Origin of the sequence: Paenibacillus sp. DMB20 (genome assembly GCF_000987955.1) — a bacterium.
GTDB lineage: Bacteria > Bacillota > Bacilli > Paenibacillales > Paenibacillaceae > Paenibacillus_AQ.
This window is the reverse complement of record NZ_LAZU01000021.1, coordinates 1-57,671: the sequence shown is the minus strand read 5'-3', so window position 1 is coordinate 57,671 and position 57,671 is coordinate 1. Positions and strand designations below refer to the sequence as shown.

Here is a 57,671-nt window from a genome sequence, read left to right as displayed (position 1 = left end):
CTCATGAACGGAATTAAATTGCTCCCGGTACTGGCCTGGCGTCATCCCCTCCAATTTCTTGAACATCCGGTTAAAATACGGTGGCTGATAGCTGACCGCCTTAGCAATTTCGCTGATCTTCATATCGGTAGTTACGAGCAGCTTTTTGCAGTGGTTCATTTTGATCTCAGTCAAGTAATCGATATAATTTGAGCCCGTCATCTGCCTGAAAGCCTTGCTCAGCTGCGACACGCTCATGCCCGCTTCCATGGCGAAGGTCTCGAGCGACAGATCGCTCATATAATTCTCGTTAATCATCTGAATGATTCTATCCACGATATGCTTCATGGACTGATGATAGCTTTTGTTCAGCACTTCGATATACGGCTTGATAATGCTGACGCGGAACCACTCTATGCAAGCATGCGAATCCCGCAGCGCCTTAAGCTCCTTTTGCAATTTCACGCCGTCATACAGCGCGTACGGATTATGATTGGACTGCAGCATGGAACGGTACAAGCTGTTCTTCAGGCGCATCAGACCTTGATGCACGACCCACTCCGGCGCCCCGTCATTTTGAAGTGCCTCCACAAACCGGATCAGGATGTCCTCAGCCTCTTTTTCAAGACCCAGGTTCAGCGTATACGTAAACTCCTGTTCCAGCTCGAAAGGAAACTTAACCTCCAGATGCGACTGCTTTAGCACCACGGCCGCCTCCAGCAGCTGGCTTTCCGACGTAAAGCTGCGATAGCTCAACGCTCTTCTTGCCTGTTCCAGTAGGTAAGGAACATCCGTCCAGACCCCCGCCGGGCCGTTTACGACGATGGTTGCCGGCATATGCAGTACATCCCGAAGCGTATCGATCATGTCTTTGCTCAATTCCATAAGCGGCGGCTTCAGATCTTCAACGGGCGAAGCTGCCGGTACAAACCCGATGACGGCGAAGGATCCGTCCATAAAATCGATGGTATGTACGTAGGAAGCCAGACGCTCAGACATTTCATGCAGCAGATTGACTGCGGCATAAGTGAGCAGCTCGCTGTCCTTGGACGTTAGCTGGCCGCGATCTTCGCTGAGGGAATGGAGCTGGCACACAATGATGAAAAAATGCTGCTGCGTAATATCCAGCTTGAGGCCCTGCAGCTTCTCGGCAATCTCGGATTCCGTCAGATGGGCCGCCTGGCCTGATAGAAATTGGTTGATCAGCGCCTCACGGACCTTTGGAATGGACTGGTTCAGATTGCTTTGCAGCGTTTCGTTCACGGAACGGTACTGTCGCCATTTTTCCTCGATATATTTTAGTTCGTTGTTTTCCGTCGTCGTCTCGGATTTGCCCTCTTTGAATAAATCCACCATCCGGCGGATCGGTCTGTACATGCTTTTGGAAGCGAACCAGCTCAGGGCAAGAGCCAGCAGCAGGGAAACGCCCCAATAAATAAGCACGACACGTTTGTATGTCTCTGTTGGGGCCGTAATTGCGGAGGAAGGAGTACCTGAGACAAAGGTCCAAATCCCCCCCAATTTCTGAAAAGATACCGAACTCACTAGCAATGTGTCATTCTTCACCGGCAGCTGAAAATGCATCTGGGTATTGTAAGAACGCTTGGTGGTGCTCAGCGCCTCCTGAATATCGGAAATGACCTCCGGATACTGCTTGCTCGCATCGGATTGGGCGACCAGGGTGTCTTCCCCATCCAGAACAAAGGCTACCTGCTCGGAATTGGCATTCAGATTCACCATAGAGGGGTTGATGTACAGAACAAGCGCCCCGTACGGCTTCTGGCTGTTAAAAGGCAATTTCACCACGATTGCATGCGACGAGCCTCCCTGATGAAAGGGCCGGTCCAGATGATTCGTCCAGAAAATCCCATTCTCGTCATGCATGATGTTTTTCCAGGAAGTCGAATCCACCGGGTCATCAAGCGGGCGGAGACCAAGCAGAGGCTGCATAATCATATTCTGCTTCTCTACATACAGGTAAGCCTGGTCGATCAGCGGATCCCCGTTCTCGATAAAATACAGCGTATCGTTTAATTCCTGCGTCTTTTCAAACTGATCCACAAAGTTCGTATCGGCAAGGGAAGGCTTTAGTATAGGATTGGAAATCATATGCAGGGCATATTGAACCAGCTGGGAAAACTGCTCGTCAATTTGCCGCACAGTATCCTTCACCAGTTCTTCATTGTTCTGCTGATGCTGCCTGATGAGGTATTGATTACCGACATGCCAGCTGATGAAGCTCACAAAAGAAATCGGAACGCATGTAAGCAATATGGCAAGCGCAATGGTTTTCCAGTACATGATTCCTTTTGACGCGAGTTTCCTCGTCCACTCTTTACCCAAACCTCTCACTCCTGACCGTATCCCATTCGGATGAACGCTGAAAATTCGTAATCATGTTTTAATCCATCATATCGAAATGAAGTTGATATGAAAAGGCTTTCAATAAGAAAAAAAACGTGATTTTTCGGCAATATCCCCCAAAAAAAGGCCCTCGTCAAAAAAAGTGCAATCGCCTGAAACGAAATCCGAAAAAAGCTTGTAACAACAACATATCAAAGCCTTTTGGCACGCCTGAAATAAAGTCAAATTGCCGAAAATGTTGTAAACCCTTACATTTTGGTTATGTGTTTACTTTTGATCCAAGGAAAGAGAGGTAGCCAGATGCGAGCACCAAAGGCGAAAGTACAGTTGCAACAACCACAGTTGCTACAACCCAAACGACCGTTATGGCCGGACTTGAAACGAGATAAGTACCTGTACCTTCTGGCTTTGCCAGGCATTTTGTTTTTCATTATCTTTAAGTACATCCCTATCACCAATTTAATCATCGCTTTCCAGGATTACTCCCCGTACCTTGGGATTGCGGGAAGCGAGTGGGCCGGATTTGAGCATTTCACCCGGTTTTTCTCGAATCCCGATTTCTGGATGCTGCTGCGCAATACGCTGGCCATCAGTTTCTTGAACCTGATTTTCTTTTTCCCGGCGCCGATTATCCTTGCGCTTATGTTGAACGAAGTCCGTAACCAGTTCTTTAAACGAACAGTACAGTCACTGGTCTATATCCCTCATTTTCTGTCCTGGGTGTTAATTTACGGTCTCACCTACCTAATGTTTTCCCAGTCCGAGGGCTTGGTCAATAAGCTGTTAGTCGCAATGGATAAGAACACGATCGATATTTTATCCAATCCCGATTACTTCTGGGGCTTGCTGACCGCACAGTCGATCTGGAAAGAGGTAGGCTGGGGCACGATCATCTTCCTTGCCGCCATCGCCGGCGTCGATCCCAGACTGTATGAAGCAGCCGTTCTCGATGGAGCCGGACGCTTCCGCAGAATGTGGCATGTCACGCTGCCAGCGATGCGAAACGTCATTATGATTATGCTCATTCTCCGTCTCGGCAGCATCTTGGATACGGGCTTCGAGCAGATCTATCTAATGATGAACGCACCGGTAGCCCATGTGGCTGAAGTATTCGATACTTACGTATATCGTGTTGGCATCCGTCAAGGTGAATTCAGTTACAGTACCGCAGTCGGTCTGTTCAAATCGGTTGTAGGCCTAATCATGGTCATCAGCGCGAACAAGATTGCCAAACGCTTCGGCCAAGAGAGCTTGTATTAATGGGTAGCTTGGAAAGGAGAGTCAACTAATGATTTATAATTCGTCATGGAAGGATCGCTTGCTTAACATAGTCAACACCGGGCTACTGCTCCTGATTAGCTTGGCGATGCTCTTCCCGTTATACTATACCGTCATACTTTCATTCACCGATCCAACGGAATATTACACCCGCGATTTGATTCTGTGGCCACATGACTGGTCACTGGATGCTTATAAATACTTGCTGGGAAACGGCATGTTCATGGATTCCTTTCTGGTTAGCACTTTTCTAGCTACGGTTGGAACAGCACTCAGCCTCATTGTCACAGGGGGACTGGCATACGCCCTTTCCTGCCGGCGGCTCCGTTTCCGCAGAACAATAATGTTCATGATCATGGTAACCTTCTTGTTTTCGCCGGGGCTTGTCCCTGCATATATGGTCGTGAGAAACCTGGGGTTGATTGACAGCGTCTGGTCCCTCATTCTCCCGACACTTACGAGCGCATGGTACGTGCTTTTGATGAAAGGCTTTTTTTGACAGCATACCGGACAGTCTCGATGAAGCCGCCCGCATTGACGGGTGTACTGAACTCAGCGCTTTCTGGCGAATCATTATTCCGCTCTCGCTTCCTGCTATCGTCGCCTTCGGACTCTTTTTTGCCGTCGGCTACTGGAACACTTATTTTAATGGCGTCATGTACATTAATGATCAGTCGAAGTGGCCGCTGCAGGTGCTGTTGCAAAACATGCTTGTCGACCCGACCACCATGGGCGGCGGAGGCAGCAGTCAGGCTGTATCCATGCAAATGAACAGGCAGCTGCCGACGGAAACCTTGAAAATGGCTGCAATCGTCATTGCAACCACCCCTATCATGTTGGTGTATCCATTCCTCCAGAAGCATTTCGCGAAAGGCGCTATGGTCGGTTCTGTGAAGGAATGATTGATATACAGGCATTGCTAAATTAAAAGGAGGTTATAGAAAATGAATCCACCAAGAAAACAAAAGAAATCTTTGATGATGAAATCCATGCTGGTCATGCTGAGCGCTAGCGTTCTGCTGACGGCATGCGGCGGTTCCAAGGATGCATCGACCGATTCATCCGAACCGACGCCAATCGAGATTCAAACGCTGAACTACGCCACTGAATTTGTTGACAATACCAATGTCATCTGGAAAGAATTCGAGAAACGCACCAACACCAAGCTTGATATCACCTGGTTGCCGCCATCATCGGCCACAGATAAAGTTAATGTCTTGCTTGCTTCCGGCGATCTGCCTGAAGTGACGTTCGTTGAATCGCTAACCAATCCGCAACTGCAGAAGATGATCCAGCAGGGCGCATTCTGGGACTTGACGCCGTATATCAAGGATTATCCGAATCTTAGCGCACCGAATCTGGAAGAAATGTGGACCGTATCCAAAGTGGAGGGCAAAAACTATGTCATCCCGCGGTATTATCCAAGCTATGGCGGTGGAGCATTCCCGATCTTGCGCAAGGACTGGATGGATACTCTAGGATTGCAAACACCTACGAATATGGATGAACTTTTTGATGTGCTGGTAGCATTCAAGGAGAAGGATCCGAACGGAAACGGACAGGCTGATGAAATTCCATATGCAGCCAATCATGGTACTGTGAACTTCGTTTACGGCGTGTTCAACGGAACTCAGGGAGATTGGAAGCTGAAGGATGATAAGCTCGTCCCGGTCATTACCGAGGATGCATCCCGCGATGCCGTGCTCTGGCTCAAAAAAGCATTTGATGCGGGTTTGTTCCCGAAAGACTTTGCCATTATGCAATACTCGCAAACGGTTGATTTGATCAGCGGGGGTAAAGCAGGCGGTACTTCCCAATCTATGAACCATGCTTGGGTAACCGGATCGAGAATCCGCGACGTTGTTCCTACAGCCGACTACATGCCGCTTACTTATCTGGAAAACGCTGCTGGGGAGAAATATACGCCATCCGGAGTGCCGTATTATGGCGTTTACCTGATTCCTAAAGAGGTTCCTGAGGCAAAAATGAAGAAAATTATGGAATTTTTTGACTATGGATACAGTAAAGAAGGCAATGAACTGGCTACCTATGGTATCGAAGGCGAGCACTACACCATCAAGAATGGACGTAAAATCCCGACGCCTCAAAGCGAAATAGACCATTTGGGCGATGGCAATTTCAACAACCTGTTCCATCTCATCAGCGATGATATGTCGATTGGCGCCGTCGGCATGCCGGATGATGTCTATAACCGCAACGTTGAAATCGTGAATGAGCGCAAAACAATCAAAACGTCAAACCCTGGCAACGAGTTGTATTCTGAAGCCTATAACAAGTACTATCCTGATATTAAGAAAAAAAGTGGACGATATGCGCATCAAAGTCATCATTGGCAAAGATACGATCGAAAACTATGATAAGTTTATCGAACAGCTGCGCAATGATCCAACACTTAAGCAGATATCGGATGAAATGACCGAAGCTTATCACGCAAAAATGAGCAGCCAGTAAGTACTTTACCTCTGACGACTATATTAAAGGGAGAAACACCATGAAACCTATAACAGCGATTGTTATTGGTGCAGGCGACCGGGGCATGCGGGCTTATGCCCCTATGCGCTTGCCCATCCGGAGGAGCTTCAGATCGTCGGCGTAGCGGATCCCAACCGTCTGCGCCGCGAGGCTAACGCCAATCGTAGCTTGAAGATTACCATTCTCCATTAAGAAACTTTCAAAATAGTTGAGCTGATTGTAGCAGTTTCCATTTTCTTTATTTAGTATTGAAATGGTTCCGTTTGGATTCACTTCAACCTTGATATACTTATTTTGCATGCATGTAGAAGATGTAGCGATTTCTTTCCCATCCGTTGTTCTGGTCTTCGCCCAAAATTCTGTTTTTCTACTAAACTCTACTTTATTGCACAACTTTTATACCTTATAGCCGCCGGCTGGTATTTCTCCCGTATTAAATACTACTCTGTTTTCCCAAATAGGGTAACGCCATTCTCGATCCCAGTGTGTGGGGGGGATGATATATCCTGTCTTTGTTTTGTTCATGGTTTTTCTCCCTCTCCTCTACAAACTTATCTTGTTAGAAAAGTGAAACCTATACACATATCCATGGTATAGATTTCACTTTTTTAAACTTCTAATGCTTTGAACCAGATGTATACTTAGGGATCTCCATATTTAATACATCACTTATAACATTACCTTTTTTAACAACAATATAAATATCTTTGGCAGCTGCGTTTTTTAAACCATTAAGATCAATTTGCACTGGTCCGGTTTTACATTTCACACCAGCCACATTCGTATCCATTTCTGGCATTTCAGCTCCACGTTCAACGATTTGATAGTAGTACCATCCGTTATCACTTGTGTTAAATGAAACGAAAGCTGTAGTCTCCGTTAAACGATCTGCAGCACCTGCCGTTAATATAGGCCTAGGATCTTTTTTACCCTTTACCTCTACGACTTGCAAAATATCTCCTGCATATCCTTCGGCTTTGCCAACGGCTATAACCGTTCCTCTATATGCATATAAGGAAGGATCCAATTCGGCAAAAGTAAGTGGCAGCTCTCTCGTATCGTTTAAGTACTGTGCCTTAACGGTTGTAGCCAATTTTGGCGCTGTACCAGATAAAGTAGTCACGCTACCCAGCTTATCGATTGATACTATGCCATCTACTGTTACATTGACGCTAAATGTGCTTAATGCACCTTTTAGATCGGCAAGCTGACCCTTTACGGTAAATGTGCCAGGTTTTTTATAGAATGATGGATTTACGGTATCCCAGTTCACTTTTGCAGCCTGAGAACCACCATCCTTAAAAGTAACAGTAACTTCTTGCGGTAAATTTGGAGCATGATCGACCATTGTAAAGATATGATCTTCTATACCTTCTATGGAAATGATCTCATAATCTTTATTCATATAAATGGTATAGTCTCTGCTTCCTGCTAGAGTGATTTCCGATAATACTACAGTGTTCTTTCCATTAACCAATTGCTCTGGTGCAATCGTTGCGCTGTCATCTTCAAATTGAATTTTTTTTGCCATTCATCTGCAGTTTAATCTCTACACCATCAAGTACGATATTCGGTTTCTTGATTGTAATAGGCTTCTCGGTATCAGTTATAGCAGCATAATAAGTATAATAATCCGGATTAAATTTACCGTTTAATACCGCATTGCCTAGTCCGAGGTCAACCTCATAATCTACGTATTTCGGATTGGATATGATCTCGATATCATCCAGGTAAACAGTGGCGTTAATTCCTCCAAAGCCTACCCCGCCTGATTTATACTGACCGTCATCAACAGATATCAATTTTTGACCATCCAATACGAAACCGATCTTCCCATCAAAAGTTTGAATCTGCAAATCATGCCACTCATTCGCATTAAATCCATCAGGTACGCCTACTTTACCTAATGATGCATCTGAGCTGGCCGTATGTTTCGATATTTCAAAATACGGTGTGCCTGCAGGGTAACCACCAGTTCCATTTTTATTTCTTCGATAAACCACTTGATAGGATAACGGTGCTTTACCAGGGGCTATACCTTCATTAGATGCCATTACATAAATGGTAAAGTTATCGTAGGCACCCCCAAGTACATCCGTTTCACCCCATCCTTCAAATTTCCATTTCATATTGACCAGGTAATTATTCCAAGGGGCATTCAATTCATAGAAATCATTGCCGTCTCTAATCTCATCCTTTAAAACTTGATTTCCGGCATCATATACAACACTTGTTACGGATGGCATACCCCCTATTTTGTCAAAAGCAGGAACTTCTCCATCTTCAAAATCCAGTTTAAGCTGCTGCTTATTGTCATCCGATCCATCATATGCTGGAGGTGCTGGTATATTTGATGGAGGGATTGGCATTGTCGCCGGATCCCCGCCAAACACATAAAGCTGATCATAGAAAGCTTGCCCTCTGCCATGATCAGAACCAAGCGAGATATAATCAAATCCGGTAGCAGGTAAGGTTTTAACGAATTGATTATCGATATACAGCTTTACATCGGTGCCTGATGTATAGTCAAACTTCAGCTCATGCCAACCAAAAGTTCTAACGATGTCCGTAGCTTCCTTTTGATCTCCAATCTGGATGATATATTTATCTGCCGTATCATAATCCAAACCCATGCCGATCATGTTTTCACCATCATCAACTCGTGCAATGGATGTAACCTTAGCCGAATTCTGATGCCCTGAATCGTACGAAGCCAGATTATTATTTTGTCTGTCAAACATCTTAACCGTCACGACTTTGTTCAGCATTTCAGGGAAATTCTTGAAAGCTTGGGTTTTATCCAGCAGCTCCAGACTTTGTTTGCCGTTTATAACTCCTTCAGACATAAATTCTGTTGAGATTTTTGCCTGACCATTTTGAGTAGACCAAACCGTGTCATCTAATCCATTTTCAAAGTTTTCTTTAAAATAAATATCTTCCGGTTCAGTAAGAACGTCTCTGTCTGTTAAATATTGTTTAGGATAGTCGGAAGTTACTCCAATTTTGTCGTACTCCATCTTGGAGTCGTCAAATTCCTTGATATGATTTGCAATTCTTCCATAATTAACATTCGTATTATCAAACTTGATTACATCACCATATTGCAAAATCGTATTCACTTCGATGTTAAAGTTCATTGGGTTCGTTGCTTTTACATTGCTTAACTCCATGCCTGAGGCTCCCATATCCAGGTTCATGTCGTTCGGGCCAAAATCGGCCATGGTAGGGTTCGGGCCTGTGTTATCAATAAGAACTTGGTTTAAGTAGTTAGGTTTGTAATTTTGTGAACCCTTGTATAAATAACATGCAAAGAAAGCTCCATCATCTCCACCATCTTGTTGGGCATGATGCAAATGTACATATTCAATTTTATTATGGTGAGTGTACATATCCGTCATAATATTGAAGTCTTTATCGCCATTCGGGAAAGCTACATTCGGGTTCCGACTATGTCCGGCAGTCAGAAAGATTCCTCTTCTTGGTGAATTATACACCTCTACATGAGATACCGTATTATAGCTTGACTGCTGAATCGTGATCCCTGAAGCTTGACCAATGAGCTCACCAATATCATGAACAATCGTATTCGTTATCGTATTATCTCTGCTATAGCCATCTCCGTTTTGGTCTCCAGCCACACCAGGGTAGCCGCCTTCTACGTTTATGCCTCCATGGCCTGTATATTCAATAAGGTTATCCTTGATCACTGTGTTTTGGTTAGCCAAATAAAGATTAATTCCAAACATGCCTGAATTTTTGATATGCGCTTTGGAAATCGTGATGTTTTTCGTATTCGTAAGTGTAATCACGCCGTATTGGAACTCTATTCTTTCGGATTGCTCGGCATAGGATGGTTGCGTACTTCCTTTAGCTTCCGGAGGATAAAAACCTAATCCATCTCCTGCATCTCCCCAGTTCCAACCATAGGCATACCAATCCGTCGTATTGGTGTCCTTGAATTGCAAGCCGCTGAATTCAATATTCGAGACCATTTGATCCCGATCAGGACCCTCGACACGGATCACTTCTTTGACAGTAGGAACGATAAATTCATTTCCATTAATATCGTTTTCCGGATAATAATACAAATCGCCTGTCGTTTTATTGAAATAGTATTCACCTGGAACATCCAAGAAGCCTAAATTTCCTTGCACAAAATATCTTGCATTCGTACCTGTTTTATATTTAGGTCTGTACATTTCCGGTTTTCCTGGAACAGTCTTGTATACAAGCTTACGGCTTGCGGTATCAATCGCGGAAACTGGAATCGTATCCGTCATCCAATCCCAGTATCCACCGTCCCACATATATACAGAGGCATCCAAGTCTCCACGCGCTTGGGCGTTTACCATACCGTTTATTGACTCTTGATCAAGATCGCCGTCTCTATAAATCAAGTCGCCAATTCCGCCGCCTGCACTTTTCATGTATGGAGTTAAAGCAGATGGAAAGTCTTTATACTTATTTAAATTTTGCGTACGTGCTAATGTTGCACGTCTATCATTGACATAAAGAGTATCAAAACTCACGTCAGTGCCAACGTGAGTTTTGTATACTTTACCTTCTGCAGCAGCCGGCAAGTCAGCGTCAGCACCGGTTCTTTCCACTAATCGCCATGGTGTGTCCACAACCTTGCCGCCGATAATTTCGGCACTGGCCAATTCATCCAAATTTCTATAGATGATATTATAGCCATTCGTACCTGAGTCTCTTTCATCGAAAGTAATCGTTTCATCAAGATAATATTTGCCTTGTGAAATAAATACGTAAATATCGCCTGTCATATTCCGATTGATCTCTCGAACCGCGTCTCTTGCGGCTTGCAGAGTTGCAAACGGCTTATCGTACGAGCCATCGTTTTTATCATTTCCATCTGATGAAACAAAGAACTCGGCTTGTATGCTATTTTGAGAATTTTCTTCTCCTACTGCTGCTTGAACATTTTTCATAGAACCCAATAATGAAGTGCATACCATACACAACACAAGCATGAAACTAAAGAATTTCTTCTTAGCCATCATCATACCCCTTCTCCTTATTTTTGCAATTTATGCGATGTTAAAAGGGACTACTTGTTATAAATTCTATACAATATTACGGCTGCCTCCACTCTTGTTGTCTTGCCATTCGGATTGATTTCGCTTTCATTTCCTGTGATCATTCCATCTTTAATTAATGATGCTACGCTATTTCGTGCATAATTGGCGATCTTGTCATCGTCACTAAATTTCTAAAGATCCTCTTTACTTCCTTCTAAATAGGGTTTACCCCGATTTGAAGCGCTTTATCTACCATGACCATCATATCTTGTCTGCTAATTTGCGCACTTGGATCAATGTATTGTTTCCTACCCCAGATGTTCCTCTTATGATTTCTTTGGAAGCAAGTAAAGATATCTGTTTTTCTGCCCATTTATGCTTGAGGTGTCCTCAAAGGTTTTCTTAGCGAAACCTATTGCATATGTTCCATTTGCCTCTCCCTCTACAGTAACTTTTCCCGTTTCTTTGTTATATCTGCCATTTGTATTACGGAGATTCGTTTACACATACTCTATCCCGTCCGATGAGTTGTTTAACGAACTATTCATTCAGTTACTTGTTGCATACGCACTTACAGCGAGTGTAGCGCTTATAATTTTCCTTGCTGACATCTTTCCATCTTCATAATGACTCCTTCGTTTCTACAAGCTAATAAGAACCTCCTCTTGCTTTGCTGCAATCATCTTATTCATAAATCCCCCCCCCCAGATAGTTAATAAGCTGCATTCTTTTGATTCAATAAATCAGCTATTTAACGAAATATGCAGCTACGTCACTTGCATTGTAGCCGAGCTGTTCTCAAACCAACAATCTCAAAATCCGTAGTTTTTTGATGTTTTCTACTACTCCTATACTTTACTTGGTGTACTGCAACTCATAATTTTAATATAATCTCTAATTTCTTTTGATCTGTTCAATATTCATACTAAAAAAAGAGGTTTCGCAGATTCTATCTTTAACGTCACCCGACAACATTTCTGCAAAATATCGAAATTAGAAAAATAAAAGAGAACCGATGCCTCCTGAAGTGCGCCCCTTAGAATGGACATTGGAATAACCCCCTGGTTTATCCGATGAAATCCTAAGGGGTGCATTTTTGTATGGCCATTAAAGGAGAAAAGTATAAAACGTATTCGGAAGAGATCAAGAAAGAGGCGGTTCATCTGCATGTTGTCGAAGGATGGACTTACCGAAAGATTAATGAACACTTGGGGATTAATAACCCCCAACGGATGAAGAAATGGATGCGGAAATATCGGGAACAGGGCGAGTTTGGACTGGTGGATCAGCGAGGTCGACGGGAAGCATACATCGACCAAGACCGGTATGTTCAAAAGCTCAAGCGGGAAAACGAAATGCTAAAAAAGTGTTTGGAAATCTGGATGCAGGAGGTGAAGAACAAAAGTAAAAGGCCATTGAAATAGCTGCCTCAAGCTATCCCGTCAACAGCTTATGCAAACTCTTTAAGGTCTCTCGTAGCGGATATTACGCCTATCTGAAGCGCAAACATATGGACCGGGACAAGGAAGCTGCATTGCTCATTCGTCAGGTGTATGCGCGCTACGAAGGGAAATACGGCTACCGCCAGATCCAATTGTTCTTGTAGCAGGATGATGGCATATGGATGAACCACAAGAAAGTATTGCGCCTGATGCAAAAGCTCGGACTTTAAGCCAACATTCGCCGCAAACTCCGTTTTAACACGACGTAGCGGAAATTAAGAAAACTGACGCCGATAGAGTACCGGCGTCAGTTTGTAGCAGGTGTTTTTTTAAATGTCCACTAAATTGGGTCTTGACCATCCTTCTTTTTGGAGTTTCGGTCCTCTTTTTCATTAAATGAAAATCACTTGCTATGGTAGAATCTCGATTTTATCGAGGTCAGGTGCATAAGCCGAATCATTATAGATCTTTATCGTATTCATTCCTGCAATCAGGTCTACATCCAATGAAGAAACCGGTGCAACGGATGTCCAGGAGTTACCGCTCGAGCTCAAAGTCTGCCCCACCCCTCCATTCACGCTTATAAAGAAGGTACGGGTTCCGCTTACGATACTGTAAACATTGAGTCGGTACTTCCCAGCAGTATCAATATTAACGTTTAATGTTACGTAATTGTCAGCGCCATTGCCAATATTGCCGACCACTGCACCGCCTGAAGCAGTGTTCAGGTTTTTGATCACTGCGGAACCATTTAGTGAACCGCTTTCTGCTTCAAATCCCGATATGCTATTCGCAGCTGGTGTTAGGACGATTTTGTCAAGATCGGGTGCATATGACGATTTATTATAAAACTTAATTGTGTTCGCTCCTGCATCCAAGAAAATTGTCAGAGGCACAGGCGCCGCAGGCTTCGACCATGAATTGCCTGTGACTGACAATGGTTGACCGATTCTGTCGTTCACACTGACCGTGAAAGAACGTGTGCCTGATACGATACTATAAACATTCATCGTATAGTACCCCGGTGAATCCACAAATGCATTAAGCGTGACCGAACTTTCGTTGCTATTGCCAAGTTCCCCAACATATTTGCCGCCGGAAGCAGAACCAAGATTTTTGACAAGTGCTTCTCCGCCTAGCATGCCGCTCTCGCCTTCAATTTGCATCGGAGGGTTCGGGTCGCCTGAGCCCGGTTGATTGGCAAGAATTTGAATATTCACTTCACCATTGTGTTGAATCGTCAACGTATATTCTTTATTGACTCCATCCCATTGTTCACTATAAGTGTAGCCGTTGTCGCCATTGATGGTTAGCTGCGGACGCCCTCCATCATTGCTTCCATTGACTCTAATAATGGATGTACGTAATGTACTGTCATTAGGATTTGTTGTGTATGTGTTGGAAATGTAATGATTAATCTCGTTTTGATTCCAACTCGTACCATCGTAAATCGAGCTTTTATCAACGCGATAGTTATTCAGATGAATATCAAATTTGTCTGTCGATTCGTTTATGATCGCATAGGTATGCGGATTCGCTCCAATATAAAAATAAGTGCTTGGATTGATCACCGGCTTTAGCTTGGAGCTTTGATATATGTCCGTATTCTCGCTGCTATTCATCCAATACCACGTATTCCCGTTTCTAGAGGCAAACGTGTTCGACGAATAGGTTTCCTCTGGATATAATGACTTGAAATAAGCTTCATCCTTTGGAATCGTCGATGTATTCTCGAAATTCGCTAGTTCTGTCTCGTTTACATTCGTCGGAAGCAGCGGGATGATGCCGTATTGGCCCGTACTCATAAAGATTTCTGAAAAGGGGGATGTGTAAGGAACGGAGAAAGCCGGACGCCCGACATAAGCAAACTTGTTCTTTGCTAGTACCTCGTCTCTCGAAGGAATGTGTATGCTGCCATCAACAATTTTGTTCAAGAAAGGCAATGCGGCACGAGTATAACCTGGTGTAAGTTGTCCTTGGTTAGAGGTTGAATACCAGCCCGCTTCGGACTTGAAAATTGTTGCACCTTCACTGGCAGCGCGAATCATATCCATGACATATAGCGATTCGGGATACGTAAAGATCTGCTTCCACTCCCCATTCGAAGGATTCCATCCACCGAACAATTCACCGTAACCTGCTAGCTGCCAATGCCACCAATCTGAGCTGGTTCCCCAATTCCCTGCTAAGTCAGCAAGGAATAAACCTAAGCCTAAGCTTTCGGTTGATCGCTCTGTATAAGATTCTTTATACAGAAAAGCAAAATTATCTTTATGTGCTCTCATGGCGTTGATTAAATTCGGATTATTCTGAATCCAATCCATCATCGTTCCATTCGGGCTAAAGATGTTCGTATCTGACCATACGAATAGTCCGCCGTATTGAGAAACCATGTTAAGCAGATCTGCTACATACTGTGAATGATTTCCTTCGGCTTCGCCAAACCAAGGCGTTGAATTATACAATTCTGCAGCATTAAAGCCTTTTAAAGAGCTATATTTCTGCATCAATCCCTCATACCAGCTAATAGGTATTGCTTTACTTTCCCTTGTTTCCCCATTCATGGCTTGTACCATACAGGACATTTGATTGGCTTCGCACTCATCCAGTCGTGCAGTAATCCAATTTTTAACGATATCTGTATTATCTAGATGATTCTCTGCAATGAGAAGAATCGTAGAATAAGGTTTCTGGTTCTCGGGTATTGAATTCCATAGCTGTGTTAATGTTGAAGAATCCGTGTAATAGAACCCGATCATGTTCAAGGGATGTGTATTGTTTACCGTTACACGCATTGCGGGCTCTGCTTTTGCTTGTGAAATGAAATCATTTAAGAGGCTAAGCAACAGTAGACATGATGTAAAAAAGTAAAATCCATAAGTACTTACGTGCTTTGATCTTCTTCACTTGAACTTCAGCTCCCATTTCGCATTAGTTATGTTGCCTAGAACCATTCATTTTTGAACTTGTCCTATTCACCCCCCTCTTGGAATTAACGATTTGTGGGCTGCAGCGCTCTCATGCTGACGACCTGATGCGCTGGCAGTTGAATTTCATATTGATAGCTATTGTGCGTGCTTACGGAATGAATGATAGGCATGTCCGTTTTAAGGGGTACAGCTGATCGTACACGGTAACAGCCTCCCCGATCCGATTCCAAATGTACTTCTGTCATTTGCCCATTGTGCCATTCCATATCTACCGTAACGCCGCCCCTGGCCCGGAGGCCGCGAACCTTCCCATTTGACCACGCGGCAGGAAGCGCAGGCAGAAGAAGTATTTCATCGGTATGGCTCTGTAAGAGCATTTCTGCAATCGCAGCGGTTGTCCCGAAGTTTCCATCAATCTGGAAGATGGATCGAGTATAATCAATGCGTGTATCGACCATATATGGATGACCGTCGAATAGATTCATGAAGGTCGAGTTGCTGTATAAAGCAAGCAAATTGTCGTGCGCTCTCTCTCCATCCCGCTGTCTTGCCCATAAAGCCATCGCCCATGCACAGCTCCAGCCTGTACGACCGCCGCTGTGCAGCATTCGATATTCTAAGGATTTACGAACGGCATCGCTTAGTTCGATATGACGGTCCATTTGAATGCTGGACCCCGGATACATACCATAAAGATGCGATAAATGTCGATGTCCCGGTTCCCACTCTTCGTACTCGTATATCCATTCCTGCAGTCGACCGTCGCTTCCGATCTGTAAAGGGTGAAGTTTGGATATTGCCTCTTTTAGTTGCAGTGCAAATTCATAATCTTGATTTAGAACTTCAATCGCAGCAATGCATTGCGTGAATAATTCACGAATCAGTACCAGGTCCATCGTAGCTGCTTTTGAGATGGCACAAGGCTCGCCATCAGGTGTAATGAATTTATTCTCGGGCGAGGTTGAAGGATTTGTAATCAAGTACCCCGTTTCATTGTCGGAAATCAACCAGTCCAGATAGAAAAGCGCAGCTTCCTTCATAATCGGGAATGCTTCCTGCTTCAGGAATATTTCATCTTGGTTGAAACAATAATGTTCCCATAAATGACTGCACAGCCACGCGCCTGCCATCGGCCAAAATGCCCATACCGCTTGCCCATTAGCCGGTGATGCGTCCATCCAGATATCCACGTTATGATGCGCTGCCCAACCTCTGCATTGATAATGAATCAGTGCCGTCCTCTTCCCTTGTTGGGCCAACCGTTTGATCCATGCGAACAAGGGCTGGTGGCATTCTGCTAGATTGGTCGTCTCGGCGTGCCAATAGTTCATTTGAACATTGATGTTTGTGGTCCAATTGCTCCCCCATGGGGCTCTAATTTCACGGGACCATATGCCTTGCAGACTAGCGGGTTGAGAGCCGGCACTTGAGCTGGAGATTAGCAAATAGCGTCCATAATGAAAATAAAGCGCTGCCAATTCAGGATCTCTAGCGCCTTGGTTGACCGCTTGTAAACGGCGATCTGTTGACAGCTCAGAAATATCCGTATGCTCCAAAGACAGTTCAACCCTGGTTGATAGTGCTTCAAATTCAGAGGTATGCCTAGTCTTTAATGCTTCATAAGTCATTTTGCTGCTGTGATCAAGCAAGCTTTGTACTAAATCCTTGAGATTCAGATCACGATCATAGCCTTCCGAATGCAGCTCTGAATAATCAGTGGCAGCAGAGATGAATATCGTCACGGCATTGGCATTTCGAATCTCGATAACCGAATCATGCTCATTCCATAGAACATTCCCTTGATCCGTAACCCATTTCATAGCCGTTACGAAACGAAGTCCCTTCCCTTCCTCGTAAATAATCGGATGAGGATGATCTTCGATATAATTCGGTTCAACATGGCTAGGACATTGGCCTAAAAGTCGAAACGTCGATGAACCAGCGTGATATTCGATATCATGCTTCAGTTGGCTATCTAACTTTAAAACAATCGATATTCCCTCCGGCTTGGAGCTCGTTAATCTCATAACCATACAGTGATCCGCGGTGCTCATGAACACTTCTCTTGAATACGTCGCACCATCTATGGAATAGACGGTAGTCGCGACTCCTGTAGTCAGATCTAGCGTGCGTTCATATGCTGAAGCGCTTTCAACTTGTGTCATGTGTTGAAGGTCTAGACTGCCTAATGGCAAATAGCATTCATGCCATGGTCCAAGCATATAACGCTCTACAATTTCTTCAGCCGCTTGATATTCTTTCTTGAATATCAGGTCTCTGACCTGTTCGAGATGGCGAATCGCATCATAATTGTTCGTATCTCTCGTGAAACCTGACCATAAGGTATCTTCATTTAAATCGATTCGCTCGTTATCAATACCGCCGTATACCATTCCTCCCATGAACCCATTTCCGATGGGCAATGCTTCTTCCCACGATGAAGCGGGTTTATCGTACCAAAGTGTTTGGCTTGAATTCATTCTTGACTCAATCATGATAGCCTCCTGATTAGACAGATTAGAGGATTGTCTTAAATTTATGCTCTACCCTTGTTTGGAGCGATCATGGGGATTAACCCTTGACCGCTCCTGTCGTCATTCCCGAAATAATATACTTCTGCCCGAGAAGGTAAATAATAAGCACTGGAATCAGTGCAATTGTGATGTAGGCACATACAAGAGCATAGTTATATGAGTACAGCTGCTGAAAGTTAAACACACCCATCGGCATCGTCCACATAGACGAATTAGGTACAAGAAATAGTACGTTGCTGAAATCATTCCAAATACTCGTAAAGGTCAGAACGATATTCGTCGATACGACGGGCATTAATAACGGAAAAATCACCTGAAAGAACATTCGGATCGGTCCAGTCCCATCAACATTCGCCGCATCGTCTAATTCACGTGGAACGCCATGAATGAAGCTATAGTAAATGAGAATCGTAAATGGAATTTGACTTGCTAGATCAACCATGATTAATCCGGAAAAATTGTTGCCCATATGCAAAATTTGAAGCAATTTAATGGCTGGTATAAACGAAAAAGGAGCAATCATCCCAGCGAGCAGAAATTTATAAGTAAAGCTAGTGAAGCGGGTTCGATGGCGTTGCATAATAAAACGCGGAATATGAACATAAAATGACGGTCAAAAAAGTTACAGTCACAGAGATAAATAATCCGTTGGTTAGTCCTCTCCATATCTGTCCTTCATCGAATGCCGTTATAAAATTCTCGAAGTGAAATGTTGAAGGCAGCGTAAAATCCATAATTTTAGATTCAGCTTCGCTTTTCACCGAAGTGATTAATATGAGAAGAAATGGAACGATATAGATGAGAAAAACGATGATGGCTGTGAAATAGGTACCCAGTTGTAGGATTTTTTTGCGACTACTCATCTTAATTCGACTCCGATCTATTGGTAAAGGAATTAATCGCTAGCGCTACGATCGTAATAATGATGAATTGAATGACGCTAATTGCAGAAGGATAGCCGATCGATCCAGATGACATCGATTTAACAAGATAGGTAGACATCACTTCGGTCGCATGTCCGGGACCCCCGCGAGTTAGCGCATAAATAATATCGAAGGCTTTTAACCCTGAAATAATAGATAATAGGATGCTAAGATTTAAGGTAGATGAGATACTCGGCAGAGTAATATTAAAAAAATTTCTTAAAAGCGCCTGCCCCATCGATTTCGGAGCATTCGATCAAATCTTTCGAAACGGATTGAAGCGCTGCTAAGATCAGCATCATGGACCAGCCAACACCTAACCAGATATCTACGCCAACTACAGAATACATGGCTAGTGAAAAGTCTCCGAGCCAGTCATTCGCGAGCGACGACAGTCCAATCGAGGTTAAGAAATTATTCAGGAAGCCATCGTAACTTAGAATATAATTAAAGATAAGCGCAACCATAATGACGCCGAACATAATCGGGATATAGATCAATGCGCGAAGAAATTGATTCCCCTTGAACTTCCTGTTCAGAAGAAGCGCAAGGAAAAGTCCGATAACCGTCTTCCCTACTGCGACGAGAATGGCGAATTTAAATTGATTCCAAATACTCAATAAGAAAGCTTCGCTATCACTGAACAGTGTCTTGTAATTCTCGAACCCCACGAAATGAACCCCGGAAGTTTTGATACTTGCGTCGGTTAGCGAATAGAACAAGCCTATCGCCGCTGGCGAGATGTAAAAAACAGTGAAAATAATTATGATCGGGATTAAGTAATATACGGGATATGTCTTTTTCTTGTAAGTGTCCTGCATAGTTTCTCTTCCTCCGTACTCTTAAAGGAGGAACTATACCTGGTTCATAGATATAGTTCCTTATCTTTATGCTATTGAAATGAAAGGTTTAAAATCCTGGAATTTTTGCGATTTTTGCGTTTTTCGCATAAATATCTTGATGTTTTTCCACGAATTCATCCGCTGTGATTTTTCCAGCCAAGAGCTCCGTATACGCAGCCACCAAATCGTCATATGGCATGGGTACTACATAAGCGTCATCACCGTGTCTAGCGATCTTTCCAGTATTTACGAACGTTTGGACTTCCTTCATCGCTTCAGGCATTTTATCCGATACATCGATATCTTTAAATGGGCTAATCCCCGGTGCTTGCTCCAAGGCAGATTGCGCCTGTTCCTTATCTGTAATAAAACGCAACAAATCCTTCGCTTCTTCTGGATGTTTGCTGTTCTTCGCGATGAATACTTGCGTTCCGCCTGATAGGGCAATCGACTCTTCTCCATCCTTATTCGGTAAAGGGAAGAATCCGATTTGAGCATTCGGGTCTTGCTTTAGAACTTCAGGAACAAAGAAACCGCCTTGGATGACCATCGCTGCGTCGCCTTTAGCAAGGGCTTGTTGTTGTTTCTCATAGGTTCCTGTAAACAAGTCTTTGTTGAAATATCCTTTCTTCGCCCAATCCTCTACTTGTTTATACTGTTCTACAAAATCCGGGATGTCCTTCCATTGAATCTCGTTTTTATTCAACTTATCCCAAACCTGTGGATCTGCGCCGCCCAGAATACCGTTTACTGCGTTTCGGTGCTGCAACATCGTCCAGCCGTCCTTTGCGGCGAAATAGAATGGCGTTTTGCCGGCTGCTTTGATCGCTTCCAGATTTTTTATTCAGCTCATCGATCGTTTTAGGAACGGAGAGTCCCAAGTCGGAGAACACTTTTTTTGTTGTAGAATACTCCCCATGACCCGAGCTGAGATGGATAAGGGAATGCATAGATCTTTCCATCTGAATATTTAAGGGAGTTAAGAACGACATCGTTAACTCGGCTCTCGAAGTCCTCTCCGGATATCTCCAGCAATTGGTTTGGAACATCATACTTCTGGTACGTACCGAAGAAGATATCAACATCTCCGTCACCTGAAAGCTTCGCTTTGACAAGGTTGTCATACTGATCATCCTGTATGGCTTGAATGTCCACTTTGTTCCCGGTTTTTTGCTCCCATTTCGCGATTAAATCCTTAATGCCGCCTACAGCCAGTTGGCTTGCTGCACCAATGTAGCTAATCTCTACCGGTTCTTTCTTGTCCGGGGCAGCAACCGTTTCTCCCGTATTCGTTCCCGAATCCGATGAAGTTGCGGCATTGTTGGATGATCCTGCTCCGCATCCCGCCAATGCCACCACCATTAGACTCGACATGAGCAGCAACCAGCTCTTCTTTACAAATCTGTTCATCTCATGACCTCCTATTCAGATGATCTCAATGATGTATATTGAAATCTTTAAGATTAATATAATGTAAGCGCTATACGTATGAAATATAGTATTCTGACTATCGAATTTATACATTTTTGATTATAATGTGGTTGTTTAAGTGCACCCATATTCCTATTTGAGGAGCATCGATATGTTTCAAAAACTTAGATTGCAGAACAAACTTATGCTTACGATCATGATCGTGTTCTTTGTTATGCTCCTTTCGTTCATGCTCTACCTTTATTCCTACATGAAATCATCATTATTAAAAACGGAGCTTGCCGGTTTAGTTCCAACAACGCAGAAAATTTCCGATCAAGTGGATATGTTATACAAACAGCTCGATTATGCTGCATTAGGATTTACTAACAATCAGGAGAATTTAGACGTTATGGTAGAGATTAGCGGTGCAGCGAACGAGAATGACAGTTACGTCGCACTGTCTAGACTCGCTCACAATCTGAATGCGATCTATAACGTTGTCAATGATCTATACAAAGTCGTCGTCTTTAATGCAGACAAACAGATTTTTTTACTCCTACTTTAGAGCCGATAATCTTGTTAAACAAATCCCCGAGTCTTATACTAGCTCTACCCAAATGGCAGAATTATTTAGAAATGACAAGCTTGTTGCCGTTCTGCCCCCACATCTCGATGCTTGGTCCACGACGCCTGAGCCTGTCATCTCCGTCGTTAGGAAATTCAGCACGCCCTATTCTACCGATTTCGGAATGGTTGAGATTCAACTTCCTTACCGAAGCTTAGAGCAGATTGCAACCATTCATAGTCAATCTTTTGACAAGAAAATATACATTTTTAACGCGGACGGCGAACTCATTTTTCCGGTGTTGACGAATACGAGTGCACATGACATGAATACGCTGAAGCAACTCAAACAACACATACGAGAGAAAACGCTTTCGAATGGCGTGCTGAATCTGGATGGCGGTTCTTCATTGATTAGCGCATATACGTCTAACTACTTGAATTGGACAACAGTCCTAATGGATGACGGTGTGACGCTTCAGCAAAATTTACGCAACTATCGTCTAACCTTGTTGATGATCGGGCTGCTCATCTTGTTTGCCGTTGTAATCATCTACCATTATGCGATTGGTAGACTGATCAAACCGCTGTTAACACTGACGAGAACCGTTCGTTCCGTAAGCTTAAATAATTTAACGTTCAGTCCTGTTATCGAAGAAAATCGTGATTATGATGAAATTATGATATTGAATCGTTCCTTCGAAAAGATGATAGATAAGCTCAAACTTGCGATCAATACCGAATACGAGTCCCGGATCCGGAGCATCGAAGCGAATTATTCGGCGCTTCAAGCGCAAATCAATCCGCATTTTCTGTTTAACACGTTGAACGTGATTGCCGTTCATTGCGAAGAGACGGATTCCATGGTCGCAGCAGATATGTGCTACCGACTATCGGAGATGATGAGATACAGCGGCTCATCATCTCCACCAACGGCTACATTGGCGGATGAGATTAAATATTCCATTTATTACCTGGAATTGATGAAGCTTCATTATGATGAGAGCTTGTTGTATCAAGTGAGTATCCCGGATGAAATGACCTTACTCCACTTTCCCAAGCTGTCGCTTCAGCCTTTCGTAGAAAACGCAATAAATCATGGCTTTGATACCTGTCTGCCCCCTTGGCATATTGAAATCGACGGCCAATTCCATGGACTATCCGATTGGTGCATCAGGATTAAGGATAACGGATCAGGATTTGCCGCCGAGCCGCTTGAAGAATTGCGAAATGCAATCTCAGCCTATCGGGATAATTTTATGGAAGGCAAGCTGGTGGCTAACCTGCAAGTGTCAGGTATGGGGATCTTGAATACGTATGCCCGATTGCTGACACAATTTGGCGAGGATTTTTATTTCGACATGACTAATTTAGAACCTAAAGGAAGCCAGATTGTCTTTGGTGTCCGAACAACTAAGGAAGGAAATGATATTTCATCATGATCAAGGTTATCGTTGCAGAAGATAAACATCCAATACTTCGAAATTTAGTCAAGAAAATTGAAGGATATCGTTCACAGCTTCATGTTATTGGTGAAGCCTCAGACGGGTTGACCGCACTTGAAATGTGCCTCCGGCTAAAACCACATATCGTTTTTACGGATATTCGGATGCCGGGAATGGATGGGTTAGAGCTGATTAAGCAGCTCAAACAAGCATGCCCGGAAACGATATTCGTCATTATTAGCGGTTATAATGATTTTGAATATGCTCGGCAAGCGATCCAACTGGGTGTCAAGGAATATGTGCTAAAGCCTGTCACCCAACAAGCGATGGATGAGGTGTTAGAACGTGTAACGCATCTGGCTCTATCGCAATATGGTGCTAAGGAGCAGCAATACATTTCTGATTTACTGAAAGGCAGACATATATCGCCAGATCGAAGCATACTGGAAGCCGAAAATAAATCATATCGCGTATTAATTATCTGTGTGGGTTCCATCTCTAAATTTCAAATTGATCTTGCGAATCCGTATCATGATGTCTGGTTTAAGTTTGACATGCCGCGCTTTCTCGCCAATCATCATGATATTGCTTACGATAATGCGTGGGTATTTGATGGAGAAGCGATGAATGAGATTGTCGTCGTATTTCGGTGTGAGACAGAAAGTCCCTTCCCTACGGAATCGTTATACGATGCGTTTTGCCAGGCTTTTAGTCGACAACAAGAGCATTTTTTTTACCTTCGCAATGAGTAACCGTGTAGAGAAGCTATGCAATTTGAAGCTCGAATATCAATTAACGAGGATGATACTAAGCCATAATGCGGTCTTCGGAATGTCGAAGCTTATTCAAGTGGGTGACTATGCTCTGAATGCTCCGAATCTGATAGATCCGGATAAATCGTTTGATAAGCAGAAGCTTCTGTCCTTCATGAAAAAAAAATAATAAAGAAGCCTTTCTAAGCGAAATCAAGTTATGTCTAGCTGATTGGGAAAGGTCTAAATTGTCGCAAGTAAACATCGAGTTGTGCTTAACGCATATGCTGCAATGCATGTGCCAAGCTATGCTGCAGCAGAATATCGTGAGCCGCGATCTAAAATTAGAACTCGATGAAGTCATCTCGATTTCAAAGGATTATCCATCCTTATTTCGAAATGTCTCCTTTCTATTCGAGAAGTTTTTCCATCACGCTCAAGGAAATTCGGATTCTGCTTCAAATTCCGTGAAAAACGCAATTGAAATCGTGGACCAATATCTTCAGGACCATATGGCGGATGAACTTACGATCGCGGATATTGCGGATATGGTCAATTTTAATGTTTCATTCCTAAGCCGGGAGTTCAAAAAAAATAAAAGGGGTTTCTCCAATCGAATATTTAACGCAGCTAAGGATTGAAAAGGCGAAACGGCTCATATTGGAACCATCTAATCATAAGTTTAAAGACATCGGAGATATGGTAGGCTATAGCAATCCCTATTACTTCAGCAAAGTATTCAAATTAGTGACCGGATTAACGCCATCCGAATATAAAAATGCATATGTGACGACAGATCGATAAGGTACAGAACAAAAAGCTGCTCCCATCCATAACGGGAAGCAGCTTCTTGTTTATTATGCGTCTTCATACTGGAATTCTAACCTCTGACTCGCATCAGTAAGTATTTCTTGTTGTGACATATTCATGATTTGGATTTGACGCGGGAAGTCTTCTTCAGGCATTTTATTGCCGATGATCGTTACTTCGCTGCAACCATGAAGAGATATCAACGTATCGTCATCCATCTGTCGATCCGTCATTTCAATGCCACCGTTCAATCTCAGGATGTTTCTAGCTTGTACGGCATCCGTCTTCGTCATGGTATTATTTCGAAACATTAAATCTCTCGTGCTTTTTGCGCAAAGAACTAGAGAATCCGTTAGTTGAAAGTAGTTATCTTCGATAAGAATATGCTCATGAACTGGTTGATTGACATCGACGCTGCGGTTTTCGGGCACGATATAGAGTACGGGATGCTCTCTGCCCCCGCATTCGATAAATCGGTTTCTACGAATGATAACATCATTCACCCTCCCGGATTCAAACCAGCTGCTCGCGTCATTCGCAATCAGGATCCCGCTCATAACGGTGCGTTCGAACAGATTATCTTCAATGACGACTTTTCCGGAACTGGTCGCAAGGATGCCGCGGGTTGGAATTCTGGAGAAATGATTGTTACGTATCTCGACATCCGGATTCCATGTTACGTTTTCGATTACATCACCAGAGACAATATCATCAGGAACAGGTTTCTCCAAGGTTAAGAGCAGTTCGCGAGGACTAATTCGTTGAACGGCTATCACCATATTTTTGTCAAATACAGCTAATGTTTGTTCTCTTACGAAGTGAATATCATCTCCAGGATAGAAACCGTCCAAACCATAGGTTTGTGGGTGCATAAAACGAACTCTGACATGATGTTTTTCCAGCACCTCAACAATTTGCAAGTGCGTGCCGTGGATATTAATTGCATCATCGTGGGATCCCATAAACCTGCTATTTTCAATTTTGATCAGACCTCTGCAGCTTGAGAAATGCATAAGATCCGCGAATGCGGCAGCGGTCCGCCCGGTTTCTGTACGTGGAGATAGATCGATATGATCAAATGTAATATTCTCGCTAAATTGGCTCACAATGCCTAGACCATGCATAAAATGAATACTTACGTTCTTCCATGAAATATGACGGCTTCTATGAATGAAGGAACCGACTTGATCTCGTATTCCGTCTCTGACTTGAAGAATTCTTCCTACCGGCACGGTTGGCAGGTCAATGAAATGGAATCTTAAATGATTAGCCGCAATCTCCTCGACTTTACTGGCAGTCTCACACAAATTTTCAGCTCTCCAGGTCGTATTGGAAGCTAGATCAACTTCCTGCATATATCCGTGATGAAAGCGCCAACCCGAGCCAATCCAGAATAAACGATCTTGACAGATTTCATACTTCGAATCCGGATGGACCTGCACGTCGATATAATGATCACCTACGGCTAGAACGGTCATCTCCGCCATCGTTGGATTTGCAACATCGATCCGTAAATTTTGTATCGTGACAAACTCACATGCTTCGAATGCAATCATGGTTTGTTTCCCATGATACATCAGCAACGAATCGTTTCCTTCTATGGTTAATTGTCGGTGGCGATCAAAATAAAGTCCAATCGTCTTTATATTATCCGATACTTCTTCCTCGCTAGCCGTGTTCGAGATATTGTAGGGTACTCGTATGGCCTGATGAGAATAGATGTCATATCGCCCTTTAGGAAAATATAAGATAACGGGACCGTTGACGCGCGAAGCAGCCTGGATGGCAAGGCGAATTGCCATTGTGCAATCTTCGCCAGAATCGGGTAGTGCACCGTAGTCCATGACATTTATAATCAGCTCGGCTTCAGTTGCCAGATTCATAACACTCATGAAAATGCATCCATCCTTTCACATTAAAGATGATAATTTAATCATTTGAGTATTATTTTAATGTCTAGCTGACAAGTTAATAAATAAATAGGTTTTGCTTTTTCGTTATACTTTTTTGACTCGGGGTCTCACATTTGTGTCCATGTTTATTCTCTCAGGCTTCATGTCTTGATGGTCATGGTTTTTAGGTCTTGTTGTCCAAAGGATCTAATGATTCGATCAGGCACTTTTTGTTTTTAGCCGTTAATCAACATCGAGTTCTTGTCCAAGCTGCATCTTGTACTCACTGAGGGACATGCCAAAATGCTTTTTAAACCTCGTGTAAAAATAATTGTTCTTTTCAAGGCCAACCTTTTCGATTATGGTCGACAAAGGCAGTTTGGTGTTGCGCATATATTCGTCCAGCTTTTGCATGCGGAAGTCAAAAATGTATTGCGCAATCGACTGCCCGCGTGCCGCTTTGAACAAATGGCCGACATAGTTCGGTGATAAGCGCAATTTTTCGGCAATGGAACTGAGGCACAATTCGGTGTTGGAATATTCCTGTTCCACCATTCCGATAATGCGCTGCATCAGAAGGTCATTGCTATTGGATGTGTTTTTGATCGCTGTTACCTTATGGCTGAGCTTTTGTAAAAACGCATTCATCAAAAGATCAATATCTGAACCCACTTCTGCATGTTGTATATTTTGCAAAAACTCCTGCAGAGTTAGATCCTGATTGTCCTTTATGGCCGGCACTTTACTGAGCACGCCCGAATAGATTCTGTAAATCAAATGTACAATGCAGAACAAAATCTCATTGTAAGTATATTGATACAGTAGTTTACTAATGGACTGATAGATCCTGCTAGCTTCTTCATAGTCACCCTCCAGCACTTTTTCGATCAGCTGTTCCTCCTTTTTGACTGAAACGTGGAATTCATCGGTATTGATTTCATCCATCATGTAAGGAGTGATGATGCAACCATGGCCATAGCGCATTTTCAAAAGAATCGAGCCCTTCATATTGTTATACATGCTGGGCAAATGTTCCAGTCCCTGGAACATCGTGCTGTAGGCCATAGACAGCGAAATATGAATATACTTTTGCGTATTCCATTGTATTTCGCTTAAAAAACGTTCTACTTTATCCTGCAGCACCTTATATTGCGATACGGCGTCACAGTCAATAAGCATCACAAATTTATCGGAATCACAACTGAAAATTTCGCAATTGCCGTAATTCTCAGCGATCTCTGTCGCGATATTCACAATCGCGTAGCGCAATGCCCAACGTTCCTTCTGGCTATTTACGGTCATAAACTTACTGTAATTGTCAATTTTAAAAAGGCACATGCACAGCTGATTGGAGGCGATATAATCCAGATGCAAGTCATGCAGTTTTTCCCGTACGGTTTGCATTGAGTACGTTGTACTTTCGCTTAACAGAGCATTTAGAAAATCTTGTTTGGCAGCATATCCTGTTTCGCGCATGATTTTATCGAGCTGCAGATTTTGCTCCTTCATGGATTCAAATACAGACAGAATAACTCGAAACTCTTCCGTTCCAGACACAAGTGAATTACTTTTTTCTGGAGCTTCCCCGTTTATAATTTTCGTCATTGCTTGAATAGGATTGTTCAGCCTGCGTGCCAATAACAGACAAATGACCGCGCAAAAAATGAATACGGCTACGACTATCCCTGCAGACATAATCGATGCAGTAATTACATCCTTAAAAATTTTTTTGACGGGCGTAACGCCCATGATGTACCAGTTGTTTGCATTGCTTTTGCTGCTCGAAACAAGGTAACTGATCCCGTCCATTTTTTGCACCTGATTGATGCTGCCGTCCAGCTTCTGCGCTTTCCGGCTTAATGCTCGCACTTCGCTCATGTCATGTCCGAACTCCGGCGAGAGTGCCATACTTAAGATAGAACCGTTTGCGTCAACCACTAAAAAAGACGTTTCCGGTACAGGATCACTACTATTAATGGCTTGGATCGATTCCGTAAGCGCTTTCGTTCGAATGTTGACAACAACGGCATTTTTCAAGCCGGATGCAGTGGCGCCAGGTTCAAATAATATATATGAGCATACATTTGCCGATTGTGTTGCTTCATCTACAGATGCCGCAATCGGGCGGCCACGATAGTCAGCCACAAATTTTTTGTCGGTTAACAACTTTGCAATCGCCTGATCTGAAAATGCGGATGCTGATCGACGTTCGCCGCTCCGTGAGGAGTAAAACAAATCCAACCCCGCATTGTAAAGATACACACTGTCGATATCTTTCAGTGTCAGAAAGTGCTTGTCGATGACCTTGCTTGCTAAAAGCGCTACGCGCTCATCACTTTCCTTCATATTTAAAAATTGGATGATATCTTTGTCGCTGTACAGAGCATTGCCTAATTTTTTTGCGGTCTCGTCAAGATAGGTAATGCTATAATTCGACTGCGCAATCAGTTTGTCGTTATAGCGGCTAATCAATGCATTCGTAGTGCGCAAATAAGTAAACGTCAAAAAAGTCGTAAGTAATACAGTGATGATGATCGTGATAATCAAAAAAGAAAAAAAAGCTTTGCGTAGAAAGCTTGTACTGCGGTTTTGGGTCTTATATGAGAGCTTCATTGCGACCTCCTAATCATGCGACTTCCTGGTATGATTCCAATTTTTATTATAGTGTCAAATAAAATGTGCCTCAACGATTTATAACTCTTTGTAGAAATCGTTAGTTTTTAGAGATGCCTTGTGTTGAAAAACAAAAAGATCAACATATTTGTTTGTTGAGCAAGAAAATCCCCCTTACTACAATGATGGCAGACGTACAAATGCTGCAAAGAAAAGGGGTGAAATAAATGAAGACGATTACAAATCCGTCTCGCAAGGGCAAATCCTACAGAACATTGCGCAGCGCGCGCCGTCAGGTACCTTTCTATTTCATGATGGCACCGGGATTAATCTTTATTACGATTTTATTTTATATCCCGATGGCCGGCGTTCTCATTGCCTTCAAAGATTACAATGCACGCGATGGCATTCTCGGAAGTCCATGGATGGATCCGCTGTTCAAAAACTTTGAATTTTTCTTTAAATCCGACGCAGCGAGAACCGTTTCCTTCAATACGCTTTTTTACAATCTACTAGAAGCCGTTACCGTTACGCTTTGCGCATTGGCACTGGCTATTCTATTAAGCGAAGTAAAAAACAAATTTGTTTCTGCTACCTATAAAGGCTCCATTTTGCTGCCAACTTTCCTCTCTTGGATTGTCATCCAGTACATTCTCTTCAGCCTGTTGAGTGTTGACCGCGGCATTGTCAACAGCATGATTACCGAAAACGGCGGGGAAGCCATTTACTGGTACAGTGAGCCGTCTTACTGGCGCATCATCATGCCGATTGCCTATCTATGGAAGAATGTCGGTTACTATTCGGTGCTATATGTGGCGGCGATTGCCGGAATTAACCCCGATTACTATGAAGCGGCCCAATTGGACGGCGCTTCGAAGTGGCAACGAATTAAACATATTACATTGCCGCTTTTGCAACCGACCATCATTGTGCTTTCGCTGCTATGGGTAGGTAAATTATTCAATGGCGGTCTAGGCGACTGGAACGGATTCTACACGCTTCCGAATGATGCAGGTGCTCTTTACCCAACAACAGACGTTATCGACACACTTGTATTCCGGTCGCTGAAAAAGGTCAATGATTACGGCATGGCGTCGGCAATCGGTTTATATCAAGCGGTAGTTGGTTTCTTCCTTGTGTTGATCTCCAACTACATCATAAAAAAGAAAGATCCCGACAGCGCACTATTCTAATCGATAAGAAAAACGTCTATCGACGTACCTCTAAGAAGACAGACCGCATTTAGCAGAAGTTTTTCTTGCGATATCAGGAAGCCGACTCCGCGAAGTTTATACTTTCTGATATCTTCAGAAAGGTTGGAATTTGTCTTTTCTGACCGATCTGCAGAGACGGATGCTGTCTTTGAAAAGAGACGTAAAGCCGTTTCTACTTGGGAGGGAAATACATGCTTCTGAGAAAGCTGCATTTTTCAAAAATGACGATTCATCTTATTTTCATTGCAATGAGCCTTGCCTGCATCCTTCCGCTGCTTTTGGTTGTATCCATATCGTTTACGGACGAGCAATCGTTGATGCTTGACGGATATCGCTTCTGGCCCAAAGAGTTCAGCACGGCAGCTTACCAGTATGTATTCAGCGGAGCGGGCTCTATTCTAAATGCATATGCCGTTACGATTTTTGTGACTGTTGTTGGCACACTTTTGCATCTGCTGATTACTTCCATGCTGTCGTATTCGCTGACACGTCCCGAAGTAACTCACCGCAGAGCGCTCACTTTCTTTGTGTATCTTCCGGTTCTGTTTAACGGAGGTCTCGTTCCGCAGTATATTTTGCTAACGCAAATTCTGCATCTGAAGGACACCATCTGGGTGCTGATTATCGTCTATCTGGTGTCGACGGTTAACGTGCTGATTATGAAAAACTTCTTCCGCACGATTCCGGATTCATTAATTGAGTCAGCGCGAATAGACGGATCGGGTGAAATCCGTACTTTTTTCCGGATTGCGTTACCGCTGTCCAAACCATCGCTGGCGACCATCGGTTTGTTTGTAGCCATTGCATACTGGAATGATTGGATGACCGCCTCATTGTACATCGAATCGCCGAAACTGCGTCCCCTGCAATATCTGCTCCAATCTTTAATGAACAATATTGGATATTTGCAGTCGAACGCTCAAGCTTCGCAGTCGATGGAATCAGCTATTGGCATGCTGCCTAGTGAAGGCGCGCGCATGGCAACCTGCGTACTCGCCATCGGTCCGATTATTTTGCTGTATCCTTTACTGCAGAAGTACTTTGAAAAAGGTTTGACAATAGGCGCCGTAAAAGAGTAATTTTACCGGGAAACCAACCGGAAAATTAAATAAATTTCAGGGGGAACGACAATGAAAAGATTCTCTGCGATTCTGTTGTCCGTAACGATGCTGTTTACCGTGCTGCTGACCGGCTGCGGGCAGAAAGAGACAAGCTCTGCCGGTGATCCTGACAAGAACCCTGCTTCGAGTAATGAAGAAACGGTAGAGCTCACCTTCTACATGATGAACAGCCCTGTCAATGAGTTTGACCGCGTCATGAAGAAAGCTAACGAAATCATTGGCAAAGAAATCAACGCAAAACTGAATCTGATTCTGGTAGACAGCAGCACTTATGCCGACAAAATGAATCTGATGATCAATTCCGGCGACGACTGGGATCTTGCTTTCACCGCAAGCTGGGGCGGCATTAACTTCTTTGAAAACGCCGCCAAAGGTGCTTATGCTGACCTGACGGACCTCCTTCCTAAACATGCGCCTGAAACTTATTCCCGTATCCCTAAAGGCCTATGGGAAGGCGTTAAAGTTAAAGACCGCATCTATGGAATTGTTAACTATCAGCAGTGGGGCTCCGCCAAGCGCAACGGCTTTGCGTTCCGCAAAGACCTTGTGGAAGAAACGGGCTTTGACTGGAAAGCCGTAAAAGGCAAGCCGACCATTGAAGCACTCGAAATGATGGGACCTTTCCTTGGCGCTGCGCTCGAAAAACATCCTGACATGATCGGTTTTGAAACCAGCTCTACTTACAGCTTGTTCGCAAACGACCCGCTCTTCTGGAATATGGAAGCTGTTGGCGATATGAGCATCCCTGGCTGGATTAACCTCGATAATCCGGATAAAGTCATCAACCAGTATGAGACTGAAGAATTTGCGAAGTTCACTGAAATTATGCGCGACTGGTACGTCAAAGGTTATGTTCGCAAGGATGGCGCAACGGTAAAAGATACTACTCCTGACCGTAAAGCAGGAAAATTTGTCGCTGAGAAAATCTACGGCTGGCCTGACAGCATTGACTATCCAGGCAACCCTGATACAAGCAACATGTCCATGACTAAAAACGCCGGAAACGGCCCTGCTGTATCCGTATCCACCACTCGCACGATGATTCCTGCAGGTGCCGCTTCCACTGCTGCCATTGCAATCAATGCCGATTCAAAACACATTGAAAAAGCTTTGCAGCTGGTTGAGCTGCTTAACACCAACGATGACCTGTACAAGCTGATTACGCTTGGTGAAGAAGGCGTTGACTACAAATACGATGACAACGGCAAGTTCACTATGATTGAAGGCAAATATAATTTCAACTTTAACGAATGGCAAATCGGTCAATCTTACAGCCCAACTTTCAACCGTGCTCCATATGATAAAAACAAAGATGGCGAAACCCAAAAAGAAACCCAAAAATTTGTCTATGAAACAGACAAAACGGCAGAGATCTCGCCGCTAACGGGCTTCGTTTTCGATCCGACTCCTGTGAAAACTCAGGTTGCAAACTGCTCTGCAGTAACCACGGAGATCATTCCGGCTCTCAGTTCCGGTTCCGTGGATCCTGCTAAAGCATTGCCTGAATTCCTCAAGCGCCTGAAAACGGCCGGCGTGGACGACATCATCGCAGAAAAACAGGCCCAATATGACGCCTGGAAAGCAAACAAATAATCTCGGTTCATTTGTGAAATCCGGTGTATTGCTTTATATCGTACACCGGATTTCTATTTTAATAAGCTTAATAGAGAGGAATTCGATATGCGCTATTCTCTTATGTGTAAATCTTTTACCGGCAGTGAAGCATTAGACTGTGAGAAAGTCACTATAAACCTGGAAAACAATCAATATGCTTTTTCACGGTACCCTTGCAGTGTTTCGATGACAACCCAAACGCTGCCGTATGGACAACGATTGGATATTGCCTTGTCTTTTCATGAAGATACAACCGATCCGATGAATTTTTCATTTTCCATGGAAACGGAGCAATGGGAAAAAGGCAACTATGTGTTGATGCCCGGTGCGGTTTATAATGGCAATCGTTTTGTAAGTTTACCTCTTCCTTACCCGCCTTATTATGAGCCTCCCCAAAACAGCCGATGTACGGATGCCGAAGTCATTACCAGCATTCCTCATCTGGATGTGGAGAAAGCGCACTCGCAAATCTCTTTGCTTTCGGGTGATATGGCATCGCCTTTATGCGGGTTTTATGATTTTAACAGCCAATCCGGTTCTGTTCTCTTGGGAGAGCACCAATGCGGCAGTTATTATACAGGGTTTACCGTCGATGAAAATCAAACCGATTGCCAAGCTGCTTTTGTGCTTTCCGTTCCGGGCGTGCGCGAAACTACGCAATATTTTTTTGGGGACCAAAACGACGGAAAAGGCTTTCGTCCAGACGTCTCGGCTCCTTCGCATGATACCGGCGCTTTGTTTAAACAAGGCGAATTACTAACGCTGACTCTCTGTGTCTTTCATTGGCAGCAAATATCTTTGCCGGACTTTTTCAAACTGGTGAATGGTTCGAAAACAACATTGGAAAGCCCAAAGCATTTTTATAATGTTCCGTTTCATAAGGCATACACGAGCATCAAAGAAAAATACCAAAAGGAGAACTTTACGGAAGAAGGATATTACTCCGTAGGAACCGACTGGAACATCCCTCAGCAGTGTTGGCAGGCTGGCTGGATTGGCGGAGGCATCAACAGCTATCCGTTCTTGCTGGAAGATTCATCCGAAGCACGGCAGCGCGCGCTGTCTACGCTCCGCTTTATTTTTTCGCGTTTGCAGCATCCCGGCGGTTGGGTGTTCGGCATGTATGGAAACGGAAGATTTTATGGCGACGGCGGCGACAGTAACCCTGACACCATTTTGTTGGTCCGGAAAAATGCCGATTTGCTTTATTTCGTGCTGAAACAACTATTTTGGCTTTCGGATCACCGCCATTCCACGATCGAGTTTGAGCAGCCCGTAAAAGCCCTTTGCGATGCATTTGTGCGGCTGTTCCAAAAATACGGGCAGATCGGGCAGTTTATGGATATGGCTACGGAAGAAATCGTAGTAGGCAATTCGGCCGGAGCATGTATGGCTGTAGGCGCGCTGGCACTGGCAAGCGAATATTTTCAGTGTACGGAATACCGCAATGCCGCAGAGCAGCTAGGGGACTATTATTACAACAACTATGTAAAAAAAGGGATGCTGAACGGCTGTCCTGGAGAAATCTGTCAGGCGCCGGACAGCGAGGCGGCGTTCGCCATGCTGGAAAGCTATGTGCAGCTGTTTGAAACGACGAGAGAGAGCATTTGGCTTTCTTATGCGGAAGTTACCTGCGAGATTGCCATGACGTGGGTCATGAGCTATGACTTTGTGTTCCCTGCGCACAGTACCGCGGCTAAACGCGGCGTGCACAGCAGCGGCACGGTGTTTGCCAACGCACAGAACAAACACTCTGCGCCCGGTATTTGTACGCTTTCAGGCAACAGTCTTCTCAGGCTGTTTCGCTTTACGGGCAATGCAAAATATCTACGGTATCTGCATGCTATTGCACATAGTTTACCGCAGTATGTATCTCTGGCAGAAGATCCGGAGCTTACCCTTGAAAAGAAATATTTGCCCGCAGGCTATATGAACGAACGCGTGCAAACAAGCGACTGGGAAGGTAAGGAAACCGTTGGGGAATTCCTCTATGGCTCCAACTGGCCGGAAGTTTCCATGCTGCTTACGTTTGTGGAAGTACCCGGCGTCTATGTGGATTTCGCAAGCCGCACATTGCAGGTATTTGACCATGTGGAATGCTTTGTTACGCAGTGGAATGCAGACTCTGTTTTGTTCGAAATGCATAATCCTACCGCATACGACACAACGGTCACGCTGCTTGCGGACGAACGTACAAACACCAAACATGTGACGCATAATTACTTTGAAAAAATGAAAACCGTTCCTCTATCAGCCGGACAACGGATACAACTTGAACTAAAAAAATAGCAGGAGGATTTTCTTATGTTGAATATTGGTATTATCGGATATGGCGTGCGGATCGACATGCTGATGGATGATTTGTTCGCGCTGCCTTATGAAGTCCGCATCAAAGCAGTAGCGGATACCAACCACGAACGCGTGCGGGCTTTGATGAAAAAAGACGGCTCCAAAGAAACGATGCATCACATGGAAATCGATAAAATCGACGGATTTATGCGCAGCTGCGAGATGAATCCGGATACCATTAACTTTTATAGGGATGCAGACGAAATGCTGGACAAAGAGAAACTGGACGGCGTGATCGTTGGTACGAACTGCAACACGCATACTTATTTTGCTAAAAAGGTGCTGAATCGCAACCTGCCGCTGTTTTTGGAAAAACCTGTGGCTACTTCGATGGAGGATCTGAGAACGTTAGCTGAGTGCGAAGCGAAAGCAACGGCTCCCACGGTTGTCTCCTTCCCGCTGCGCGTTACGCCGCTGGTGCAGGAAGTAAAGCGCATTCTGGATTGTGGCATGATTGGCAAGGTGGAGCATGTACAGGCGTTCAACGATGTAACCTATGGCTTTGTATATTTCCATGACTGGTACCGCGATGAGTCCGTTTCGAAGGGGCTTTTTCTGCAAAAGGCAACGCATGACATCGACGTCATTAACTATCTGTTGGGTGAAGAACCCTTGAAAGTTTGCGCCATGAAGTCCAAACAGATTTACAAAGGCGATATGCCGGCCGGCCTGCGTTGCAGCGAATGCGACAAATGGGAAACCTGCATGGACAGCACTTACAATATCATGAATCTGCGCAATGATACTCCACGCAGCGATTATTGCGGTTTTGCGGTAGACACCGGAAACGAAGACTCCGGCAGCATGATTGTGAAATACGAAAGCGGCATGCACGCCATGTATTCGCAGAACTTCTTTGCCCGCAAAGGCGCCGGGCGACGTGGCGCAAGGCTGTACGGCTACAAAGGCACCGTGGAATTCGATTTCGTCACGAATGAAATCAAAGTATTTGACCACATGAGTGATAAAGTAACCACAGTGCATCTCGAAGACAAAGGTTCGCGCCATGGCGGCGGTGACATTGTATTGATGCGCAATTTTGTGCACCTGATGCAGGGTAAAACCACCGAATCCGTTGCTCCGCTGAAGGATGGCATCCGCAGCGCTCTTGTGTGTTTGCAGGCCAAAGCGTCTTCCGAAAGCGATCAATTTTATCCTGTCACTTTATAAATCAAACGGTAATGGAGAGATATGATGAATTACAACTATCACCAGAATTTGCAAACCGTTAGGGTAAACACGATGCCTGACCGGGCTTATTACATTCCCTGTGCACCCGGCAAAACCACCGCATCGAAAGAAAACAATGAGCGTGTATTGCTTTTAAACGGCAGCTGGCGGTTTGCGTATTATCCTTCCTTTGCTGAAGCTTCCCTGGAAGGTGCTCCGGACAGCGTCCTTCCCGTTCCGTCCAACTGGCAAATGTACGGGTACGACAAACATCAGTATGTCAACTTCGATTATCCGATTCCTTATAATCCGCCCTATGTGCCGAAAGAAAACCCTTGCGGTATTTATAAGCGCGCCTTTTCGGTGGAGCTTGCAGAGGATATGCGATTTTATCTGAATTTTGAAGGTGTGGATTCCTGTCATTATGTATTTCTCAACGGTGCATTTGTAGGATACAGTCAGGTATCCCATTCCACTGCGGAATATGATGTTACCCCGTTCTTGCGAGATGGCGAGAACGAAATCGCCGTTGCCGTCTTATAATGGTGCGATGGAACCTATCTGGAAGCGCAGGATAAATTCCGCATGTCGGGCATTTTCCGCGATGTATATCTGCTGAAACGCCCGCAAAATATTGTACGCCATTATGTGGTGCAAACATCAATGCAACAAGATCGTGCCGCATTGTCTTTCCGTTTTGAAGATTCCGGTACGGCACTTTGCAAATCCGTTAAAATTCTGGACGCAGCAGGCACTCTTGTGACGCAGGGAGAAACTTGCGATGACACGCTTTGCCTGACCATAGAAAACCCTGTGTTTTGGAATGCCGAGCAGCCTTATTTGTATCAGGTGATTCTTGATGCCTTGCAGGAACGGATTGTAGATACGATCGGGATTCGCACGATATCCGCTAAGGGCAATGTGCTGCTCGTCAACGAGCAGCCTATCACACTAAAAGGCGTAAACCGTCACGACAGCTATCCCGATACCGGCTATGTCGCTTCGCGCGAGCAGATGGTACGGGATTTGCAGTTGATGAAACAGCACAACATCAACGCCATTCGCACCTCGCATTATCCGAATGCACCGGAATTTTATCATCTGTGCGACGAATACGGCTTTTATGTGATTGACGAGGGGGACATGGAAACGCATGGCGCATGGTCGAGCCACGGCGAACGCGAAGATGACTGGTATGCGCTTATGCATCACGATCCGCGGTTTGAAACGGCTGTTGTCGATCGTGTGCAGCGTCTTGTCACTCGCGACATCAACCGCCCGTGCGTGCTGATCTGGTCGCTTGGCAACGAGAGCGGTTTTGGCGTCAATACGGAAGCCGCTATTGCCGCCGTGCGGAATCTGGACAGCACACGACTCCTTCACTATGAATCGAGGCTGCTTGTACCTGAGGATCAGGGGAAATTCAGCTTTGACATTCTGGATGTGGAAAGCTATATGTACCCGGATCTTGAAACCGCTGAAAAACTGGCTCAGGAAAGCAAAAAGCCATTGATTTTGTGTGAGTTTGCCCATGCGATGGGCAATGGCCCTGGCAGCTTATCTGAATACTACGATTTGTTCTATCGTTATTCCGGTTTTGCCGGCGGCTTTGTGTGGGAATGGTGTGATCATGCTGTTTTACAGCATGATGCGAATGGTAACGCGCAGTATCTTTATGGCGGGAACTTCGGCGAAGTGCTGCACGATGGGAACTTCTGCGTAGACGGACTGGTTTATCCTGATCGAACGCCGCACACCGGTTTGCTGGAGCTGAAAAACTGTGCCCGTCCGGTTCACGTTACAAGGAAAGGAAACTCGTTTTGGGCTGAAAATAAACTGGACTTTGCTGACCTTTCCGATGCTGTTACCATGGTCTGGACACTTGAGCAAAACGGTACAAAAATAGCCGAAGGCTGTGTTGACGATCTCAACCTTGCTCCTCACGCTAAAGCACAATTACCGCTTACGATGCCACAAATAGATGGTTCACGTATTTATCTGAAATTCGAGTATCTGCAAAAAGCCGAACATCCACTGATCCCTGCCGGAACGTCTCTAGGATTTGATCAGTTTGATCTTTCCACAGAAAAATCGAGCGTGAGCTTGCCGGTGTCGCATCACGCCTTATCGGTTAAGCAGACCAAGACCGGATGGCTGGTGTGCGGCGAAGCATTTTCCTATCATTTTAATGCAACACTCGGTACTTTTGATTCATGCGTGGTAGACGGAAAAGAGTGTTTTGCTCTAGCGGCTGAATTTGATATTTACCGAGCCCCAACGGATAACGATATGATTGAGGCTGGAATTGTCAGTTACAGTAAACGTTCCTGGAAAAGCCTGCGGCTGGATGCGGCTTATGCCTACACTTACGAAACATCGGTAGAACAATCGAATACATGTGTTACGATTACCTGCCCTCTGTCGCTTGTAGCGGATCGTGCAGCGCCTTTCTGTGATATAAAGGCAGTCTATACAGTGCATGGGAGTGCGGCCTTAGAAGTGTCTTTGCATGTATCGGTGCGTAAAGATCTAGCCTATCTGCCGCGTTTTGGCATGCGCTATTTTCTGACTGAAGATTTTGAGAATTGCACCTATTTCGGCTATGGCCCGCAGGAGAGCTATGCCGATAAGCATACTGGCTGTTATAAAAGTATGTTTCATGCAACAGTGCCGAATCTTTTTGAAAACTATATTTATCCGCAGGAGAACGGTTCGCACTATGGTACAGAAGAATGCACACTGTCTAGTGCGAATACGACGATCAAGGTATGTAGCACAACGCCTTTTAGCTTCTGTGCTTCAGAGTATACTCGTGAAGAGCTGGCTGCACAGAAACACCATTTCGAGTTGCAAAAGAGTGGCTGCACCGTATGGAACATTGACTATGCGATGACCGGACTCGGTTCCGGAAGCTGCGGTCCCTACACACTGCAGCAATATCGTTTAACCGAGAAAGAATTTGTGTTCGACTATGCATTTATGCCTCAGAAGAAAGCATGATTATTTATCACAAAATCGATAGAATTGTTACTCTTAAACAGGGACGGAGTTAGACTCCGTCCCTGTTTTATCCCCAACCTTTTCAATAGAAACCGATGAAATGGATGAAAAAACCAAAGCGCAGTTTCGGGATTGGGCCAAGGGCAACCGTTATCTATATCAACTCATGAAAGGGAATACAGACGTGCTTGAACCGTATATCGAGTATCTCTCCTCCCGTGAAAACGAAATACTAAGAGCCTTATTCAAAATCATGCAAGCAGCTATGATCCATCATTTTGAGATTGATGCATATTTCGAAAGGTTTGGTGGTTGATCAGGGAACATCTTCATCGAGGGGGGAACAGTCGGAAGTTATGCCGGACATATCATAGATGACCGTTTCGCCAATTTCCTAACCGATAATCTTCAAAGATATGCAGCAATACGAAGTGAACAAAAAAAGTAAGAGGTCGCTCGTTCCTGAAAAATAGACCTTCCCTAAACGGGACATGCCACGGTATTTAACCGCAGAAACAGCCTGCCCCACACTCTGCGGTAGATCATCCGTGGCTATTATGTTATACGCTCCCCAATTCACAAACCTATATTATTTTGGCCTTGTTCAATGAATAATCTTTATAGGAGGTCTCATCGACTGCCGTCCCCTTTATTTAGCATTCTTACTTAACCCGGTATCGGGCGGGGCCCCTAAACACTTCCCGGATATGCCAGCCAATAAATCTCTCTCTCGGTGTATATTCCGGATGAATAGGAGAACGTACCTTTTTACCGTGAAACCGCATAAGCCACTCCTCAAACCCATGCGTACCATGCGCCTGTTCGGCTACGAGCAGTTCCCGTTCCCCCGTTATCGTAAATACGCCACGATCAAACAACTTATGATGCAAAGAGTATAGTGCAATCCCATTTTCCTCTCTGTCAGGGCCTCCGGCTTGATGCCATTGAATATGGGCGGCGTCAATCGCCACTAAATGATGACCCAGCCTTACATTAAAGCCGCATACGGCGCAGCTATATTCATAAGCCTTTAAAATTCGATCTCTAAAATGCGGATCCCGCTTCCGTTTTTTTCGTACAAACAAATCAAGCCCAATCTCATCAAGAATATCCTGATGCATAGTCCCTGGAAAATGTTCATTCAATAATAACTCAGCCAACTCTTGAATAAGAAGCTCATTGTTCTGAAGAAGCGCAAGGACCTCCTCATTAAAGCCTCCTGCCAATCGCTCATTTAAGAGCTGCTTGTCCGAAAAATTCCGTTTATCAACATGACCCGTTAACCTCCATATTCCATCCGTGGTTAACCGGACGAACGGTTCTTCCGGATGATATGATTTTCTAGCCGGACCAAACTCGATGAGGAGCCTTTTTAATTTTTCCCGGACTAATTCATACGGTAAGATTATATTGTTTTGCTGTATTTGAGCAAGTCCAAGAAGAATCAATAAAGGTTTATGCGGAGCCCGCTGCCCATTCTTTTTCCATATGGATAGATTTGATATTTTGCCTTTTAATTCGGCTGCTTCCATTCTCTTTACCTCGTATATCACTTCATATTCGGATAGCCTGTAGAACAAAGCAATGAAAAGCCCCTATTCTAATTCCTCACCACATACTGCTCTTTCGATATCTCAAACAAAACAATTTCAACCTTGAACACCTGATCTTCATAAGAGATATCCCATATGCCCTGATGTTCTTCTACCACTTTCTTAACGCTGCTTAACCCGATCCCATGTTTATGTTTGTCCGGTTTATTAGAGAGGATATTGCCGTGATGATTTGTAATGATTTTGTGAGCATAGGGATTTACCACTTTTAAAAATAGAGACTCGTTCATGTAATGAATATAGATATGGATATAGGGATCAGAAGTGGCGTTAGCTTTACACGCTTCAATGGCGTTATCCAGAATGTTTCCTAGAATAATGCTCATGGCTACACTGTCTAACTGCAAATTCGGCGGAATGTTTATATCCAGATTAACGGGAATTTTCAATTGATGGGCGATCTTCTGTTTGTAATTAATAATGGAATCGATCATCAAACACCCCGTGTTGCAACTGCCCACAGCATCATTAATGTTTCCAAGAAGACCATCCAGCTGCTTCATGCTGATGGTTTCATGTTCTGACCGGAGTTGGGAACGCAATCCTAACAGTATATTTTTAAAATCATGTTGAAACTTGCTCATTTCTTCTTGTCTGTTCTTTGAAATTAAATATTGATGAACATAATAAGCGTTTTGCTTTTCCAAAAGGCTGTTTTTGATCTGGGCAGATTGGATACGCAATATACGGTCGCATAAGATCAAAACTAATAAATTGATAAATAATAAACTACTAGAAATGACGGGAAACGTAGTAGGATAGATTCGATACGATGGGTTTATGGTTAGATGATGAATTCCGACAATGCTGAATAGCGGACACAGGAACAATATCATCCAATATCCCTTATTTAAATGGCCGTCGCCAATAGACTGCGCCAGCCTTAATATGATTTGCAGGATTAAAAAAATTAGTATCTTTGAGAAGAACAAACTAAAGATATATCCCATAGTATTTTGTACCTGAGCCATAATGGCTATGTCGGTTAACACAATGACCACAATAATGAAAAAAGCAACGCCTATCTTCCAGCCGTACGGCCTTTATAGAGAAATCCTAATAATATGATGAACACGGCATTCAATAGCAATATATAGGTACCGGACAAAGAACTGAAGTGCAAAGCCAAACTAAGCACATAATATAAGCAGTAAAACAAGAAAGTATACACGCCATTAAAAACACAAACCCTAAAAACCTGCTTATTGAAATAGTGAATGATGACAGGGATCGAAGCGAGTGTAAATCCATAGAATAGCTCCTCTAGCCAAAAGTTATCCAATTAAATTCCCCCTGAATGTTAATTTTTTTGACAGAGGCAACATATCTTTCGCTGATCGGCAATTCCAAACCATTCAATAATACAATCTTCTTTGAGGTGATTTGTTTCACATGATAGAAATTAATGATATACGATTGGTGGGTCCGAATAAATTCGTCGCCAAATAATTTCTCATTTTCTTTATTCAACGTACTGTAATATTCAATTTGTTCCGTTTTGGTATGCAGGATAATTTTTCGTCCGCTACTTTCCAGATAAATAATCTCTTTAAAAGGGATGAGGAACTCGCTACCTTTTTGCTGCAACGGCAATAACCGTCTTCGATTGTCCCTGGACCTGCGTTTAATCTTCTGAATTGCGGATACTAGCTTTCGTTCAAAGAGGTCAGGCTGAATGGGTTTGCTGATGAATCCTGACGGCTGAACATCAAAAAGCTGAATATGATACTTTTCATGGCTTGATATGTAAATGAGTTGAACCAAGTCATTATTTTCATCCGCTCTTAATATATGGCCAACGTCTACCCCATTAAGTCCCTTCATTTCAATATCCATCAACATGATTTCGTATGGGCAACTCTGCTTTATTTCCTCTCTTAGCTTTTCTCCCGAATAAAAAAATATCGGTTTCAATTTCCTCGGCATGCTTTTGTTGAAAGGAATCTAACAAATTTTCAATTTGTTCAGCCATTTGAAAGTCATCATCACAAATTGCAATGCGAATCATATAACCCTTCCTTTCGGCATTCCTGTCATCAAGTCATTCTCTATCAGTATACCTCAAATATCTTCTTTTCTTCAAAAATAACCCAACATTTCAGTGGAAATTACAATTTTCGCCCCATTTTTTACACCAGACGCTTCAGGTAACCAAAATCGTAGTACGATTCACTTAATCATATACGACACATTACAAAAAATAAGGAGCGACAACTCACTTGAGCACAGCGATCTTTGAGGCCAGAGGATTAAGCAAGCGATACGGGAAGAGCTACGCTCTTCAACATATCAATATGGTTGTAGAACAAGGCGATATTTATGGATTGATCGGAGAAAACGGTGCAGGCAAGACTACCCTAATGCGGATGATTAGCGGTCTGATCTATCCTACGGAGGGGAGTATCTCGCTATTAGGTCAACACAAACCTAGGGATATTATTCAGGCTAGAAAACAACTGGGAATTCTGATCGAAAGACCTGCTGTATACCCACATCTTAACGCCTTGGAGAATTTGACCTTTTATTGCAAAGTTTACGGAATTCGCGACCTTTCGAGAATTCATGAAGTGTTGGACTGGGTTTCTCTATCAGATGCAGGAAATAAAAAAGCTTCAGAATATTCCTTGGGCATGCAGCAAAGATTAGGCCTTGCTATCGCATTGCTGAATCACCCGAAATTTCTTGTTTTAGACGAGCCTATTAACGGACTCGATCCTTCCGGAATTGTGGAAATAAGAAAAATATTGACTAGATTAGCACGTGAAAATGAAGTGACCATACTTATTTCCAGCCACATTTTAAGCGAACTGCAGCTCATGGCAACAAAATTCGGATTTATACACAAGGGAAAATTGGTTAGAGAACTGCCTCTGGAAAAACTAAAGGAATCGGCAAAGGCTCAATACTGCATCAAGACGGCTAACCCGGCTGCAGCCATGCAGATCATGCAACAAGAACTGAATATAACGAATATTACCCTATCCGAGACTGGGGAGGTATTCATTCCTAAAGATACGGTTGAACTAGAAGTTCTGTTGTCTATATTTTTGAAACATGGGATACACATTGAAGAAATTAACCTGTCTGCTGCTAATCTTGAAAATTACTATATGAACCTGATAGGAGCCATGTAGGATGAGGAATTTTTTAAAGGGCCAAACCTATTATATGATGCGGGATACCGCGTTTATGGGAATTACCCTACTGTTCTTGATCGTTGGCATTCTGCTTCCGATTTGGATAGGGAATAAAACGAATTTTCAGCTTAATCACTGGATCGAACCGTTAACTCAGGTTACACCCTTATCTTTATTTCTCTATTTTATAATTCCGATATATTTAAGCTTCTTCGTTACAGAAGGCTTCGAGCATGGTTCAATCAAGCATATCATCGCTTCCGGGTACAGTAGATCAAAGTATATTACCGGAAAATTTATGTCAGCCATTCAGGCCATAACTTGGTGGGTCTTACAGTTCTTCGGCACTTTCTATGTTGTATATATTCTAGCTGCCTGGATCTCGGGTTCTACTTCAGGTCATCCAAATTCAAATCATGATTTAGTTGCGGCGGCCAGTGCGATCGCTTTCAACATTTTGTATTTAGCTGCGTATGCAGCCATCATCATGCTGGTTAGCGTAATTGCCAAGCGAACAGCAACTGCAGTAGTCGCCACCTTCATGATTATATTCGGTGATTTCTTGATAAGCGGTTATTTCAAGAATAGTTCAGCTGACGTTTTGCTTTGGCTGTCTGAACATACGCTGACCACACAAATCATGAAATTTTCCGGCGTTTATGTGGTTAATTCCGAACATATTGTCCTTTCCGGGTTATCCGACTATTTGAGTGCACTGGCCATTCCCTTGATCTTGATCGGCTTCTGCTTGAGCATAACTTACATTTTGTTTAGGAAGAAGGACATTCAGGCTTAATCAGGGAGTATTCTTACTTAACCTATGGAAAACATTATATAACTATAAGGGTGATCGTGTGAGCAATGATAATCAACAGAGTGAAAAATTGATAATGCTTGGGATTATAGTAGCTATCTGTTTATTTTGTGTGCTCTTTATTGGAATAGACATGGGGTGATCCAATATGCATCAAAACAAGTCATCATCATGATATTCATAGTTTTTGAACTCTTCATGCGTTGCCTTTTTATAAGAACATTCAAGATCAAAACCAAAAGATTTGAAACGTGACCTAGACTCAATATAGACTACATAGCATTTCTTTTTTTGTTTATCTTTAATAACTGCCTTTTTTAATGGATGACCATTATAGGTACTGCGTAATTTGGAAGGCTTAATGCGTAGTAGGATAACTCCCCCTGATCAGTGGGAATATTTCTCCAGGGTAAACTCAACTGTGTTACTAACTCACTTGTACGAAAATGGTTCGAGTGCAATTTTCTCGCGCCATTGGTTCTTGCAGTCCTCCGTAATACTCTATCATAGCGATTGAAAGTAGAATGGACCGCTACGCTTTTCATCATACACATTAGGGAAAGAAATCATCAGTTGATCAGCAACAGTGAATTGAGTTGAACTGTTTTTAATGTTCCATCATATTCAATCTTCTCAATAATTAACAGATTTTACATACATGAGTACCTACCACCGTTGATTAAAATTATCATAACTCAGTTATTAAACAGTCCAGGTTGTTATGAATTATAAAAATGGGCAAATATCATTCGCTGGGGTTATAATCGTTGTGTTTTGCCTTGCACGTGTAACTCCAACTCGAAGACTTAATCGTGATTGCTCTATAGATTTGGCCCCGCCGATCTTGTTTACAATTTTACCTTGAAATAGTCCTTCGTAAATTATGACTTCATCGAATTCCTTACCTTTGGACTTGTGAATGGTCATAATATGAATTCCTCTATATTCTTTCGTTGATGAGGAAAAGTAGTCCTGAAGCAAGGATAACCTTATTGCCTGTCCCGCTCCTCTATACGAACCGTAAGATCGCCACATTGTTGAAAGACTAGACCTAAGTTCTGAACCCTTATGAAGTATTCTAAGATACTGTGAATCGACAACAACCTGTTTTATGACATCTGAACTGGACTTGGATAAGATGTCGACTATTTGAATCCAGTCTTCACTGGGGTTCCCGCTATACTCCAAATCATAAATGGCATCATTTATGGCTTTGCAATCGTTTATTATGCTTTGACGCTTTGTACCCCGAATTTTACCTGTTGCTAGATAATCCAATAGAGCTGTCGACAGTTCCAAGTTAGCCTTGCTTGGAGGCTCATTACCATTCCTTCCCCGAATGTGTTCACATAAGTTTTTTATTAATTGGTTTAATCCATCTTCCTTAGCAACACCTAAATCCAATAATTCCCCAATAAGGATCGCAGCAAGTGATGGTCCCGTTGTTTCAAGGGCAACTTCATGAGGAACCCTACGCAATGTCTTGTTCATAACATTTTGAGTTTCACTGAAGTAGTCAGACACTTCCATCATGAGTTTCTTTGTGGGTACAAGTACTACAACCGACCAATTCTTTTGGCCCGCAGCAATTAACCTTCTAGCTGCTTTAATGGCCCCGATCTTAACATCAAAATGAAGCCAATTCCCTTTACGAAATGGATAAGTTACTATATGAACATTGTTGTACTTCTTTTCTTTGTTTCGCCCTGACAACAAATCGTTACCAAAGATGGCTATATCGGTCCCGTTACTACGATTATTTTCAAACCCGAAGTCGAACTGCTTTGGGTTGTACTGCTTTATGAATTCTGAGATGCGTGCTGGATCAGCTCCTCTGAATTCATATATCCTTTGTTCAGCATCAGCTAGAGCTATCAGTCTACTCCTCTTACCTAATTCTTTTATGAAGCTCCATTCATCTGGGTTTGTATCTTGAAACTCATCAAGAATTATAACAGGGTAGGCATCAGAAATGATTCTTGCCAAAGAGTTGCTTCGTGATAGCAGTTCTGCCCCCAAACCTGCAAACAAATCAAAATGTACAATTCCCTCGGCATCAAACAATCGCCTTTTCTCAGCCGTTTTCTCCTGTTCGTTGCTGATATTAGCAAGTCTGGACGCAGCTTCAGGCGGAGTCAGCAGCTTTAACGGAGAATTGGAGTTCAACAAGTACCCATGACTCCGCAATATCCCCCAGATAAATCCGTGATAAGTATTGACTTCGATATGCTTTTTATTACCACTTGAAATCATTTGGCCAACCTGTTCTTCAACTCGAGAAACAGTTGCCCGTGCAAAACTTAAAAATAAAACCAGTTGCCCTTTACTCAAACCATCCTGCTCAATTATTTGATTCGCCTTCAATAAAGCAATTGTTGTCTTCCCAGAACCAGGCCCTCCCAAAATTAACAAAGGGCCGTTTGTATTTAACAATTCCTTCTTTTGATCCGAGAGTTCAAACATCCGATATCCTCCCGCCTCTTACGTCGCCATCATCCCAGTAGATCGTCATTATCCTCTTCATTTTCTCCTGATTTGCCAGCTCGTGTTTCGATTATTGCTTGTATAGCTTGTAATGTATCAGTGATAAAGCTAGGCATTTCAGATTCTTCACACTGATTAATAAAGTCAGATGTTACACCAGCAGCCTTTGACTGCTTGAAGAATTCACGAAGACTCTTTTTAAGCTCTTCATCTGTACTACTATCAGTGACTTTAGATAAATGAGTCGGCCATTCACCCGCTTCAGTTACTGATTTTGCATAACGCCGTAAAGCTGCAATATCAGAACCATTAACTATCAAGTCTTCAAACCCTTTTTCTTGAGCTTCAAAAGGATGGTCAACTGCAAGATCAATCAGCTTTTTACTTTCGTCGGCTTGCTTATCAAAAACAGCCAAGGTTGTTTTACCGATGCTTCTAAAGTAAGCTCCCAACGTAGCTACTTTTGACTCCCCTTCAGCATTAACGATAGCTATTCCTAATTCCTCAAGTGTTCTGTACTTGAATGGGAATAACTGCTGCAATCTTCTTGCCGCCACAGGGAATGAGTCGTACTCCGTTCTACCTTCCGTAATTAATATAGTTCGTGTAAGTAGTGCCTCACAAAATCTTCTCCTAAACTCATCCCGATATGCTTTTGGTTTCACGCTTGGTGGATACTGGGCAGGTTTTCCAGAGAGGATTCCATGCTGCCTCGTTATTACAAGAATTTCAGAAGGATCAAGTTCCTCCAATACGTAAGGGGAGTGAGAAGTGAAGATGGCTTGTGCTGATTTGGCTATGATGCTGTGTATGATCCTTTTTTGTGTATGCGGTGGAATCGCTATTTCAGGCTCTTCCATAGCAAATATAACATTTTGCTTGAGCTCTGCAATCATGGACAACAGAGTCAACACAAGGGTATTAATAGTCCCTGTTCCTTGAAATTGAAAGGGGGCTGCATATTCTTCGCCATCACTACGGATAGCGCCTGTTCCCATAAATACGGTTAGTGCCTTTCTCATACTGGAACGTGTCAGATCGGAAACCCGAAAATGAGGTTTATCAGCCCATTCCGATGGAACTAACGCTCTCAGGCCTTCTTGTACAGAAGTAAGAATTTCAGTAACGCCCAATGCAGGGTCATCTACAACAGTTATCTTTCTAAGCTTAATTAATACCTCTTCCCACATTGGAAGGTTTATTTCTTTCAAGCGAACTATTATGTCGAGAAGGGAGCCCCTCTCTAGGCTTAGTGCTCTTGAACCTGTCCTAAGGGTTCGGAGTAATAAGAAACCACAAAGACGTTTATCCTTCGTTCCAAATATGTCTCTTGAACCATCGTCTTTCATTGGAGATTCAAAATACGTTTTACCAATGAAGTCGTCTTCGTCCTCATCATATCTCCCTGTAAAAGAAACACGTAACGCAGGAACAACCTTCTCTTCATCAGTAGACTCTGGTGGCGGGCCATCCAGTATAGTTTGATTCTCATTATGCCACCATTCTAAGTGGTTTCTGAAATGCCTTTGTTGGTCTTCAGTCAAATCGACTACAACTACCTCGATATTTATTTCTACAAGTTTACTCTCGTTGTCGAGATATTCTCCAGCATAGAAATCATGTTCATTGATCACTGAAGGTCTTGATAACCTATCTGGCCCCAGGACAAGGTCAATAGCCTCCAATACCGAAGACTTACCTATGTTATTATCTCCTACAAGCACTGTCTTTGGACTTAACAATAACTCGCCTTCTTTGATGCCCCTAAAATTACGGATAAGTAGTCTCGAAATCCTCACTCGACTCACCTCTATGGTTCTCTTATATCCCAATCTTCGACTTATTCAGACGAATTTCCTGCATTTAGAAAAAAAAAGAAAGTGCCTCATGGGCACTTCGACTTACTTGGATTTTATTAATTCAATTACCGTTAAGTCTCTCCAGATGCTTCCATAAAGAGGATCAGACCGCATCACGCCAGTGTAATGTGCGTGGTATCCTGCTGTGTACCAAAGTGTCCGAAAGCTTACTACACCGCGGGTTTTCGGACTTCCGTCTGTTTTTCTGAATCCATAAAATTCCTTCCGTACTCTTGGCTTCGTGAGAATGTATGTGATCGCTGAATTGGGCAGGCTATGGACGTGGCAAACGCTCGGTGATAAGCTGCAGGAACTCCAAGTAGCGTCTGACATTCTTGTGGAACTCTCCAAAGTCGCCAATCTCACGTGTTTTGAACTCATGAACTGCATTACGCCTTTGTTGGACCACTAGCACCCATTCATTCCAATGTTCTTGTCCCTCAGTCCAGATCCTCTTTTTATAAAACTCTCTCATCAAATCTAGCTTAGCTGAGTCTGGCTCTGCCACAATTCTTTCCTTCTGCTTCCTGTCATAAATCTTAATTGCATCTTCATCATCTTTATAGTCTAGATAGTATACACAGAGCAAAAGCTTCATAGTGCCTTCAACAAGAGCTCCAAGGTTAGTCCAAGCTAGTATCAGCGAACCATCCATGTTATCATTCGATAATAGACTTTCGTCAATCCATAACTTTAATGTATGAGATAATGAGGTCTGCCAATCAAGCCGCGAGATGCTTAATAGATCAGCGGCGTCAGATGGAGCCCATCCATACGATTTTGACCAAAACAGCTCGTTATCCTCGTTAATCTCGATTATCTTGTTAACTACCTCTTCCAAAGACCACTGCTCCTGTTTCCTATTCCAATTCTGATACCAAGAGGTCATATACGATTACCTTTTTATCGTTATGTCGTTATGTTTTGTCCAGCTGAGCACAACTCCTCAGGACGCTTAAATAATTTGAGATTGTTCACACTATTGTGATTCCAACTTGACTTAACTAACAAATGACTACCCCTGTCGTCCACTTGCAGATGATGATTAACTAGGACTTTGAGAAGTGCATCGTGCTTCGATACAAAAAATATGTCGCCGTTTTGGTTGATCAACCGTTCAAATCCTCCTTGGTGGTAATGAAGGACTTTATGATGAAAAGGGCAAACGACTATGGCATTTCTAAAAGTGTCTAACTGGTCATCATATCCATTCGGTAATAATGAAGCATGTTGTAATGCAATGATGTGATGGACTTCCACATAGAAAGTTCCATCTTCCTTTTCAATAACAGGATAAATATTGAAAGGGTCACAAAGCTGGCAACGATAATCATAAAGTTCTTTTAGTTTGTTAACTAATTGTCGGTTTCGGCTGATTGATTCATTCTGCGTTACACTTCTTTCCAAGTGACCTTGAAGACCTTCCAGCTCTCTCAATAATGCTGACTTGTCTTTAGGATGTCTGTCAGTATCAGAAGGCCTTCTTTCCGAATCAAAGGTTACTGCACGTTCGTACACTCGTTCGAATCCAAGCTCTGCAAGGAACTCATCCAGTGTACTCCCCCGCCTTTTAGCGAAAGTGTATAAACGCTGATATAATGCCGTTTCCGTTCTCAGTAAGATTTTATTCTGACTGTCCTTCACTCGTAGTTGTTTTAACTCGTCAATGTATCTAGAGATTTTGTTTTTATAGTTAGAGTCTAAACGACTATCCACCTTAATGTATCCAAAGAACTCAAACAGCTCGTCGAGCGTCATATTTGCACGTGATGCTTTGTTGGTGAACTTGAAATATTCAGGTACCGTATGCGGGAAGTATACAAGGTTATCTTGAGTCACGTAACTGTTTAAAATTTCAATTAGATCCTCGTCTGTCTGCATGTTAGAGCGGCAATACCCTCCCTCGAATCCATGCATTACACAATATTCGTCGGTAGTGATGCCTCTCTTCCTACATTGTTGATTTATTCTGGCTAATGCAGCTCTATCATCGATCTTGGCGTGTTTTATTCCAAATACATTAACAGGAATCATACTTTCGCGTAATGAGAAATCAATTTCTCTGAAGGTATCGTACTTCGCCCTACCCAGCTTTTCGCTTAGTGGCTGATTAAACTCGAACAGTACTTTGGTTTGTTCGCTCCCAATAATAATGATACATGCTTGGATGAAATTCGATCTTATGGCGACAATCAATTCCTCATCCTCATAAGTAAAGATGTTTCGCTCGATCATGTCGTCAATCACTTCTTCTTCGTCAGGACTCAGATTAGTACTAGTCCAGCTAACACCAATGTACGTTCTATTAAGTTTCTGGCTAATCGCTTGCTTAGAAACCTTAAACCAAACTGCGAAGTCCATTTGGGTCACATCGAACTGCTCAATAAGTCGCCGAGCGGTTACTGCATCAAACGTCGATGGGATACCTCTGGGCTTAGTAATATATTCAAAGCCGTTGGAATCTAGAAAATCTTTTATTGTAGTGTCATTCTGCCGAGAAAAAGCCCCTGTTAGCTGGTACAAGGAGGCATGCTGCTCAGCAAAGCTCTGAATTATCTTGTCTGGATACGCCTTTTCAAGCTTTTTTTATTATATAAGAAGCATTCATGTGATATCCTCCCGCGATACTCTTGTGATTACTTAGTCAGTTCGAATCCAAGTGTGTGCTTACCGCTTTGAATATGCTTCTGAGCGAGCATTCGATTATTCGTCTAATAGTTCGACAGAAACGGAGTATATCCCTTTTTGGGGGCATAAGAAAAGCGCCGCATGGGCGCTATTCCTGTATTGTCATCGTTTCAGTTTATTGAATCTGTCACGTAAGTTAAAGTATTCTTATCATCACTTAATTCAAGGGATGCCTCTATGGAATCGTTAATATTGATTACGATGCTATACTCATCCATATTGGTAATTCGGAAAGGACCTTCGAATGGTTCCCGTTCTTGATAGTAATCAAGTTTGCCGCCTGAGTCACCATCAAGCTTAATTTCAAAACATAACATTTGATCCGAATCGCACCATTTGCCTTTGAACCCATTGATCAAGCTGGTTTCTGACGCTTCCTCTGAAGGTTGGCTTACGCCGCCCCTCTCCAGTGTATAGTCTTGCTCATTAGTCTTATAGCCCAGCTTTCCCGACTCATACCAGGTAAGAATTAGTGGCTTCTCCTCGTTTCCAACCAACAGCATTAACTGACTATAGCTTGATTGAACGTATTGGAAAGGGACTGAATTCTCCGACCCTTCAATGAAATATGTGATGACCCATTCTTGTCATCGGTTATGGATATGTTAATTGCTAATTCATCCGAACCAGGCGTACTCCATCGTCCTTCGAATGTTTCCAAATCAACTAGCTCTGTATTCGAATTAGAACTAGGCTGGTTATCTGTCGCATCCGACACTTTCTGTACAGCAACTTGGGTGTTTTTGCCAGCCTGATATGCCTTGATTCCATTTTGAGTTACAACGATCATACCATTATCAAAAAGGTTAGGATCTTGGAAAATAAAGTCCTCTTCTTGATAGCGCCATAACTCATTCCTGTATCGACGTTTAACCCCATAAGGGAGGAGTAGCCTGGATAACCTTTTAGCTTTTAGCTTTTCGCTTTGACCTTCAAAAACGGCAAGATACACTGTATTCTCAGTTGGCTCCGTAATAGTACCACTGTACACCGTCGAGAACACAGGATTACCAAACTTTTTGTTCCATTGCTCCTTGCCGTTTTCAGCATCCAACATCACCACAGTACCGTTCTTCACTTCTGTTAATAATCACTTATTATCGAACAGAGTCACTTGCGGTCTATTCTTTATGTCAAAGCTATCATTTGTATAACTCCATTTTGCTTTCTTGCTCTTCAAATCATAAGCAGTTACTCCGGCACCCAAATCGGCAACCACCACAAGCTTATTGTTTGCTGCCAGGCTATTTATTACAGCCTCGTGCTTGATGACTTCAAGCTCCTTGCCAGACTTAACACTCAGAATGTAGAGGTTCCCTTGACTAGTAACGTATACTTTCTCCCCTGCTACTATTGGAGAGGTCGACAGTGATAGTAACCCTTCACTGTAGCTCCATCTTTCTTTTCCCGTTTCGGTATTCAATGCTTTCAAAGCAACACTGCCATCTTCAAGTTGTTCATTAATGAAGAATTGCGTTAGCGCAGCATTTTGAAACGATATGTGTCCTGATCGTCGATTCAGCATAGTTCGTATTGTTGTGATGCATGTACTCAACAGCTTCCTTAGGTGTGAACCGATTTTCTCCTTTGGCTTTAACTATCGATCTCGTTGCCTGTAACAACTCATCCCTGCAAGTACTTTTCATTCAGAATCACTCCTTTCATGTTTTTTTTCTATCGTAACATGAATTTCATTTTCCAGAATAGTAAGCTTCTACTGTGAATGTTGTGATTAGAGTGAATGTCTAATTCATTTCCGCATTCAACATCCATTGTTTTCATATTGTAGGCGGGCTACAATCGGTTCAAGAGGTGAGAACAATGTTGAAAGAGGAACTGCTTGAACGAGTTCGAGAGCAGGGAATATCAATAAGCAGCAGTATGATTGAGCGATACGTAGAATATGGTCTTATCGTAGGGAATCGTGTGAGTTTAGGGTTCTCTCAAGGTGTCGTTACCCACTACGATGAGCGCTCAATAGACACTATTGTCTTAATTGACAAGCTTAAATCTAGCAGGATGTGTAAGCACCAGAAGGACTGTATTTTCATCCTTTATTGGAAAGGCTATCCCGTTCAGTGGGACAAGCTAAAAGCTCGACTTGTCGAATTCCATTCGAGCATTATGAATACATTCAAGGAAGTTGCAGGTTATACTGCACATCCTGAGTTTCCTGAGATCATTGAAGATATCGCTAATGACGAAGTAGCGAGAGCACCTAAAGCAATTGGAAGGCCAACAAAACAATCAAAAGAGATGCAGAGGATCGAAGCAAAAGAATCTACTACGCGGTTAATAATAGCCAGTAAACTCATTGCTGACATAATCGACAATGGAACCATATCGTTGGATGTGTTTCGCACTTTCAATCAACTATCTAATATCGACTCGGAAGTAATGAATGAGACTATTCTTGAGCCAACAAACGACTGGCTGCAGATGATGACCTGGAAGAACGCAGTCAGACATTCAGATGAGCAAGACTACCAAGAAGCTTACGAACTTATTGATTTGTTAAAGGAATACTGGTCGGATCTAGAGGCTCTCTTCGGAAGCGTATATGAAATTCCCTTCTTCGGTAACAGCATTAAGAACCTAGAAAACTATTTTCAATTAAAGTTCTTAACTGACAAGCCATCGTTCTACAGATACGCGTTACTTGTCCTAATCAGCGGTGGTTATCGTCAACAACTCAAGCAGTTCTTGTCCAATCCTGAAACAAGGAAAATCTGGAATCAAATTATCGCTTCCTTGCCCTCTCTCCTTGCTCAAGTTACGGGAGAGGAGGTGAAACTCAATGGGTAACGTCGGAATCGCATTAGGCGGCGGCAAGGCCTTCTCTGCCCCTGCATGGTTCATTCTGGTTCTTATCTGCTTGGCTATTATCGGTATCAACCATGTAATCAAAAAGGTAAAGAACTAAACCGAAAGAGCACCTTTCCCTCAAAGAAAAGGTGCTCATCATCGTTTGTGAATATTTACCTTGAACTTCTTCGATAGAAGCAGAATTTAATTGGTGAGACCATTGTATGCTGGTTTTTCATTTCATTATTCGTTACCGCTATATATTCTTTCGTCATCTCCAGTGTGACGTGCCTCAGCATCCCGTTGCAACGCTAATGCATTCCTGCATTGCTGCAAAAACAAGATAGCGAATGAGTGCCGCAGATCATACGCAATAATATACGTTCCGAGCTTCATGCAGTAGAATTCAATCATGTCGGTTTGTCCTCGTAAGTGCAGAAGATAGGAACTGCTCGTCCCATTCCTTAGGTCTAACCGATATTTATTCTAAAATACCCTTGATTGTCACGGGTAAATAATGTAGCGTGCCTGAGGAGTTCGTTTTGGCCGTTTCCTGCCTTACTTCAACTTCAAGAACTCTCCATATAAGTGCTATTCACGCTTCTCTCCAGTGCTTCGACTGCTTGCGGTATACCAGCTTCGAGACATCGACGAAAAGAGCGATCTATTCCCTGTACTCTTTCATTTTCTGCATGGAAATACCCTGAGCCTTCTTCCAAATCAGAAACTGTTCGGGCGCAGCTTCGTATGTTACAGGAGCTGACTTCCATACCTTTGTTAACATCCTACCAAAACAGAAACCTCTTCCACCTTTTTTACCAAGCACCTCAAAGAAGGATTCATATTCTATATGGTTAAAATGACCCTTTCAGGTACGCAGGATCACGTGTTTATGTACGATTTAGCGAATGATCACCAAAGAATCGAGGCCCTGAAATTGCCGAGGACAGGGGGCGAACCCGACATTAGTAGCCTACTCTGCAGGATTTTAAGTCCTGTCGTCTGCCAATTCCTCAAAACCAGCGTTGAGACTGGATTCTACACTATCTGTAGCCAGTTGACTCAACAGGATTCATAACCTTAAAGAACTCTTGAATCCTTTGTGTATATCTATTATAGGGAAAGAAAATTCTTCTCAAAAAAAAAAGTGTTATCGATCAGTTAAGCTATACTTCCTTCGGAATCACTATTATCATCCATAGCTATATAAGCTTCAACCACCTCTGATATCCTCTTCAAATCGTCATAATAACTTTCCCAATCTTCGAAAATAGAAAGAAAATCATCAAAGTCCTCATCATAATCTTCATCCTCAAAATCATCAAATTCCAATTCATACTTAGCAGCTTTCCAAACATTCGCCTCTTCTGCCTCTAAGTGTTTGATATAGTACTCTATTGTTTCTAATATGTGCTCATTTGACTTACTCCCCGTGACCTTTTGAATTTTGTATTGCAGATTTGGCTCAGCATACCATATATTATGATCAAGGGTATCGAGTTTCTTAAGTACTTGTGCTGCATCTTCCCTTAAGTGAAAGAATCGACCCAATACTGTAAGTCTCTTTATCTTTACATCTTGAAATACAATGTACTTCCTTAAACGCTCTACATTTTCTATCGTTTCCTCGTAAAGCAATTTCTGCTTATTAAGTTCTCGGTTAAGTTCATCCACTTCATTTATAGAGTTTCTCAAATCCTTCTTCAGGGCAGTAGCTTCATTCATTGAACGAATAACCTCTTCTTTGTCAATTTTAATTTCATCTTGTATTCTTTCAGCATCTTCTAGCTTTTCAGCTAATTGCTTCTTAAGCCAATAACCATAACAAAATCCCAGAAAGGCAAGAATCGCTACAAGAGTAGCAATTATATTTAAAATTGAGGAGATATTCCCCTGTAATAAGCCGATTCTGTCAGACTGTAAATCTATCAACTGTTGCATAACTTCCTTATCTGTTAACACGTTCCTATCTGATAAGATATCATCAACTTCACTCTTCTTAACCGTTTGATCAAGCTTTTGATCTATTAGGTTTTGCACCTCGCTAATAGTTACGGTGCTCATATCTACATTGTTGTTACCATTTCCAAAAGCACTAGAAGGTAAGAACAATAAATTTGTCACTAATAACACACAGGTAAACTTCTTCCTCATAAGATCATAAACCTTCTTTCTTTTACATCAAACGATTCTGATGATCTACAACAAGCTACAATAAATTATTGATGATAGTGGACTGTCAACAGTAAATCAGACAACTTTTTTAAGGGCTGCAGCTTTGTACTGAACTGGTGTCATGTAACCTAGTGAGCCATGAACTCGATGCCTGTTGAACCAGTTCACATAATCATATAATTCTACGTTTAGATGGTGAAGACTTTGGAAATTGATTTGATTTATGAACTCGGTTTTCATTACTTTGTAGGTGGCTTCAGCAACGGCGTTGTCGTAAGGGCATCCCTTCATGCTCAGCGAACGACCAATATTAAA

The 57,671-nt window shown here is 43.0% G+C and carries 46 protein-coding genes and 2 pseudogenes (1 of these 48 running past the window's edge); 21 read left to right on the top strand and 27 right to left on the bottom strand.

The features are described 5' to 3' along the window. Positions 1-2,322: the 5' portion of an AraC family transcriptional regulator gene (locus tag XI25_RS07670; RefSeq protein WP_235439729.1), read on the bottom strand. 18 nt of this gene lie to the left of the window's left edge; 2,322 of the gene's 2,340 nt are visible here — the first part of the coding sequence; the start codon lies at positions 2,320-2,322; the stop codon falls past the left edge of the window. Between the two features lie 321 nt (positions 2,323-2,643). Here XI25_RS07670 and XI25_RS07665 point away from each other — a divergent pair, with 321 nt between their 5' ends. From XI25_RS07665 to XI25_RS07655, 3 genes and pseudogenes are all read left to right on the top strand, one after another. Continuing rightward, positions 2,644-3,603: an ABC transporter permease gene (locus tag XI25_RS07665; protein WP_082112260.1), complete on the top strand. Its 960-nt coding sequence runs from the start codon at positions 2,644-2,646 to the stop codon at positions 3,601-3,603. A 28-nt stretch (positions 3,604-3,631) separates the two neighbouring features. Then, positions 3,632-4,523 (top strand): annotated as a pseudogene (locus XI25_RS07660) (carbohydrate ABC transporter permease). Positions 4,524-4,565: 42 nt separating this feature from the next. Next, a complete protein-coding gene (locus XI25_RS07655; RefSeq protein ID WP_235439728.1) occupies positions 4,566-5,999 on the top strand; it encodes an extracellular solute-binding protein in 1,434 nt (477 codons plus the stop codon). A gap of 187 nt (positions 6,000-6,186) precedes the next feature. Here the strand turns inward: XI25_RS07655 and XI25_RS33295 are convergent, their stop codons facing one another. From XI25_RS33295 to XI25_RS36765, 4 genes and pseudogenes are all read right to left on the bottom strand, one after another. Further along, positions 6,187-6,507, bottom strand: a complete 321-nt coding sequence (locus XI25_RS33295; protein ID WP_046678084.1) for a hypothetical protein — start codon at positions 6,505-6,507, stop codon at positions 6,187-6,189. A gap of 223 nt (positions 6,508-6,730) precedes the next feature. Continuing rightward, positions 6,731-7,645 (bottom strand): Ig-like domain-containing protein, encoded by a 915-nt coding sequence (locus XI25_RS07645; protein WP_046678083.1) that lies wholly within the window; start codon positions 7,643-7,645, stop codon positions 6,731-6,733. Next, a complete protein-coding gene (locus XI25_RS07640; protein ID WP_046678082.1) occupies positions 7,623-11,138 on the bottom strand; it encodes a right-handed parallel beta-helix repeat-containing protein in 3,516 nt (1,171 codons plus the stop codon). Before XI25_RS07640 ends, XI25_RS07645 begins: the two co-directional genes overlap by 23 nt. 44 nt (positions 11,139-11,182) lie before the next feature. Continuing rightward, positions 11,183-11,332, bottom strand: a pseudogene (locus tag XI25_RS36765) (S-layer homology domain-containing protein); the annotation flags it as partial. A gap of 921 nt (positions 11,333-12,253) precedes the next feature. On the opposite strand from XI25_RS36765, the gene XI25_RS07635 reads away from it, so the two are divergent. Further along, a complete protein-coding gene (locus XI25_RS07635; protein WP_046678081.1) occupies positions 12,254-12,577 on the top strand; it encodes a helix-turn-helix domain-containing protein in 324 nt (107 codons plus the stop codon). 428 nt (positions 12,578-13,005) lie between these two features. On the opposite strand, the gene XI25_RS07625 is transcribed toward XI25_RS07635, so the two are convergent. The 6 genes from XI25_RS07625 to XI25_RS35700 form a co-directional block, all read right to left on the bottom strand. Continuing rightward, positions 13,006-15,390 carry a glycosyl hydrolase family 98 C-terminal domain-containing protein gene (locus XI25_RS07625; RefSeq protein ID WP_046678079.1) on the bottom strand — a complete coding sequence of 795 codons (2,385 nt, stop codon included), beginning with the start codon at positions 15,388-15,390 and terminating at the stop codon, positions 13,006-13,008. A gap of 197 nt (positions 15,391-15,587) precedes the next feature. Continuing rightward, positions 15,588-18,020 carry a glycoside hydrolase family 95 protein gene (locus XI25_RS07620; protein WP_052759500.1) on the bottom strand — a complete coding sequence of 811 codons (2,433 nt, stop codon included), beginning with the start codon at positions 18,018-18,020 and terminating at the stop codon, positions 15,588-15,590. Positions 18,021-18,096: 76 nt separating this feature from the next. Further along, positions 18,097-18,639 (bottom strand): carbohydrate ABC transporter permease, encoded by a 543-nt coding sequence (locus tag XI25_RS31135; protein WP_082112258.1) that lies wholly within the window; start codon positions 18,637-18,639, stop codon positions 18,097-18,099. A 549-nt stretch (positions 18,640-19,188) separates the two neighbouring features. Next, positions 19,189-19,803 (bottom strand): carbohydrate ABC transporter permease, encoded by a 615-nt coding sequence (locus tag XI25_RS07610; RefSeq protein ID WP_052759496.1) that lies wholly within the window; start codon positions 19,801-19,803, stop codon positions 19,189-19,191. Between the two features lie 88 nt (positions 19,804-19,891). Continuing rightward, on the bottom strand, positions 19,892-20,650 hold the full coding sequence (locus tag XI25_RS35705) for an ABC transporter substrate-binding protein (RefSeq protein ID WP_268794485.1): 759 nt from the start codon (positions 20,648-20,650) through the stop codon (positions 19,892-19,894). A gap of 35 nt (positions 20,651-20,685) precedes the next feature. After that, entirely contained in the window at positions 20,686-21,234 is a 549-nt protein-coding gene (locus XI25_RS35700; protein WP_046678077.1) for an extracellular solute-binding protein, read from the bottom strand. A 172-nt stretch (positions 21,235-21,406) separates the two neighbouring features. On the opposite strand from XI25_RS35700, the gene XI25_RS33290 reads away from it, so the two are divergent. From XI25_RS33290 to XI25_RS36755, 5 genes are all read left to right on the top strand, one after another. Continuing rightward, the gene (locus tag XI25_RS33290; protein ID WP_046678076.1) at positions 21,407-21,802 is read left to right on the top strand and encodes a hypothetical protein; all 396 of its coding nucleotides are present in this window, start codon (positions 21,407-21,409) and stop codon (positions 21,800-21,802) included. Positions 21,803-21,854: 52 nt separating this feature from the next. Then, positions 21,855-23,243, top strand: a complete 1,389-nt coding sequence (locus XI25_RS07590; protein ID WP_160308889.1) for a sensor histidine kinase — start codon at positions 21,855-21,857, stop codon at positions 23,241-23,243. Further along, the gene (locus tag XI25_RS31125) at positions 23,240-23,998 is read left to right on the top strand and encodes a response regulator (RefSeq protein ID WP_052759495.1); all 759 of its coding nucleotides are present in this window, start codon (positions 23,240-23,242) and stop codon (positions 23,996-23,998) included. Before XI25_RS07590 ends, XI25_RS31125 begins: the two co-directional genes overlap by 4 nt. 284 nt (positions 23,999-24,282) lie before the next feature. Next, the gene (locus XI25_RS36760) at positions 24,283-24,639 is read left to right on the top strand and encodes a helix-turn-helix transcriptional regulator (protein WP_442950371.1); all 357 of its coding nucleotides are present in this window, start codon (positions 24,283-24,285) and stop codon (positions 24,637-24,639) included. Next, the gene (locus tag XI25_RS36755; protein WP_082112255.1) at positions 24,593-24,802 is read left to right on the top strand and encodes a helix-turn-helix domain-containing protein; all 210 of its coding nucleotides are present in this window, start codon (positions 24,593-24,595) and stop codon (positions 24,800-24,802) included. Before XI25_RS36760 ends, XI25_RS36755 begins: the two co-directional genes overlap by 47 nt. A 53-nt stretch (positions 24,803-24,855) precedes the next feature. Here XI25_RS36755 and XI25_RS07575 read toward each other — a convergent pair whose 3' ends face one another. Both XI25_RS07575 and XI25_RS07570 read right to left on the bottom strand, forming a co-directional pair. Beyond that, positions 24,856-26,700: a right-handed parallel beta-helix repeat-containing protein gene (locus XI25_RS07575; protein WP_046678073.1), complete on the bottom strand. Its 1,845-nt coding sequence runs from the start codon at positions 26,698-26,700 to the stop codon at positions 24,856-24,858. 243 nt (positions 26,701-26,943) lie between these two features. Beyond that, positions 26,944-29,313, bottom strand: coding sequence for an AraC family transcriptional regulator (locus XI25_RS07570; protein WP_046678072.1), 2,370 nt, complete (start codon positions 29,311-29,313; stop codon positions 26,944-26,946). A 227-nt stretch (positions 29,314-29,540) separates the two neighbouring features. Between XI25_RS07570 and XI25_RS07565 the strand changes: the two genes are divergently transcribed. The 8 genes from XI25_RS07565 (at position 29,541) to XI25_RS07535 (ending at position 40,097) form a co-directional block, all read left to right on the top strand. Continuing rightward, entirely contained in the window at positions 29,541-30,506 is a 966-nt protein-coding gene (locus tag XI25_RS07565) for an ABC transporter permease subunit (RefSeq protein ID WP_046678071.1), read from the top strand. 212 nt (positions 30,507-30,718) lie between these two features. Continuing rightward, positions 30,719-31,606, top strand: a complete 888-nt coding sequence (locus tag XI25_RS07560) for a carbohydrate ABC transporter permease (RefSeq protein ID WP_046678070.1) — start codon at positions 30,719-30,721, stop codon at positions 31,604-31,606. 51 nt (positions 31,607-31,657) lie between these two features. Next, the gene (locus tag XI25_RS07555; protein WP_046678069.1) at positions 31,658-33,241 is read left to right on the top strand and encodes an ABC transporter substrate-binding protein; all 1,584 of its coding nucleotides are present in this window, start codon (positions 31,658-31,660) and stop codon (positions 33,239-33,241) included. A gap of 207 nt (positions 33,242-33,448) precedes the next feature. Further along, positions 33,449-35,551: a hypothetical protein gene (locus XI25_RS31120; RefSeq protein ID WP_052759493.1), complete on the top strand. Its 2,103-nt coding sequence runs from the start codon at positions 33,449-33,451 to the stop codon at positions 35,549-35,551. 15 nt (positions 35,552-35,566) lie between these two features. Further along, complete coding sequence (locus tag XI25_RS07545) at positions 35,567-36,781, top strand: Gfo/Idh/MocA family protein (protein ID WP_046678068.1); 1,215 nt, start codon at positions 35,567-35,569, stop codon at positions 36,779-36,781. 21 nt (positions 36,782-36,802) lie between these two features. Then, complete coding sequence (locus XI25_RS31115; protein WP_082112254.1) at positions 36,803-37,324, top strand: sugar-binding domain-containing protein; 522 nt, start codon at positions 36,803-36,805, stop codon at positions 37,322-37,324. Positions 37,325-37,366: 42 nt separating this feature from the next. Continuing rightward, the gene (locus XI25_RS07540) at positions 37,367-39,781 is read left to right on the top strand and encodes a glycoside hydrolase family 2 TIM barrel-domain containing protein (RefSeq protein WP_052759490.1); all 2,415 of its coding nucleotides are present in this window, start codon (positions 37,367-37,369) and stop codon (positions 39,779-39,781) included. Between the two features lie 100 nt (positions 39,782-39,881). Beyond that, the gene (locus tag XI25_RS07535) at positions 39,882-40,097 is read left to right on the top strand and encodes a hypothetical protein (protein WP_046678067.1); all 216 of its coding nucleotides are present in this window, start codon (positions 39,882-39,884) and stop codon (positions 40,095-40,097) included. Positions 40,098-40,443: 346 nt separating this feature from the next. Here XI25_RS07535 and XI25_RS07530 read toward each other — a convergent pair whose 3' ends face one another. The 4 genes from XI25_RS07530 to XI25_RS33655 all read right to left on the bottom strand — a co-directional run bounded on the left by XI25_RS07530 (position 40,444) and on the right by XI25_RS33655 (position 43,402). Further along, entirely contained in the window at positions 40,444-41,313 is an 870-nt protein-coding gene (locus XI25_RS07530) for a phosphorothioated DNA-binding restriction endonuclease (protein WP_046678394.1), read from the bottom strand. Between the two features lie 68 nt (positions 41,314-41,381). Next, positions 41,382-41,978 (bottom strand): ATP-binding protein, encoded by a 597-nt coding sequence (locus XI25_RS33285; protein WP_160308888.1) that lies wholly within the window; start codon positions 41,976-41,978, stop codon positions 41,382-41,384. Between the two features lie 679 nt (positions 41,979-42,657). Next, positions 42,658-43,236 (bottom strand): LytR/AlgR family response regulator transcription factor, encoded by a 579-nt coding sequence (locus tag XI25_RS07520; RefSeq protein WP_235439727.1) that lies wholly within the window; start codon positions 43,234-43,236, stop codon positions 42,658-42,660. After that, entirely contained in the window at positions 43,220-43,402 is a 183-nt protein-coding gene (locus XI25_RS33655; RefSeq protein ID WP_046678064.1) for a hypothetical protein, read from the bottom strand. The genes XI25_RS07520 and XI25_RS33655 overlap by 17 nt, the downstream gene beginning before the upstream one ends. A gap of 211 nt (positions 43,403-43,613) precedes the next feature. Here XI25_RS33655 and XI25_RS07510 point away from each other — a divergent pair, with 211 nt between their 5' ends. Together XI25_RS07510 and XI25_RS07505 are read left to right on the top strand one after the other, a co-directional pair. Next, positions 43,614-44,528, top strand: coding sequence for an ABC transporter ATP-binding protein (locus XI25_RS07510; protein ID WP_046678063.1), 915 nt, complete (start codon positions 43,614-43,616; stop codon positions 44,526-44,528). 1 nt (position 44,529) lies between these two features. Then, the gene (locus XI25_RS07505; RefSeq protein ID WP_046678062.1) at positions 44,530-45,327 is read left to right on the top strand and encodes an ABC transporter permease; all 798 of its coding nucleotides are present in this window, start codon (positions 44,530-44,532) and stop codon (positions 45,325-45,327) included. A 744-nt stretch (positions 45,328-46,071) separates the two neighbouring features. Here XI25_RS07505 and XI25_RS07500 read toward each other — a convergent pair. The 8 genes from XI25_RS07500 to XI25_RS36750 form a co-directional block, all read right to left on the bottom strand. Continuing rightward, on the bottom strand, positions 46,072-47,808 hold the full coding sequence (locus XI25_RS07500) for a UvrD-helicase domain-containing protein (RefSeq protein WP_052759488.1): 1,737 nt from the start codon (positions 47,806-47,808) through the stop codon (positions 46,072-46,074). A gap of 29 nt (positions 47,809-47,837) precedes the next feature. Continuing rightward, positions 47,838-49,628, bottom strand: coding sequence for an ATP-dependent nuclease (locus XI25_RS07495; protein WP_046678061.1), 1,791 nt, complete (start codon positions 49,626-49,628; stop codon positions 47,838-47,840). Positions 49,629-49,962: 334 nt separating this feature from the next. Further along, a complete protein-coding gene (locus tag XI25_RS07490) occupies positions 49,963-50,529 on the bottom strand; it encodes a hypothetical protein (protein ID WP_200901401.1) in 567 nt (188 codons plus the stop codon). Between the two features lie 68 nt (positions 50,530-50,597). Continuing rightward, positions 50,598-52,211 (bottom strand): HNH endonuclease, encoded by a 1,614-nt coding sequence (locus XI25_RS07485; RefSeq protein WP_046678059.1) that lies wholly within the window; start codon positions 52,209-52,211, stop codon positions 50,598-50,600. Positions 52,212-52,486: 275 nt separating this feature from the next. Further along, positions 52,487-52,879, bottom strand: a complete 393-nt coding sequence (locus XI25_RS07480; RefSeq protein WP_046678058.1) for a hypothetical protein — start codon at positions 52,877-52,879, stop codon at positions 52,487-52,489. After that, positions 52,879-53,439, bottom strand: coding sequence for a hypothetical protein (locus XI25_RS07475; protein ID WP_046678057.1), 561 nt, complete (start codon positions 53,437-53,439; stop codon positions 52,879-52,881). Before XI25_RS07475 ends, XI25_RS07480 begins: the two co-directional genes overlap by 1 nt. 27 nt (positions 53,440-53,466) lie before the next feature. Further along, positions 53,467-53,901 carry an outer membrane protein assembly factor BamB family protein gene (locus XI25_RS07470; protein WP_046678056.1) on the bottom strand — a complete coding sequence of 145 codons (435 nt, stop codon included), beginning with the start codon at positions 53,899-53,901 and terminating at the stop codon, positions 53,467-53,469. Further along, on the bottom strand, positions 53,837-54,022 hold the full coding sequence (locus XI25_RS36750; protein WP_442950364.1) for a DUF7669 domain-containing protein: 186 nt from the start codon (positions 54,020-54,022) through the stop codon (positions 53,837-53,839). Before XI25_RS36750 ends, XI25_RS07470 begins: the two co-directional genes overlap by 65 nt. Positions 54,023-54,197: 175 nt before the next feature. Between XI25_RS36750 and XI25_RS07465 the strand changes: the two genes are divergently transcribed. Together XI25_RS07465 and XI25_RS35695 are read left to right on the top strand one after the other, a co-directional pair. Further along, positions 54,198-55,181 carry a hypothetical protein gene (locus XI25_RS07465; RefSeq protein ID WP_046678055.1) on the top strand — a complete coding sequence of 328 codons (984 nt, stop codon included), beginning with the start codon at positions 54,198-54,200 and terminating at the stop codon, positions 55,179-55,181. Continuing rightward, complete coding sequence (locus XI25_RS35695) at positions 55,174-55,299, top strand: hypothetical protein (protein ID WP_268794478.1); 126 nt, start codon at positions 55,174-55,176, stop codon at positions 55,297-55,299. Before XI25_RS07465 ends, XI25_RS35695 begins: the two co-directional genes overlap by 8 nt. 1,043 nt (positions 55,300-56,342) lie before the next feature. On the opposite strand, the gene XI25_RS07455 is transcribed toward XI25_RS35695, so the two are convergent. Next, the gene (locus tag XI25_RS07455; RefSeq protein WP_152669083.1) at positions 56,343-57,314 is read right to left on the bottom strand and encodes a hypothetical protein; all 972 of its coding nucleotides are present in this window, start codon (positions 57,312-57,314) and stop codon (positions 56,343-56,345) included. A 117-nt stretch (positions 57,315-57,431) separates the two neighbouring features. Continuing rightward, positions 57,432-57,671: IS3 family transposase (locus XI25_RS07450; RefSeq protein WP_046678052.1), on the bottom strand; the 240-nt coding region annotated here is incomplete at its 5' end.

Coding starts and splice junctions, on each gene's coding strand:
- XI25_RS07665 (WP_082112260.1), top strand. CDS start 2,644: ATGCGAGCACCAAAGGCGAAAGTACAGTTGCAACAACCACAGTTGCTA.
- XI25_RS07655 (WP_235439728.1), top strand. CDS start 4,566: ATGAATCCACCAAGAAAACAAAAGAAATCTTTGATGATGAAATCCATG.
- XI25_RS07645 (WP_046678083.1), bottom strand. CDS start 7,645: ATGGCAAAAAAAATTCAATTTGAAGATGACAGCGCAACGATTGCACCA.
- XI25_RS07640 (WP_046678082.1), bottom strand. CDS start 11,138: ATGATGATGGCTAAGAAGAAATTCTTTAGTTTCATGCTTGTGTTGTGT.
- XI25_RS07635 (WP_046678081.1), top strand. CDS start 12,254: ATGGCCATTAAAGGAGAAAAGTATAAAACGTATTCGGAAGAGATCAAG.
- XI25_RS07625 (WP_046678079.1), bottom strand. CDS start 15,390: ATGCGTGTAACGGTAAACAATACACATCCCTTGAACATGATCGGGTTC.
- XI25_RS07620 (WP_052759500.1), bottom strand. CDS start 18,020: ATGATTGAGTCAAGAATGAATTCAAGCCAAACACTTTGGTACGATAAA.
- XI25_RS31135 (WP_082112258.1), bottom strand. CDS start 18,639: ATGCAACGCCATCGAACCCGCTTCACTAGCTTTACTTATAAATTTCTG.
- XI25_RS07610 (WP_052759496.1), bottom strand. CDS start 19,803: ATGCAGGACACTTACAAGAAAAAGACATATCCCGTATATTACTTAATC.
- XI25_RS35700 (WP_046678077.1), bottom strand. CDS start 21,234: ATGAACAGATTTGTAAAGAAGAGCTGGTTGCTGCTCATGTCGAGTCTA.
- XI25_RS33290 (WP_046678076.1), top strand. CDS start 21,407: ATGTTTCAAAAACTTAGATTGCAGAACAAACTTATGCTTACGATCATG.
- XI25_RS07590 (WP_160308889.1), top strand. CDS start 21,855: ATGGCAGAATTATTTAGAAATGACAAGCTTGTTGCCGTTCTGCCCCCA.
- XI25_RS31125 (WP_052759495.1), top strand. CDS start 23,240: ATGATCAAGGTTATCGTTGCAGAAGATAAACATCCAATACTTCGAAAT.
- XI25_RS36760 (WP_442950371.1), top strand. CDS start 24,283: ATGCTGCAATGCATGTGCCAAGCTATGCTGCAGCAGAATATCGTGAGC.
- XI25_RS07575 (WP_046678073.1), bottom strand. CDS start 26,700: ATGAGTGTTATGAATCTGGCAACTGAAGCCGAGCTGATTATAAATGTC.
- XI25_RS07570 (WP_046678072.1), bottom strand. CDS start 29,313: ATGAAGCTCTCATATAAGACCCAAAACCGCAGTACAAGCTTTCTACGC.
- XI25_RS07565 (WP_046678071.1), top strand. CDS start 29,541: ATGAAGACGATTACAAATCCGTCTCGCAAGGGCAAATCCTACAGAACA.
- XI25_RS07560 (WP_046678070.1), top strand. CDS start 30,719: ATGCTTCTGAGAAAGCTGCATTTTTCAAAAATGACGATTCATCTTATT.
- XI25_RS07555 (WP_046678069.1), top strand. CDS start 31,658: ATGAAAAGATTCTCTGCGATTCTGTTGTCCGTAACGATGCTGTTTACC.
- XI25_RS31120 (WP_052759493.1), top strand. CDS start 33,449: ATGACAACCCAAACGCTGCCGTATGGACAACGATTGGATATTGCCTTG.
- XI25_RS07545 (WP_046678068.1), top strand. CDS start 35,567: ATGTTGAATATTGGTATTATCGGATATGGCGTGCGGATCGACATGCTG.
- XI25_RS31115 (WP_082112254.1), top strand. CDS start 36,803: ATGATGAATTACAACTATCACCAGAATTTGCAAACCGTTAGGGTAAAC.
- XI25_RS07540 (WP_052759490.1), top strand. CDS start 37,367: ATGTCGGGCATTTTCCGCGATGTATATCTGCTGAAACGCCCGCAAAAT.
- XI25_RS07535 (WP_046678067.1), top strand. CDS start 39,882: ATGGATGAAAAAACCAAAGCGCAGTTTCGGGATTGGGCCAAGGGCAAC.
- XI25_RS07530 (WP_046678394.1), bottom strand. CDS start 41,313: ATGGAAGCAGCCGAATTAAAAGGCAAAATATCAAATCTATCCATATGG.
- XI25_RS33285 (WP_160308888.1), bottom strand. CDS start 41,978: ATGAGCAAGTTTCAACATGATTTTAAAAATATACTGTTAGGATTGCGT.
- XI25_RS07520 (WP_235439727.1), bottom strand. CDS start 43,236: ATGTTGATGGATATTGAAATGAAGGGACTTAATGGGGTAGACGTTGGC.
- XI25_RS33655 (WP_046678064.1), bottom strand. CDS start 43,402: ATGATTCGCATTGCAATTTGTGATGATGACTTTCAAATGGCTGAACAA.
- XI25_RS07505 (WP_046678062.1), top strand. CDS start 44,530: ATGAGGAATTTTTTAAAGGGCCAAACCTATTATATGATGCGGGATACC.
- XI25_RS07500 (WP_052759488.1), bottom strand. CDS start 47,808: ATGTTTGAACTCTCGGATCAAAAGAAGGAATTGTTAAATACAAACGGC.
- XI25_RS07480 (WP_046678058.1), bottom strand. CDS start 52,879: ATGCTGTTGGTTGGAAACGAGGAGAAGCCACTAATTCTTACCTGGTAT.
- XI25_RS07470 (WP_046678056.1), bottom strand. CDS start 53,901: ATGCTGAATCGACGATCAGGACACATATCGTTTCAAAATGCTGCGCTA.
- XI25_RS36750 (WP_442950364.1), bottom strand. CDS start 54,022: ATGAAAAGTACTTGCAGGGATGAGTTGTTACAGGCAACGAGATCGATA.
- XI25_RS07465 (WP_046678055.1), top strand. CDS start 54,198: ATGTTGAAAGAGGAACTGCTTGAACGAGTTCGAGAGCAGGGAATATCA.
- XI25_RS35695 (WP_268794478.1), top strand. CDS start 55,174: ATGGGTAACGTCGGAATCGCATTAGGCGGCGGCAAGGCCTTCTCTGCC.